The 57,671-nt window shown below is 68.0% G+C and carries 41 protein-coding genes and 1 pseudogene (1 of these 42 running past the window's edge); 15 read left to right on the top strand and 27 right to left on the bottom strand.

Annotated elements, in window-relative coordinates; translation table 11 throughout:
- From ACFZBP_RS36640 to ACFZBP_RS36625, 4 genes and pseudogenes are all read right to left on the bottom strand, one after another.
- Window positions 1–252 carry the 5' portion of a hypothetical protein gene (locus ACFZBP_RS36640; RefSeq protein ID WP_391419896.1) on the bottom strand. It extends 213 nt beyond the left edge of the window, so the window shows 252 of its 465 coding nt (coding positions 1–252); it begins with the start codon at window positions 250–252; the stop codon falls past the left edge of the window.
- Between the two features lie 621 nt (window positions 253–873).
- Window positions 874–996: a hypothetical protein gene (locus tag ACFZBP_RS36635; RefSeq protein ID WP_391419893.1), complete on the bottom strand. Its 123-nt coding sequence runs from the start codon at window positions 994–996 to the stop codon at window positions 874–876.
- Between the two features lie 160 nt (window positions 997–1,156).
- Complete coding sequence (locus ACFZBP_RS36630; protein ID WP_391420114.1) at window positions 1,157–1,378, bottom strand: hypothetical protein; 222 nt, start codon at window positions 1,376–1,378, stop codon at window positions 1,157–1,159.
- A 190-nt stretch (window positions 1,379–1,568) separates the two neighbouring features.
- Window positions 1,569–1,637 (bottom strand): annotated as a pseudogene (locus tag ACFZBP_RS36625) (winged helix-turn-helix domain-containing protein); the annotation flags it as partial.
- Window positions 1,638–2,171: 534 nt separating this feature from the next.
- Between ACFZBP_RS36625 and ACFZBP_RS36620 the strand changes: the two are divergent.
- Entirely contained in the window at window positions 2,172–4,277 is a 2,106-nt protein-coding gene (locus ACFZBP_RS36620) for an NACHT domain-containing protein (RefSeq protein WP_391419891.1), read from the top strand.
- A 35-nt stretch (window positions 4,278–4,312) separates the two neighbouring features.
- Here ACFZBP_RS36620 and ACFZBP_RS36615 read toward each other — a convergent pair whose 3' ends face one another.
- The 7 genes from ACFZBP_RS36615 to ACFZBP_RS36585 all read right to left on the bottom strand — a co-directional run bounded on the left by ACFZBP_RS36615 (window position 4,313) and on the right by ACFZBP_RS36585 (window position 10,007).
- Entirely contained in the window at window positions 4,313–4,717 is a 405-nt protein-coding gene (locus ACFZBP_RS36615) for a hypothetical protein (protein ID WP_391419889.1), read from the bottom strand.
- A 246-nt stretch (window positions 4,718–4,963) separates the two neighbouring features.
- The gene (locus ACFZBP_RS36610; RefSeq protein ID WP_391419886.1) at window positions 4,964–6,031 is read right to left on the bottom strand and encodes a DUF2637 domain-containing protein; all 1,068 of its coding nucleotides are present in this window, start codon (window positions 6,029–6,031) and stop codon (window positions 4,964–4,966) included.
- A 62-nt stretch (window positions 6,032–6,093) separates the two neighbouring features.
- Window positions 6,094–6,513 carry a DUF6195 family protein gene (locus ACFZBP_RS36605; RefSeq protein WP_391419884.1) on the bottom strand — a complete coding sequence of 140 codons (420 nt, stop codon included), beginning with the start codon at window positions 6,511–6,513 and terminating at the stop codon, window positions 6,094–6,096.
- Entirely contained in the window at window positions 6,510–6,869 is a 360-nt protein-coding gene (locus ACFZBP_RS36600; protein ID WP_391419882.1) for a DUF4326 domain-containing protein, read from the bottom strand. Before ACFZBP_RS36600 ends, ACFZBP_RS36605 begins: the two co-directional genes overlap by 4 nt.
- A complete protein-coding gene (locus ACFZBP_RS36595) occupies window positions 6,869–7,558 on the bottom strand; it encodes an ATP-binding protein (protein ID WP_391419880.1) in 690 nt (229 codons plus the stop codon). Before ACFZBP_RS36595 ends, ACFZBP_RS36600 begins: the two co-directional genes overlap by 1 nt.
- A 1,329-nt stretch (window positions 7,559–8,887) precedes the next feature.
- Complete coding sequence (locus ACFZBP_RS36590; RefSeq protein WP_391419877.1) at window positions 8,888–9,475, bottom strand: WhiB family transcriptional regulator; 588 nt, start codon at window positions 9,473–9,475, stop codon at window positions 8,888–8,890.
- A 115-nt stretch (window positions 9,476–9,590) separates the two neighbouring features.
- The gene (locus ACFZBP_RS36585) at window positions 9,591–10,007 is read right to left on the bottom strand and encodes a hypothetical protein (protein ID WP_391419875.1); all 417 of its coding nucleotides are present in this window, start codon (window positions 10,005–10,007) and stop codon (window positions 9,591–9,593) included.
- Between the two features lie 613 nt (window positions 10,008–10,620).
- Here ACFZBP_RS36585 and ACFZBP_RS36580 point away from each other — a divergent pair.
- Window positions 10,621–11,490: a helix-turn-helix domain-containing protein gene (locus tag ACFZBP_RS36580; protein WP_391419873.1), complete on the top strand. Its 870-nt coding sequence runs from the start codon at window positions 10,621–10,623 to the stop codon at window positions 11,488–11,490.
- A gap of 47 nt (window positions 11,491–11,537) precedes the next feature.
- On the opposite strand, the gene ACFZBP_RS36575 is transcribed toward ACFZBP_RS36580, so the two are convergent.
- From ACFZBP_RS36575 to ACFZBP_RS36565, 3 genes are read right to left on the bottom strand one after another with little or no spacing between them, the layout of a single operon-like run.
- A complete protein-coding gene (locus tag ACFZBP_RS36575; RefSeq protein WP_391419871.1) occupies window positions 11,538–12,731 on the bottom strand; it encodes an amidohydrolase family protein in 1,194 nt (397 codons plus the stop codon).
- A 30-nt stretch (window positions 12,732–12,761) separates the two neighbouring features.
- Window positions 12,762–13,892 carry an MAB_1171c family putative transporter gene (locus ACFZBP_RS36570; protein WP_391419868.1) on the bottom strand — a complete coding sequence of 377 codons (1,131 nt, stop codon included), beginning with the start codon at window positions 13,890–13,892 and terminating at the stop codon, window positions 12,762–12,764.
- Between the two features lie 3 nt (window positions 13,893–13,895).
- Window positions 13,896–14,267 (bottom strand): hypothetical protein, encoded by a 372-nt coding sequence (locus ACFZBP_RS36565; protein ID WP_391419865.1) that lies wholly within the window; start codon window positions 14,265–14,267, stop codon window positions 13,896–13,898.
- 855 nt (window positions 14,268–15,122) lie between these two features.
- Here ACFZBP_RS36565 and ACFZBP_RS36560 point away from each other — a divergent pair.
- The 4 genes from ACFZBP_RS36560 (at window position 15,123) to ACFZBP_RS36545 (ending at window position 17,414) form a co-directional block, all read left to right on the top strand.
- Entirely contained in the window at window positions 15,123–15,566 is a 444-nt protein-coding gene (locus ACFZBP_RS36560; protein ID WP_391419863.1) for a TIGR03618 family F420-dependent PPOX class oxidoreductase, read from the top strand.
- A 491-nt stretch (window positions 15,567–16,057) separates the two neighbouring features.
- A complete protein-coding gene (locus ACFZBP_RS36555; RefSeq protein ID WP_391420105.1) occupies window positions 16,058–16,354 on the top strand; it encodes a metalloregulator ArsR/SmtB family transcription factor in 297 nt (98 codons plus the stop codon).
- Window positions 16,354–17,016 (top strand): cation transporter, encoded by a 663-nt coding sequence (locus ACFZBP_RS36550; protein WP_391419861.1) that lies wholly within the window; start codon window positions 16,354–16,356, stop codon window positions 17,014–17,016. Before ACFZBP_RS36555 ends, ACFZBP_RS36550 begins: the two co-directional genes overlap by 1 nt.
- Window positions 16,959–17,414, top strand: coding sequence for a hypothetical protein (locus ACFZBP_RS36545; RefSeq protein WP_391419858.1), 456 nt, complete (start codon window positions 16,959–16,961; stop codon window positions 17,412–17,414). Before ACFZBP_RS36550 ends, ACFZBP_RS36545 begins: the two co-directional genes overlap by 58 nt.
- Before the next feature lie 373 nt (window positions 17,415–17,787).
- Here ACFZBP_RS36545 and ACFZBP_RS36540 read toward each other — a convergent pair whose 3' ends face one another.
- On the bottom strand, window positions 17,788–18,705 hold the full coding sequence (locus ACFZBP_RS36540) for a cation diffusion facilitator family transporter (RefSeq protein ID WP_391419856.1): 918 nt from the start codon (window positions 18,703–18,705) through the stop codon (window positions 17,788–17,790).
- Between the two features lie 260 nt (window positions 18,706–18,965).
- Complete coding sequence (locus tag ACFZBP_RS36535) at window positions 18,966–19,577, bottom strand: TetR family transcriptional regulator (RefSeq protein WP_391419854.1); 612 nt, start codon at window positions 19,575–19,577, stop codon at window positions 18,966–18,968.
- 153 nt (window positions 19,578–19,730) lie between these two features.
- Between ACFZBP_RS36535 and ACFZBP_RS36530 the strand changes: the two genes are divergently transcribed.
- Both ACFZBP_RS36530 and ACFZBP_RS36525 read left to right on the top strand, forming a co-directional pair.
- Window positions 19,731–22,139, top strand: coding sequence for an MMPL family transporter (locus ACFZBP_RS36530; protein ID WP_391419851.1), 2,409 nt, complete (start codon window positions 19,731–19,733; stop codon window positions 22,137–22,139).
- A gap of 9 nt (window positions 22,140–22,148) precedes the next feature.
- The gene (locus tag ACFZBP_RS36525; RefSeq protein ID WP_391419849.1) at window positions 22,149–23,693 is read left to right on the top strand and encodes an MFS transporter; all 1,545 of its coding nucleotides are present in this window, start codon (window positions 22,149–22,151) and stop codon (window positions 23,691–23,693) included.
- A 77-nt stretch (window positions 23,694–23,770) separates the two neighbouring features.
- On the opposite strand, the gene ACFZBP_RS36520 is transcribed toward ACFZBP_RS36525, so the two are convergent.
- The 11 genes from ACFZBP_RS36520 to ACFZBP_RS36470 are packed head-to-tail and all read right to left on the bottom strand — an operon-like array spanning window position 23,771 to window position 42,611.
- The gene (locus tag ACFZBP_RS36520; RefSeq protein ID WP_391419847.1) at window positions 23,771–25,153 is read right to left on the bottom strand and encodes a cytochrome P450; all 1,383 of its coding nucleotides are present in this window, start codon (window positions 25,151–25,153) and stop codon (window positions 23,771–23,773) included.
- Window positions 25,150–26,280: a fatty acid desaturase gene (locus ACFZBP_RS36515; protein WP_391419844.1), complete on the bottom strand. Its 1,131-nt coding sequence runs from the start codon at window positions 26,278–26,280 to the stop codon at window positions 25,150–25,152. The genes ACFZBP_RS36520 and ACFZBP_RS36515 overlap by 4 nt, the downstream gene beginning before the upstream one ends.
- The gene (locus ACFZBP_RS36510; protein WP_391419842.1) at window positions 26,280–28,145 is read right to left on the bottom strand and encodes an FAD-dependent oxidoreductase; all 1,866 of its coding nucleotides are present in this window, start codon (window positions 28,143–28,145) and stop codon (window positions 26,280–26,282) included. The genes ACFZBP_RS36515 and ACFZBP_RS36510 overlap by 1 nt, the downstream gene beginning before the upstream one ends.
- A gap of 9 nt (window positions 28,146–28,154) precedes the next feature.
- Window positions 28,155–28,772, bottom strand: a complete 618-nt coding sequence (locus ACFZBP_RS36505; RefSeq protein WP_391419841.1) for a hypothetical protein — start codon at window positions 28,770–28,772, stop codon at window positions 28,155–28,157.
- Window positions 28,765–31,437, bottom strand: coding sequence for an aminotransferase class III-fold pyridoxal phosphate-dependent enzyme (locus ACFZBP_RS36500; protein WP_391419838.1), 2,673 nt, complete (start codon window positions 31,435–31,437; stop codon window positions 28,765–28,767). Before ACFZBP_RS36500 ends, ACFZBP_RS36505 begins: the two co-directional genes overlap by 8 nt.
- A gap of 2 nt (window positions 31,438–31,439) precedes the next feature.
- A complete protein-coding gene (locus tag ACFZBP_RS36495) occupies window positions 31,440–34,628 on the bottom strand; it encodes a beta-ketoacyl synthase N-terminal-like domain-containing protein (RefSeq protein WP_391419836.1) in 3,189 nt (1,062 codons plus the stop codon).
- Window positions 34,629–34,643: 15 nt separating this feature from the next.
- On the bottom strand, window positions 34,644–38,495 hold the full coding sequence (locus ACFZBP_RS36490) for a beta-ketoacyl synthase N-terminal-like domain-containing protein (RefSeq protein WP_391419834.1): 3,852 nt from the start codon (window positions 38,493–38,495) through the stop codon (window positions 34,644–34,646).
- Window positions 38,488–38,769 (bottom strand): phosphopantetheine-binding protein, encoded by a 282-nt coding sequence (locus tag ACFZBP_RS36485; protein ID WP_391419832.1) that lies wholly within the window; start codon window positions 38,767–38,769, stop codon window positions 38,488–38,490. Before ACFZBP_RS36485 ends, ACFZBP_RS36490 begins: the two co-directional genes overlap by 8 nt.
- On the bottom strand, window positions 38,766–40,565 hold the full coding sequence (locus ACFZBP_RS36480) for an AMP-binding protein (RefSeq protein WP_391419829.1): 1,800 nt from the start codon (window positions 40,563–40,565) through the stop codon (window positions 38,766–38,768). Before ACFZBP_RS36480 ends, ACFZBP_RS36485 begins: the two co-directional genes overlap by 4 nt.
- The gene (locus tag ACFZBP_RS36475; RefSeq protein ID WP_391419827.1) at window positions 40,534–41,607 is read right to left on the bottom strand and encodes an SDR family NAD(P)-dependent oxidoreductase; all 1,074 of its coding nucleotides are present in this window, start codon (window positions 41,605–41,607) and stop codon (window positions 40,534–40,536) included. Before ACFZBP_RS36475 ends, ACFZBP_RS36480 begins: the two co-directional genes overlap by 32 nt.
- Window positions 41,604–42,611 (bottom strand): hypothetical protein, encoded by a 1,008-nt coding sequence (locus ACFZBP_RS36470; protein WP_391419824.1) that lies wholly within the window; start codon window positions 42,609–42,611, stop codon window positions 41,604–41,606. Before ACFZBP_RS36470 ends, ACFZBP_RS36475 begins: the two co-directional genes overlap by 4 nt.
- 472 nt (window positions 42,612–43,083) lie before the next feature.
- Between ACFZBP_RS36470 and ACFZBP_RS36465 the strand changes: the two genes are divergently transcribed.
- The 7 genes from ACFZBP_RS36465 to ACFZBP_RS36435 all read left to right on the top strand — a co-directional run.
- Window positions 43,084–44,091, top strand: a complete 1,008-nt coding sequence (locus ACFZBP_RS36465; RefSeq protein ID WP_391419822.1) for a beta-ketoacyl-ACP synthase 3 — start codon at window positions 43,084–43,086, stop codon at window positions 44,089–44,091.
- 59 nt (window positions 44,092–44,150) lie between these two features.
- Window positions 44,151–44,435: a phosphopantetheine-binding protein gene (locus ACFZBP_RS36460; RefSeq protein WP_391419819.1), complete on the top strand. Its 285-nt coding sequence runs from the start codon at window positions 44,151–44,153 to the stop codon at window positions 44,433–44,435.
- Between the two features lie 104 nt (window positions 44,436–44,539).
- A complete protein-coding gene (locus tag ACFZBP_RS36455) occupies window positions 44,540–45,742 on the top strand; it encodes a beta-ketoacyl-ACP synthase II (protein WP_391420103.1) in 1,203 nt (400 codons plus the stop codon).
- Between the two features lie 8 nt (window positions 45,743–45,750).
- Entirely contained in the window at window positions 45,751–47,100 is a 1,350-nt protein-coding gene (locus tag ACFZBP_RS36450; RefSeq protein WP_391419817.1) for a cation:proton antiporter, read from the top strand.
- Window positions 47,101–47,655: 555 nt separating this feature from the next.
- Window positions 47,656–48,219: a carbonic anhydrase gene (locus ACFZBP_RS36445; protein WP_391419814.1), complete on the top strand. Its 564-nt coding sequence runs from the start codon at window positions 47,656–47,658 to the stop codon at window positions 48,217–48,219.
- A 96-nt stretch (window positions 48,220–48,315) separates the two neighbouring features.
- Complete coding sequence (locus ACFZBP_RS36440; RefSeq protein WP_391419812.1) at window positions 48,316–49,470, top strand: aminotransferase class I/II-fold pyridoxal phosphate-dependent enzyme; 1,155 nt, start codon at window positions 48,316–48,318, stop codon at window positions 49,468–49,470.
- 49 nt (window positions 49,471–49,519) lie between these two features.
- On the top strand, window positions 49,520–57,671 hold an 8,152-nt coding region (locus ACFZBP_RS36435), incomplete at its 3' end, for an amino acid adenylation domain-containing protein (RefSeq protein ID WP_391419810.1).

Here is a 57,671-nt window from a genome sequence, read left to right as displayed (position 1 = left end):
ACGAAGGGCTGCCCATGCGGCGTCCTGGCTCGGCCTCTTCTGGGCGAGGACGCTCGCGAGCTCACCCGAAGCGAGCTTGGCCGCGCGAGCGCCGGCGTCCGCATACGACGTGTCCTTGCCGTCGCGGGCATCGTGCTCCGCATAGGCCGTGGTGAACGCCCGCGCTGTGCGCTCAACATCCTTGGGCAGGGCCGTGCCTGGTGCTGGCGCGAAGCTTTCTGCGCTCGGGGTGGACGTCTCGGCGATGCCCACGCTGACGGAGCGGTGCTGCGGGCTTGCCGCCTTCGAGGGGCCGTCCGACGAGCTGGAGCAGCCGACTGACAGAGCCGCAAGAGAGCAGACGGCTCCTATTCCGACCCGTGAATTTATGAAACGCCTGGATTTAGGCATGAGGGAACCACGACCTTGGTGCAGTGTTCTAGGGGGAGAGCGGGTGTTGCGGTCCCTGACCAGGGGACCGCAACACCCCTTCGCAGGAGTGGGGGAAGTTCTCCCGCGGGCTTCTACCGGCGATTGCCGGGGAATCCGATGCGTGGATCGAGGGGCGCATATGGCCCCTTCTCCGACCTGCCGGGCGAATATCCGTGCGCTCGATGCTTGTGGGCGCTTCCTGTATCCGTGGGCAGTGAGTATTAAGCAGGGTGATGTGGCGTTATCCGTTACTCATATCAAGGTCGATCAGCCCCTCCCGGAAGTGTGGAGATCCGCTTTAATAGCGAGTCTCCAGCGATAGCCAGTTATCTGTGGCGCTGACTGTTCCTGAATCATTGCAGGGGTCTGCGGACAACTCGAATCAGCAAAAAAGTCGGAACCTAATTCCAAGAATTAGGTTCCGACTTCCGGTGTGGAGGGGTTGGCCCGACTCGCGGTTACTCAGGTTGAATCCGAGATGTCCGGCTGATCGTTCAGGCCGAAAAGGTTCAGGCCGGTGGTTGGCAGGCAGCCGTCGATCAGGTGCGGCCGGTTCTGGATCTTCTTCAGCTTCCGCTTGATCACGCGGGTCAGGTGTGCCAGGTCCGCGGCGGCGAAGTCCGGCCAGGGCGCGCTTGAGCAGGCTCCAGATCCCCTCCTGTGGGTTGATCTCCTGTCCGTACGGCGGCAGATGGAAGATGACCAGCCAGTTCTTGTGCTCCTCAGCGAAGTCGAAGATCTCCTGCTACAGGTGGACGGAGAGGTTGTCCCAGACCCACACCACTGGGGTGCCCAGTTGCAGGTGCACCATCCGGATGAAGTCGCGGTAGTCCTGCCAGGTGAACGACTTCGGCTCGCCCTTGCGTCCGGGACAGACGTGCAGCTTGAAGAACATCCGGGCTCGCACCCCAGGCTTGAAGCACACCGCCCCGGCGATGTTGACCCGCCCACCGCGCCACCCGGCCACCCGCACCATCGGACGGGCGTCGCGTGGCGCCCAGGTCCGCCCCCGCGGCGGGATCAGCGACTGGCCGCTCTCGTCCGCGAAGCAGATGTGGGCGCCCAGGTCGTGCGCGGTACTTTACCCGCGGCCACACCTCGGCCTTCCATATCTCGATGGCCGCCTCGTCCCGCTCCAGCGCCCGGCGGATGGGCACCTGACAGCTCCAGCCGTGCCGCTTGAGCAGCCGCCACACCCATTGGACGGTGTAGCCGACGTGGAACATCCGGCCGATCAGCAGCTTGACCCTGGCCAGCGTCCAGCCCTGCTGCTCGTCATCGAAGCCGTGCACCAGCGGCCCCGCTTAAGCTCCGCCTCCAGCCGCTGCGCCAGCGCAAGCCGTTCGGTCATCATCGGCCCCGCCGACGCCAGCGCCGCCGTACCTCGGCGCTGCCAGGCCGCCCGCCACCGGCGCACCGACCGGTCCGTCACCCGTAGCGCCACCAATCTGCGCGGTGCCCGCGTCAGCCTCGAACCACTTGGCTGCCTCCAGCCGCACGGCCTCCCGCTTCTCCTGCTCAGCGGGCGTCAGCCCGTCACCTTGCGCATACCGCATGCTCCGGTCGTACCGCAGGGATCACCACCCGTCACCCCAGCCCGAACATCGCGGATTCCAGATGAGTAGCCCAGAACCACCATCATCCACGAGGAAGCGAACCGAGGGAGTCGCGCTTCTTTCGGGGAATGTGACGAGGGTATCTATTCATCAACTACCGTTGTCCTAGCAGGAGATAGGCGTTCCCGGGGGCGGGGGAAGCACATGGCGAAGGCCGTGAGGTGGCTGATCACCGTCCTGGTTATCGCGGGCGCGGCTGTCTGGGCGCTCGTGCAGCTGTTGAAGGGACACCAGGACGCGAGCAGCACCGCCTCCATCGTGTCCGTGGTGCTCACGGCCTTGAGTCTCGCCCTTGCGCTGGGCGGTTGGGAGGCGGCCCGCAAGGCCCTTCCACAGCGAGATGACGGGCTGATGCACGCACAGAGCGCTGCGGGAACACTGGCGAAGAGAGTCTTGGCCGCCGAGGAGAAGCAGTTCCGCGCTCTGATTGGCAGGGACGAAGAACAACTCACTCTTACCTTCACCCGACGTGCTGCTGACAGGATCCCCGGCAGAGGCCCGCCACGCGGGCAGGTCGCGGGCAGCAGTCCCTCGACAAACGTAAACGTCCCCGGCATCGCCGAGTACTACCGGGCCTGTTCGAGGCCTCGCCTCGTCGTCACGGGAGCCGCCGGCGCGGGAAAGACGGTGCTATCGGTGGAGTTGGTGCGCGGCCTTCTTAAGCAGCGCATGCCGAGCGATCCCGTGCCCGTACGAGTTCCGCTGGCCGAATGGGACCTGAAGGTTCCGTTCGAGAAGCTTCTGATCGGCCACGTGATCAAGGCCGGCATTTCCGAGCAGCGCGCGGAGTGGATCGTGGAGAATGGGCTCGTCCTGCCCGTCCTCGACGGCCTGGACGAGATGGACCCGGGCCTCACCGACGCGCACGGCGACATCATGTACGACCTGGACGGGCAACAGCTGCCGGACCCACGAGCCCCGCGTGCCCTCGAAGCGTTGAAGAAGCTCAACGACCACGGGAACATGGTGTCGACGTTTCCACTGGTGCTGTTGTGCCGCAAGGCCCACTATGACGCCCTACCGCGGTCAGATCGTCTGCAGCACGCGGTCGGCGTCGACATCGACCCGCTGAGCCTAGGGCACGTCGCGGAGCATCTGACCACGGTGTTCCGGGACGAGGAGCGCTGGCAGAGGTTCGCTCAGGACCTGTCCTCGTCCGCCGTGCTCTACGAGACCCTGGCGACGCCGTGGTGGCTCTTCCTCGTCAAAGCCGTCTATCACAGGCGCGGCGATCCCTCGGAACTATTCGACTACACCTCGGCGCCGCTGCTCAAGGACCGCCTGCTTTCCCTCTTTATCCCTGCCGTCGTGGACATCCGCCCGTCGCGGTACGACGCCGAACGGGTCCGAGCATGGCTCGCAGTGATCGCCCGCCATCTGCGCAGCGGACCCGATGCCGGGGAACGCGTCGACATCCACCGCCCCCGGCTATGGTCGATCGCAGGAATCGACCGCGTGCGCTACGCGGACGCGGTGGCGGCCACCCTCGTCTTCCTAAGCCTCGTGCTGCCACTGTTGCTCTTGAGGCAGAGTACGGGGGCCTGGCTGTACCCCACTGCCGGGCTGGGGGCCGTTCTGGTGGCGAGGGACGTCTTCCGACAGGCGGGCGACATGCCAATGTGCGTGCCTTGGGGGCGAGTGTTCTCGCAGGCAACGCTGCGCCTGGTCATCGACACGGTGCCAGTGGGGCTCGCACTCGGCGGACTGGGCGGGCTGGCAGCCCTCCCCGTCGCGTGGCTGGCCGACGCGATGGGTCTCGGATCGCTCGTCTCGTTCCTGCCCGCTCTAGCCGTGTTCTGGTCAGTCCTTCTGGGCATACGGATCGTGCACGGAACGGGACTCACTCATACCTTTGGCGGTACGTACCCACCCGACGTTAATACCGCCGTGAGGTGGCATTACGTACTGAGGGGCGATCTCCTCTTCGGAGGCGCCGTGTTCGTCGTCGCCGGGCTCTCCATGGTGGCAGCCCGGTGGGTGATGTCCTTCTCAGACGCGCTGGTGCTTTCCTCGGTGCCGATTCTCGACGTTCTGACCTTCGGCCTGATGGCCGCGGCTCTGCGCTGGGTGCAGGACTTTGGCGGTGGCCGGAGGTACCTGGTGTTCCTGCTGTGCCTGCGCAACCAACTCCCGTATCGACTCGGAGGGCTCTTGCGGTGGTCGCACGCGGGAGGTCTGCTGCGAACCTCCGGCGGCGCGTACCAGTTCCGGCACCGTGAGTTCCAGCGATGGCTGGCTCGAAGCCCGTAGCCAACCTGAGCCACCAGGTTGTGGACATCGCGAGTTCAATCTGAGTAGGCGGTGGCGTGCCAGATGTGCTCGGTGACGATGCCGATCCAGGACGCGGCTGGACCGGCGAGAAGGAGCGGGGCGCACACGTTGTACGAGAGCACGGTCTCGTGGGGCTCCACCACGACCTGTGTGAGAAGGCAGTGGTCGAACGGCAGCCAGGTTGCCGGCGCGTAAGCGGTCCTGATCCGAAGTCCCGTGGAGGTCAGGACGACTCGGGCCGGGGCGCAGTCGCGCCAGCGGGGACTGGCCGCAGCTTCTGCCTCTCGTCTGCGCCGGGCGTCGAGCCGCGGATTGGGCACCCAGCGCCGGCCGAATGCCGGGTGGTCCTCGTAGTACCCGGCGGGGCGGTTGGGCGGAAGGGCGGGCTCGGTGCCGTAGAACCGTGCTGTCGTAGCCACGAGATCGGCAAAGGCTGTCTCGCCTTCGGCCAGGGGGAGGTCCGGCACGTGGACAGGCGAAAGGCGTCCGCCGCTCAGGAGGTGGTTCCTCAGGGCCGTTGTCGGTGACACGGCTTCGAGACGGTCGGCCTCCTCTGGGTGGTTCGGGCGGCCTCGCCGCATGCTGCTTCCTTCCTGGTTCGTTGGCCGCCCCCCGGCCGCTGCTCAGTAAGCGGGCAGCGGCTGGGAGGCATGCTGTAGATGAGATCACTGGGAAGCGCTGGAGGCAGCGGCGGCTTCCTTCGCTGCGGCCTTCTCCTCTTCCTTGAGGAGAGCGAGGACAACGCCCATGCGATCGTTGCCGAGTTCCGTGTGCGCTCGGATGTGGTCCTTCAAGGCGTCCCGGCTGATGCGTCCGGCCTGACTGGCGGCGGCGCGTGCGATCGGCATGATGTCGTCCAGCCAGCTGTCTTTGGCCTTCCGGTCCTGCGGGGACTCAACGCCGTCCGGGACGGGCGGCGTTTTCCCGTCCGTCGAGTCGCGGACCGGCGGCGGAGCCGGGTGGTGCGTCACCGTCGAGGACGGCGTCGCCGACTCCTGGTCCGCGACGTGACGAAGCTGTCCGTCCGGCTCGTCCGTTGCCTCGCCGGGGCCGTCCGCAGACACCGGGGACTGTGCAGGGCCCGGCATCTCATCGGGCGCGAGATGAGCTGTGTCCGCAGGCGGTAGACCGTGTTTGTGCAGGTCAACCAGGGTTCCGGTAGGTCCGTCCGGCGCGGACGGACCGCTGCCATCGCCTTGCGCCTCTGGTGCCTGGAGTTCGGGCACAGGGCGGACAGCTGTGGTCCAGGGGGCGTCATCGTGTTCGGGACGAACGTTGCCGCGGACCGGTCCCGGACCGTGGTTTGCTTCGTCCCGGACCGTGTGTTCGGCGGTCCGTGCCATCAGGATGTAGAGGTGGACAGACCCCGCCAGCGCCAACGGCGCGAGGGTCGAAAGGACCCCGACCACGCTGTTCGAGAGGTGCAGTGCGGACCGTCCGGCTTGCGGTCCGTGGTTCAGAGTGATGGCGTGAAGAGCATTGGCTCCGAGACTCGCTCCGGTGGCCGCCAGGAAGAGGACCCAGGCGTACAGGCGCGCACCGAAGTGGCGGTTGCGGAGGAGCACGATCGCGCGCACGCCGTACGCAATGAACCCGTCGACGAACACCGGGAAGAGATAGGAAAGGCTCTCTCGCGCGTGGATCGCGACGGCGATTTGCCGGAGCGCGTCGTAGGAGAAGGCGAAGCCGGCCGAGCCAAGGAGGACGATCGCCGTTCTGTCCCAGGCTGTCATCGGGCGCAAGCTGCCTGCGGTCTGCGACTCGGTGTCCGTCGGGAGTATGTGGGCGTGAGACATCAGAGCGTGCCTCCCTTGCGCGGGTCGATGGACTGCCAGGCCGGTGTCTGTGAGAGCAACTGCCCGAGCTGTTCCAGGGACGTCACGTCGTGCACGTGCTGACTGGGGCAGCTCGCACACGACACCCGCAACAGGAGGCGTTCCGTGCTGCCTTCATCGGTGTAGTACAGCTCCAGGTGCTGACCTGCGACGGTGTCGAGGGGCGCGAACGCTTGAAGGTGTTCCTCGAAGGAGAGGAGTCCCAGCACCTCCCAGTCGAGCGTCACCGCCTCGTCGCCCAGGAGGCGGCGTGCATACTTCGACGCTGCCGCGATCGAGCGGGGCCCCCAGGTCCGGAAGGCGTTCTCCCGCGCGGCCGTGCGACGTTCCTCGGCGTGCGTGAGGCGATTGGCCGCAGCGATCATGATCGGGTGACTCATCGGTTGCGGCCTTTCCGGTTGAACGCGCTGCAGGCTTCGTCAGCGAAGCCGGTGCCGTCGGCGATACGCAGCAGAACGTCCGCGTGACAGGGCATGTCGAGGGGGCAGGTGCACATCAGGTCGAAGCCGCGCAGCTCGCCCGCGAACCGCTCGGCGTACCGGCGGCCGACTGGGCCTTGGAGGGTGGCGGCGAAGAGATCCACGACTTCCGCTGCGTCCATCGGCTGGCCGAGTAGCGATGGGCCACGATCTCCTTTGCGGAAGGGATTGGCGTATTGGCTGCCATAGCCCACGAAGACGCACGGGGTAGAGGCGAGGGAAGCGGTCCAGTCGGCTCCGCAAAGACGGACGGGCATCAGGCCGCCCTCCCACCACGACGCCGGTCGTCCCCGATCATGGGTACGAGCGTCGTCACCATCTCGGCTAGGCGGCTCGCCACCCGAGCGCCGACGAAGTCGGTCAGGTCCGGGCCTGCGTCGTCGCGGGCAGGCAGGTTGGACGTGATGATCGTCGGCAGGCAGTGGTTGTACCGGTAGTTGATGAGCCGGTAGGTGATCTCCTCGGTCCATTCCGAGGTCTTCGCCGTACCGAGATCGTCAAGCAGCAGGTACTGCACTTCGCAGAGGCGCCGAAGCTCCCGTTCGGCAGCACCCAGGAACTGTGAGGGCCGCAGGCTTCCGTACATGTCCGCGCTGTTCACGGCGATCAGCTCGAACCTGTCCGGACCGCCGGCCGCGATCCTGCGCAAGGCGCCGTACGCCTGGTGCGTCTTGCCCGTCCCAGTGTGGCCGCTGAGGAGCAGGGCGCCCGCAGACGCGTTGTCCGACAGGGTGTGATCTGCCCAGGCCGCGACCTCCGGGACCGTTGTCTCGGCATTACGGAAGCGAGGCGGGGTAGCGGTGCGCCATCGGTTCAGTGCGTACTCGGCACGAGCGCGGCGGTGCCATGCCTGGTCGCCGGGATTTTCTTCCGGCGACTCGAAGCCCAGGCTCTCGGGCCCGACTTGGATTCCTCTCGCGGTAAGTATTCGCTCGATGGCGCGCATTGATCCGGCGCTGCTCACACGTTCTGGCTCCGCCATGATCAAAATCCGTTCTGGTAGGCGCTGGGGTTCGCTGTGTTCTGGAAAGGCGCCCATCTGCCGGGCGCGCGTCGAATGGGTACGACGTTGACGGGCTTCGCAGCAGTCAGGGCATCGGCCGGGAGATCTGCCCAAATACGGAGCAGATATCGGGCCGACTGCGGCGGGCGGTCGGGATTCCAACGCCGCGCGACCATCTCGACTAGCCGTTCGTGTCCCCACCTGCTCACGAGAGCTGTTACCCGATCCCATTCGGATTCCGTGAGGCGCCATCCAACGAGCATCCCGGCGCTCGTAATCGCAGCCACAAGGTCTTTGGCTGTTTCTGGAACTGTTACCGGCCCCTGCCTGGAAGCGGGGGTTTTCCTGTACTGAGCAGGCAAGCTAGCTTGCTTTTGAGGAGTGGTAATACTCCCAGAGGGAGTATTACCACCGCGCGTACGTGAGGAAGAAACTTCCGAATCACGTGGCAGAGACTTCCCAATTCCCGGACCGTCACTGGGGTTCTGGGAAGGGAATTCCTGGAACATCGTTCCAGCTATCCCTTCATCAGGGGCCGAAGTTGGAAGTTCCGTACCAGACTGCTGGGGAGCGTCGTGATACCGGTTGAAGAGGAGAATTGAGTAGCTGCTGGGATTGGACGCGCCGCCGCCGCGCTGATGGCTGAGCTCGCCAAGAGCAGTCAACTCGCCGAGGCATTTGGTGATAGAGCGGGTCGTAAGGCGGGTCAGGTGCGAAATCTCTTCCAGAGTGATGGTCGCTCTGCCCATATCGTCCGCCATGCGTGCCAGCGCGAGCATTACAAGACGTGAACCACGGCAGGACTTCGACTCTGACCAGACCAGTTCTGTGGCTATATCGCTCACTAGTTGTTCCCGTCGCATATTGCTATGAGTCGCGCGGGCGCAAGCCCAAAGCTGAGATCGTCCTCCGGTACGAATCCGATCCGATTCGGTTCAGGGGTGAGGTACAGCGTGCCCGTGGGCAGGTAGAAATCGTGTGCACGACGCCAGTCGGTGGTGTGACCGAACTTCTGCCTGATCATGTGCGTCACTTCCCTCTCGATTTCCCTAGAAGCGCACACGCGGTAGAAGTCATCTTCGAAGATGTGGGTAACAGCCCGGTACTCCGGAAAAATGCGGACCAAGGCTGCTGTTGGGGCGACCGCGTGAATAGCGTCACGGAGGTTCGCACACGGCAAAGAGGCAGAGTGGTTCTGAGGCATGGGAAATCTCCCGGAAGCGCAGGGGAATGCCCCCGCGTGAAGAATGGTTCCTCTAAATGAGGTGTGTGTCAGGCGGCGTTGGCTTCCTGATCGGCCGATAGAGAGGCCCTCTGCTTGGACCGCTGCCGTTCGCGCCAGGCGAGCTTGAGCAGATACTCGTGCGTGATTCCGAGCCCGCGGGCAACGGCGGCTGGATCCAGAGCCGGATCTGCCACGAAACGCTCGATTACCGCTTTGCGCTCATTCTTGGTAAGCGGCGCGGTTGCACCCCTCAGAGCTCCCTGCACTGCCTTTTCATCCACGCGGTCCTTCCAAGTGGCCCGAAGCGCTGACCTCTCTGAAGCGAGGAGCCCTGCGCGGATACCCCACTCATCGTCGTGCCTGATCGAATCGACCAGGCATCGGGCCGCGATAGGCAGCGGGCAGGAATTGCAGAGATTGAGAGGCCGAACCAGCTCGGATCCCAGCTGCTCCTTTACCTCCTCAGGATCTTCCCGAGGCCCGTCTCCGAAAGGGAGGAAAGTATCTGTGTCCTCGGCCGCGCAGTTGGCATCTTCTGCCCAATGCTTGCTCGGGACCTTTTCGGCTTCCCTGAGGAGAGGCGACCAGTTGCCCTGACGTGCAGCCTCAGAAAGCTCGTATATGTCTGTGCTCATTTGAACTCACGGTGATCGCGGCACTCGCTTCGAGAATAGAGCGAGTGTATGGAGAGGAGTCAGGAACGCTTTCGCGATCGCCTGGATGGCTGAAGCGGCATTTGTGCGACTTCGCTCATTTCTCGGTGACCGGCTTCACGAGATGCATTTCGGAGATTGCGCGGAGGTCTTCCTCGGCGAACTGGACGAACTTCCCGAACTTCCGGTGCGGAAGTGTGGAGATTCGTTCGCGCAGCCACTTCTCAGGGATGTTCAAACGCTCGGCAGCTTCCGTGTATCCGATGTGCAGGCGGTTGTCGCGAGGGCTGGTCGGGAGCTTGTCGATCAGAGCCTCGAAGTCGCTGACGCGTCCCAGGAGGCTCAGGACTGCTGCAAGTCCTTGCAGCTCACTGGGTCCGAAGGGTGTGGTACCAGCGTCCGGGTGGGCGACAGATGCCATCACGCGTCCAAGCCGTGGAGCTTCGCCGTTCGCAGGTTGAATGCGTGGCCTGCGGTCGTCCAGCCAGCGTGCGGGAACGAACGGATGATCCACCTTGCGATCGTGAGGGACTTGGCGCGAGGAACGCGAAGAGCCGTTCCGCAGTCGCTGATGGCCGTGAGCCCCAGATGAGGCCACAGGGTCCGAGGGCCCTGAAGGCGAACCTGGACAACGGCGGCCCCGGGCAGCATCGACGCGAGCTGGGCCGCCAGCCGCTCAGCGCGAGCCGGGGCGGTGTCCGGCTTGGGGTTGCAGTCCTGAGTAGGGGACATGCGACACTCCTCTGTGTTGGTAGGCCGCTCCGCTAGTGCCGTGCGAGGGACACGGAGGGGCCGTTTCCGCGTGACCAGCACCCCAGCAGGGGCGCACGTCACGAGCTGTCTGGCGTCCGAGAGGTGCGAACTCTCGGGCGCCGATGGCGTTTTGAGGGGGGCGCGGGCCATGCGCGAAGCGCGTACCGGGCTCCTTCTGCACCCGACCGCACGCCAGACGGCGAACGGTGGGTGAGCGAAGACAGAGGGGGTGCGAGACCCCTCTTTTTTCGCTAACCTGAAACTATCGCGGTTCCCCGAAAAAGTCAACGGATCGATGTTTCTTCGGTTTGCCGAAAAATGAGGTTCTGGTTCTGATGTCTGCTCGACGCTTCGACAGAGGTCGTGTGCGCTCCGTGCGGCGAGCCGCCGAGATCCCGCAGGCCGTCGTTGCCGAAGCCGTCGGCGTCGCAGACAACACGGTGGCTGGGTGGGAGCTCGGATCGTCCGAGCCGGATCAGGAGAAGCTTCCCGCCCTCGCGAAGGTCCTTAAGCATTCCCTGGACCACCTCTTCCCTCGTGATGGCCTGCCCGATCTCACGGACCTGCGCTGCGATGCCGGCCTCTACCAGTACGAGACGGCTCCTGTGATCCAAATGAAGAGCGCCGGCCCAGTAGCCGCAGCGGAGCGTGGTGAACGTCGGCTCAAGGACAGGTATGTCCCGCTCCTCGCGGAGAGGTATGGCGTGAGCACGGCAGAGCTGCTGCGGGCCCAGGAGCGATCCTTCGCCGCGGCGGAAGAGAAGAAGCGAGGGGGAGGGGAGCCCGGACTGGACCAAGGCTCTGCCGCTGCGGACTTGGACAGGCCGCCGGCCTCGCTGGCCGAGAAGATCACCTTCATCCTTCAGCGGTCGTACCCGGGTCCCGAGGGCCCTCCGTCGGATGCCGAGATGGCTGCCGACGTGAACGCCCAGCTCGGGGCGGAGGTCCTGACGGAAGAGGACTTCGAAGGTCTGCGCACCGGTGCCAAGGAGACGGCGCCTCCCGGCGTCCTAGACGCGCTGGCCACGGTTGTCGGTGTATCGGAGATGTACTTCAAATCCGACGAGGCCGTCGCCGCCCAGGTCTACGAGGGGCTCAAGCTAATCGCCGCCCATAGACAAGGGCTGGTCGGAAGGATCAAGGCCCGTGGTCTGGGATCGGCGGGTCTGCCGCCCAACGTGATGGCGCTGGTCACCGAACTCGCGCAGGAGATGGCGGAGAAGGAAGCCGAGACCGGGAAGTAACCCGGCCCAACTCTGAGTGCCGCGCGTCCGCCGCCGCAGCTACCGTTCTACTGTGCTGACGAGCCCGGCTCCTTTACACGTCCTGCCGTGATCACGGCACGGATCTCCCTGAGCGCCCCAAGGTCGGCCAGCGGATCACCGCCGACGACCAGCAGATCCGCACGGAGCCCGGACTTGATACGGCCTACTGACCCACCGAGCCCAAGAGCGTCGGCCGCTTGGGCGGTGGCCATGTCGAGAATCTTGTCGGTCGGCATACCCACGTGCGCGTAGAAGGGGAGCGCCCCGGCGAGCGATCCGTCGAAGCCGGTCCGCTGCACCCCGGCGTCGGTCCCCGCGATGAGCCTGACGCCGGCCTCGGCCATCTGCCGGACCTGCCCGAACAACACCTGCGTCCGCTCCTCGCCGAAATGGCGCGCCACCATCTGCCAGTGCGGACTGACGGCCGGGCAGACCGCGATGCCCCGCTCGATGATCTTCTTCAGGACGTCCTGACGCAGGCCGAAGCTGTCCTTGGTCATCCAAGTGCAGTGCTCAATGGTGTCCACGCCCGCATCCACGACCGCCTCGATGCCGTCCGCCCCGTGTGCGTGCGCGGCCACCGGCGCTCCGGCTCTATGCGCCTCGTCCACCAAGGCCCGCAGCTCGTCCGCGGAGAACTGGCTCTGCCAACTGGGCGGCCCGTCCTTCGTCAGGCCGCCCCCGCTCGCCATCACCTTGATCAATCCGGCACCCGCCGCCAGGTTGCGCCGTACCAGGTCACGAATCGCGGCCTCGCCGCTGACCTCACCGCCGAGGAAATGGCAGTGGCCACCGGGAGTTGTCGCCGGTGTGCCCGCGGACACGATCCGGGGACCGGTGGTCACGCCCCGGCTGATCTCCTCTTGAAGGCGGAGGGCCAGGCCGTTGCGGTCGCCCAGGTCACGGACCGTGGTCACACCGCTCGACAACAGCTGCTCCGCGCGTCGCCGCATGTCGCGCAGCAGCTGCTCGTCACTCGATGCGTTGAAGGCGGCCAGCGGCTCGGCGCCGCCGTCGAACACCAGATGCACATGGGCGTCGATGAGCCCGGGCACGACCGTGGCACCGGGAAACGAGAGCTGTGCCCCCGGTGCGTCGGAGTGGCCGGCGAACTGTGCGCGCGGCCCGACGGCGGCGATGCGGTCACCGTCGACGAGGACGGCACCGTCTTCCAGGTAGGCCCCGGAGCCGGTCAGGACCCGGTCGGCGGTGATCAGCATGTCGTCTCGCCTGCCCCGTCTCTTTCACGGTCACGCGGTCAATCGCAGCGCGTCCGACACCGCGATTAGCTGGGCGACGTCCGCGTCCCGGTTGACAGCCGAGTCCTGGTCGTTTCCCTGCTTCAACGCCCGGGGAGGCGTTGTCGGCGCGGGAGCGCCCTGCTTGATCGCGTCGTAGGCACGCCGGAGCCGTCTGGCCAGTTCAGCAGCCTCCAGGCGGCGCAGGTCGGCTCCCTCCCCCTCACGGAACAGGTAGGGGCTGATATCGACCAGTCCATCCCGGCATTCCACTATCCGCCGGGTGTAGCGGCGGTGCACGCCACGCGCCCGCCACCGATCCCACAGAGTGCGGGACGCGGGCTTCAGTTCGTTCTGCGGGTAGACCTCGATCAGCAGCTCCCACAGCGAAGTGAGCTGACGGTGATGCCGGCGCCGGCGCAGCCACAGCCGGGTGGCGGTGATCCTCGCGCGCAGGCCCGAATAGGTGACACCGACAACAAAGAGCAGGCTCGACACCGTCAACAAGGCTGCCGCCGAGGTCGTGAGCCCGTGCGGCACGGAGCCCCCGCTCCAGCGGACGGCAGTGAAGGCAGCGCGGACCCCACAGGCCACCGCCAGCGAGCACAGGCCGACCGCGGTGATCCACAGACCGGTGGCGTGAGGACGACTGGACATACGGGCATAGCGGGCGGACCACCATCCGGCCACCCCTATCGCGTACGTCATGTACAGGCCAGCACAGAGGTAGAAGACAGCGACCCCAGGGATCGTCATGTCCATCAAGCGGGACGGCCCGGCCAACGCCCCCCGCGGCACGGTCCAGGTGGCCACAGCGATCGCTACCCCGACCAAGGCCACGACGCAGCCTTCCACCCGGACTCGACGCCGGGCCGCCCGCCCGTCGGCCGAGTACAGGTAGAAGCACATCAGGAAGTAGCAGGCGAGGATGAGCAGCAGGTTCTGGACCAGCCGCGCGACGTCGTGCCCCGCCATGATGTCGAGGCCCGTGGCGCCCCCCGGCCTCGCCACCGCGTGCGACAGCCCCAGGCACAACAAGGTGAAAGCAACCGAACGGGTGGGAGCGTCACGTGGGGCACGCGACCACAGAAACAGCCTCCACGCGACGGCAGCGGCGATGATCAGCGGAAGGTACGTCGCCATGGCCTACAGCCACCCCCGCCGGTCGCCCAGGGCTGCCTGCACCCGGCGGAGCTCAGGGTCCTCCGCCAGCCGCGGCAGCGCGTCGACGACCGAGGACCACTCCAGGATGATCGTCGCCGCGAGCTCGACCGAGCACTCCGTCTTGTCCTCGTACGAGCAACGCAGGGCGACACGCCGGATCAGCTTCGGATCCACTACAGGAATGAGGCCCGCCAAGTTCTCCACGAAGCCCTCGATGAAGTCATCCGAGAGCGCCTCCGGGGTGTTCCCCTCCCACTCCGCGACGATGATGTGCAGCAGTTCGTGGAGGATGATCTGGATCTGGTGCCACCGGGCCGTTTGCTGCTGGTAGAGGATGAGATCCATCTGCTGCATTTCGAGCCACATCCCCGAAGGGCCTGGCACCGGCAGTGGGACGGGGTGAAGGACGATCGGGCGCCCGCGCCTCTCGCCGAGCGCCCTGGCCAACTCCTCCACATCCAACGGTGGGCGAATGCCCAGACTGCGCAACTCCTTCCGCAGTCGGTTGTGGAGCCTGCGCTCCACCGTCCGCCGTTCCGCCATACGCCACCGTCCCAAGCGGCGGCGGCTCGCTCTCCCAGGCGTAGGCGGCCCGGTTTCTTGAGCGCCCCGGAGGCTTTCTCCCAGAGACATGTGAGCAAAATCCCTTCGTACCGGCTGGTCGAGGCCCTTGCGCCTAGCCGGGCGACAGCCACCACGGGTCAACGATCTTCGGTTCCCGGACTGACTCCACGAAGGTGATCACGGACCTGGAGAGGGGTTGGCTAAATGGCCCAGGCCGTCCTCGGTGACGGAATCGCCAGGCCGCGCTTGCCCTTGCCGGCACGTGTCATCGCTAGCGCGAACGTGCAACTGGCTCGGGGAAGGTCCCTCGGTGGGGGTCGCGGGAACTGCCTCGGACCCTACGTGAGGCCACGCGAGATCAAGGCCGGAAAACGACATCTCTTGAATGGGGCGAAGGTGGCGAAAAAACCTGGCAAATCCACCATTCCCGGATTCGATCAAGGCTCTGAAGTGCGGATTCACTTGTGTTCATATTGGTCGGTGTGACGTAGCAAGAGCATGCTTCCGTTATAAATTTGAGATCTTTAGTGTCCAATAAGTGAGAACAAAGTTCTATAAATGGTGCATAGTGACGGCCCTGGGTGATGTGTGGAAGGGGTCACTTCTGTGTGAATCCGGGCACTCCCTCGCGGTACGCTCCCGACCATGCGGAGCAAGAAAATCAGCCAGATACTTGAGCACTCTGAGTTCTGGAGCGAATACCATCTGTGCACGCTGACCACTATGCGTCCGGACGGGAGTCCGCATGTGGTGCCTGTCGGAGTCACAGTCGACGCCGACGCGGGAGTGGCCCGAGTTATCACGCGCAAATCCAGCAAGAAGGTTGCCAACATCGCGGCGGGGGGCAGCGAAGCCCGTGTGGCTGTCTGCCAGGTCGACGGGGGCCGCTGGGCCACCCTGGAGGGCACGGCCGAGGTGCTCACCGATGCTGCCGCAGTCGCGCTCGCCGTGGCGCGCTATGCCGATCGGTATGGACGGACGCCGGCCCCGGACCCTGAACGTGTAGTCATCGAGATCACGATCGACCGGGCTATGGGGCTGACCGTGCTACCCCGTCCAACGGCGACTTCACCCGCCGCGCGAGCTTAAGATCGCGGCGGCTGTTCTTCGTGCCGTGGTGTACGACGCTGGTGATGGATCAGTGGTGCCTCTCCGATCGGCTCATCGATCACCCGCGCAGGGCAATGCCTCTCCTGGGTCCGTGACCGAGGCCGCGCTCGATGACATGGGCTGCGCCATCTGATCGAGTTAGTACGCGACTGATCCTGTGCTCGACGGGCCCACACTTCTGGCGATCTCCCGCATCGAGGGGGCCTTGCCGTGTTCGGCTACGATCGACAACGCTCGCGTACTCGCCCCGCGTCCCCAACTCGTCCTCGTAGACGAGTCATTCAGCGCTTGGACGCTGCGCACGGGAGTGCGGTCCGATGTGGGACGCGCTATGGATGGCCGGCGCCACGGCGATCCTCGTCGCCCACGACCAGCAGGACGCCCTGTCCACCGCCGACCTTGTCGCCGTCGTACGAGACGGCCGGGTCGCACAGTGAGACACCCCGCAGGTCCTCTATAGCCCCCCGCCGCTGGCCCGCTTCGGCCGTGCGCTCGCCGCCCCGATCCGCTGCCGCATCCTGCTCACCCTGCGCGAATCCCCGGCCCACCTGGCCGACAAGCTGGAGATCTCCCGTACCCGCCTTTCGAACCACCTCGCCTGCCTGCGCGACTGCGGCATCGTCGTCGCAGTCCCCGAAGGCCGCCGCGTGCGCTACGAGCTCGCCGCCGCCCGCTTCGGCCACGCCCTGGACGACCTGCGCGGTGCGGTCCTCGCTGTCGAGGCGGACCGCACCTGCGTCGACGCGGAGGAGAAGGGTTGCTGCTGATGGCCATGGAGATTTCCCTCGGCCCTACACCGGACCGCCGCGCCCAACTCGCCCGGCGCATACGGCTGCTGGTCGCCGCGACCATCACCTACAACGTCATCGAGGCGATCGTCGCGATCACCGCCGGCACGATCGCCTCCTCCACCGCGCTGATCGGCTTCGGCCTGGATTCCGTCATCGAGGTCTCCTCGGCCGCCGTGGCCTGGCAGTTCTCCGCAAGCGAGCACGCCATACGCGAGGCCCGCGAGAAGACCGCACTGCGGATCATCGCGATCTCCTTCTTTGCGCTGGCCGCCTATGCAGCCATCGACTCCGTCCGTGCCCTGACCGGCACCGGAGAGGCCGAGCACTCCACTCCCGGCATTGTGCTGGCCGCGCTCTCCCTGGCGGTCATGCCGTTCCTCTCGGCCGAACAGCGCCGCGCCGGACGCGAACTGGGCTCCGCCTCGGCCGCCGCGGACTCCAAGCAGACCCTGCTGTGCACCTACCTGTCGGCGGTGCTCCTCGTCGGGCTCCTCGCCAACTCCCTCTTCGGCTGGACGTGGGCGGACCCGATCGCGGCCCTGGTGATCGCCGCCGTCGCGGTTAAGGAGGGCCGGGAGGCGTGGCGCGGCGACAGCTGCTGCGCAGTGCCGGTCACGGCCATCTCCGGGGCGGAGTAGGACAGTTGCGGCTGCGCCCCCGGATGCGCATGCTGCGGGCCGCAGAAGGAGGAGGGCGCCTGCTGACCGGCTGGGCCTGGACCGCGCTCGCGCTCTACGCCGTGTGGCTCGTCACGGCCTTCGGCGAGCGCACCGTGATGCAGCTCCGCCGCGCCGGCGACACCGGCTTCCCCGGCCTGTCCAGCGCCCCCGGTTCGGCTTCCTGGTGGGCGAGCGTGCTGTTCGTCGTGGCGTTGCTCGGCGCGCCCGCCGCGGCTCTGGCCGGTCTGTTTGCCCTCGCCGAGGACGCCCCGGTCCTGTACGCCACCGGTACGACGGTCGCCGTCCTCAACATTCTCGGCACGCTGGGGGCGATGGGAGCGTCCTGGCGGGTTGGGCGGAAGCCCGCTGGAGCGTAGTCGACGGATCCTGTCTAGGGGTAAACCGACTCTGTAGACAAGGCGAGGAGGGGTCCGGGGTCGCGCCGCCGGTGGTGAAGGACCGGCTCATGACAGCGGCGAGAGTGGGTCCGGTACACGGCTTCAAGCTCAGGCGGAACGTGTCCAAGCACCGACCCGCCCGGCTCTGAAACCGGCGAACACTTGGCGGGTAGTACGGATGAGGGGGCTCTTATCGCAAATGAGTTCGCCGACTTGGCTACGGCGTCCGAAGGCCGATCATCCGGCGACAAGTGGCTTCTTGAGGACTTGGCGCTCAACTGGGGTGCCGCCTATTGGGCGCCCTCTGACTGTTGTCACTCTCCGCACGCGGGCCTCAAGTGCTCTTCCCAGTTCACCAGCCGACTTTGTTGCAACCGGTGAGGTCAGCGGGTTCGACTTGCAGAGTCGCGTGAGCGACGCCATGCCGTTCTCGGAGCACATCGCGGGCCTGATCCAAGACGCTGTGACCGTCTGTGAAGTTGTCGGTGACCAGGTGTGCGGTAGCCACGTTCATACCGGAGGTCAGTGTCCAGAGGTGCAAGTCATGCACCTCCTTGACGCCAGCGACGGCTGCCAGGTCGTCGGCCACAACACCGGGGTCCATCCCAGCGGGGGCGTGCTGTCCCAGGACCGCGAAGACCTCCCGTCCCAGTCCGACTGCACGAACTGCCACAAAGATGCCGATGGCAAGAGCTACCACGGTGTCCCAGACGGGTTGGCCGGTCGCCGCCACCAACCAGCCGGCCAAGATCACTCCGACAGAGCCCGCGGTGTCAGCCGCGACCTCCAGGTAGGCGCCCTTCACGTTCAGGCTCTCGGCTGCCCCGGACCGCAAAAGGAGCAGTGCCACCAGGTTGACGACCAGGCCGATCGCGCCGACCACAAGCATCGGACTGGAGGACACCTCGGCTGTGTTGCCGATCCGGCCGACTGCCTCGAACACCACGTACACGGCCACGCCGAACATCAGAAGCACCGACAGCAGTGAGGCGAACACCTCTGCGCGGTACGAGCCGTAAGTGCGGCGGCCCGTAGGGTCAGTGCGCGTGGCCACTCGGGTCGCTACGAGAGCGGCCCCTAGCGCCACCACATCCGCTGCCATGTGCCCGGCGTCCGACAGTAGCGCCAGTGAACCCGACAGTAGGCCGTAGATTAACTCGACTACGAAGTACGAGCCGACCAGCCCGAACGACACTGCGAGGCGCCATCGGTGCCGCCCTCCGGCGTGACTGCCAACTGCGTGGTTATGGCCATGGCTATGGGTGCCCATGACTGCGTTCCTTTCCCCTCGTTCTCCTGCTCGTCCCTGGAAGAGAAGCACGAACCGTTGTAATTGGGCAAAGGTTGCATCGGTGACCGTTGTCATCACCGTAAAGGGAAACCTCGCAAAGGAATTCACGGAGGAAGGTCCCTGGCCCGGCAGCCGAGCGGCCCTCGGGAGGGAGAGGGAAGGGGCGTGTCGTTCGGTGCGCTGGTGGCTGCGTGACCGTCAGATGCAGCTGGTGTTACGGGTTCCTGGTTAGCCGCGGCTTACTCAGTGCGCGACTGAGATGCCGTCATCCCCCGAAGCAGGACCTGTGTGGCCTCCCACAAGGCGCTCTCCAAGTCGAACGGAGACCTGGCCAGGGTCCAGCGCAGCACCATGCCGTCGATCACGGATGCGAAGGCCAGGGCGGCAGCGTGCGTGTCGGTATCGCAAGCGCCGGAATTGGTTGTTTGGGCCAGCAGAGTCGCGATGTGATCGACGAACTGTTCGTGATGGGAGTCGAAGCACGTCCGGATGTCGGGGATGGTGCGGGCCAGGGCCAGGAGTTCCAGGGCCAGGGGCCCCCGGTCGGGGTTCTTCGTCAAGTCGCCGGCGAATGCCCGCACGAGGTGCTGCAGGCGATCGGCAGCTGGTGTCTCGCTGTCCATGACGGCCTGGATGGCGTCGGCTTCGTGAGCGAGCATCTGGTGGACGAGGCCGGTCGCCAACTCCTCTTTGCTCTTGAAGTACCAGTACAGCCCTCCTTTGCTCAGCCCTGCGGCCTTCACGACATCGTCCATGCGGGCGTTGTGATAACCCTGCCGCGCAAAGACGGCGGCGGCGGCCTCGAAAATCTGAGCCTTCCGGGCTGCGACACGGTCCTCGTCGTCTGTCATGACCATCCGTCCTTTGCGACCTGCCGAGTCTCCTACGACAAGACATGGAAGCGGGGATCGTTTCCATTACCGTCAAAGGTATCACTAGACCGGCTGGTCGGTCTAGTGCCATACTCATCTCGACCGACCAGTCAGTCGAGTAGGGAGTGGTGTATGTCCGCCCAAACCGAGCACCCAGCGAATGGCGGTTACGGCCCGCCCCTTCTGCACCGGCTCGGAACCTGGTGTGCCACGCACGTCTGGAAGGTCCTGGCCGCCTGGCTGGTGGTGCTGGTGGCGGGCGGATTACTGGTTCCGAAGTTCACAGACAGCCTCACCGGCTCCTCGCTGAAGGTGACAGGCTCGGAGTCTGCCCGGGCCGAGAGTGTGATGAAGGAGGACTTCGACAGTGCCGTCACCGAAGACGTCGTCGTGGTCTTCGACTCGGCCACCCGCTCGGTGAAGGACGCCGCGTTCCGTGACGTCGTCGAGCGCGGCATTGCGGAACTGCGAAAGCAGCCCGGCGTGGCCGCCATCGAGGACCCGTACGCATCCGGCGGCGAGGCACAGATCGCCCCCGACGGCCGCACCGCCCTCGTCCTCGCGGGACTGACCGGGGACGAGCGTGACCGGCAGGGCGCCGCCCCGGACATCCAGAAGGCGTTGGACGGCATCGACGGCGACGGCGTCGACATCATGCTGACAGGGTCCAGTGCGCTCAACGCCGCCGTGGTCGAGCAGGAGGACAAGGACCTCGCTCGAGCCGAGTCCATCGGCGTGCCCATCGCGTTGCTCGTCCTGCTCGTCGCGTTCGGCACCCTGGTGGCGGCCGGCCTGCCGATCCTGCTGGGTGTGGCGGCGCTCATGACGTCGTTCGGCGTGCTGGGCGCACTCAGCTATCTGACCAGCTTCGACACCTTCGTCCAAGCCGTCGTCACCATGCTCGGTCTGGCGTTGGGTATCGACTATTGCCTGTTCATCGTCACCCGCCAGCGCGAGGAACTCCAGGCACAGCCCGACCGTCCGATCGCGCAGACGGTCGGTGCCACCATGGCCAGCGCCGGCAAGGCGGTGCTCTTCTCGGGGTTCACCGTGCTGATCTCGGTCGCGGGTCTGCTTCTCGTGCGCGCACCGGTGTTCCGGTCCATGGCCTTCGGCGTCATGGTGGCCGTCGCCGTCATGCTGACGGTGGCGATGACCCTGCTGCCGGCCGTGCTCGCCCTGTGCGGCAGGAAGATCAACCGGCTGGCTGTGCCCGGACTGCGACGCGCTGTGAGCCACCCCGACCCGGAGCACTCGGTCTGGGCCCGCTGGACCAAACTGGTGCTGCGGCGCCCGTTGCTGATCGGTGGTGCCGCCGTCCTGGCGCTGGCCGCGGCCGCCATCCCGGTCACCGGCCTGAAGCTGGGCTTCGACGTCGGCGCCAGTGCCGTCGCCGACGCGCCGGCCGGCGCGGGATACGACATCGTCTCCGAGAAGTTCGCCCCCGGCGCCGCCACACCCATCCAGGTGGTCGTCACCAGTGACAAGGGCTCCTTCGATGACGAAGACCTCACCGCCATGGACCGGCTGGCCACCCAGATCGAGGGTCATGAACAGGTCGACAGCGTCCTGTCCGTCACCGGACTCCTCAAGGAACAGACCGGACGCAGCGACAGTGAAAGCCTGAAGGCGGCCCTGGCCAAGGACAGTGCCTCGTTGGACCGGATCGTCAACACCAGCGCGGACGCTGCCATCCTCACCGTCTTCTCGAAGGCTGCACCGGACGCGGACGAGGCCATCGACCTGGTGCACTGGATCCGCGACACCGCCGCGCCACGCGCGGAGCGTTCCACCGACGGAGTGACCGTCACGACCGGCGGGCTGACCGCGCAGACCGTCGATGTCGCCAACGAGATCGACCGCTCGACCCCCTGGGTGTTGAGCGCCATCCTCGGTCTGTCCTTCGTGCTGCTCCTGCTCGCCTTCCGCAGTCTGCTGCTGGCGCTGAGCGCGATCGTGATGAACCTGCTGTCTGTCGGCGCCGCATTCGGTCTGCTCACCTGGGTCTTCCAGGAAGGTGCGGGGGAGTCACTGCTCGACTTCACCAGCCGCGGCTTCATCCAGGCCTATCTGCCGCTGCTGACCTTCGTGGTGCTCTTCGGGCTGTCCATGGACTACGAGGTGTTCATCATCTCCCGCATGAAGGAGGAGTGGGACCGCACCCGGGACAACACGCGCGCCGTCACCGTCGGCACGGTCCACACGGCCAAGGTCATCACCGCAGCCGCCGCCATCATGGTGGTCGTCTTCGCCGCGTTCATGATCACCAAGGTGGTCGAGGTGAAACAGATGGGCTTCGCCCTGGCCGTCGCGGTCCTGGTCGACGCCACACTGATCCGTGTGGTCGTCGTCCCCGCCGCCATGCGCCTGGCGGGCAACGCCAACTGGTGGCTGCCCGGCTGGCTGGACCGCGTCCTCCCGCGTGTCGACCTCACCGAGGGACCTAGCCCGGTCCCGGCCGGCAAAAGCACCGGTCCGGCAGTACCCGCTCCCGCGCAAGCAACGAGGACTTCGAGCACGTCTCGGACATCCTCCGACTGACCGTGTTGCTTGCGCACACCGGGAGTAGATATCACTGACTTACTGCCGACGCCGACGCGGCGGTGGCTGGGCCTGGTCTGCCTGACCACGGCACTGCTGATCATCGGACTGGATGTCACCGTTCTGACGATCGCGTTGCCGACCCTGGCCACCACCGTCGGCGCCTCCACCGCCGAATTGCAGTGGATCACCAACGCGTTCACCCTGCCGTTTGCCGCGCTGCTGCTGCCCTCAACAGCACTGGGCACTCGCGGCCGTAAGCAGCTCTTGATGGCTGGCGTGGCGCTCTTCGCGGCAGGTTCCGCCATCGCCCTGCAGGCGGACAGTTCGGCCGACCTCATAGCCTCCCGAGCCCTCATGGGGGTCGGCGCGGCGGCGACTGTACCGCACGCCCTGTCGCTCGCACCGAGCCTGGCGTCACCGGCGGACCGGGAGGGGGCGGCCACCCTGGCGTCGGCAGGCTTCGCCCTCGGCCTTCCGCTCGGTCCCGTGGTCGGTGGCTGTCTGCTGGCGGCCTTCGGATGGCACGCGATCTTCGTGGTCAACGTCGTGGTGATGCTCGCCGCGTTGGCCGGAATCGCCCTGGCCGTCCACGAGCCAGGCCAGGGGCGCGTCGAACCCGTCGACGCCGTTAGTACCGTACTCGTCCTGACCGGAACAGCGGCTCTCGCGTACGCGGTGACCGAGGCGACCACTCGGGGCTGGGCCCATCCGGTGACTCTGCCCGTGTTCCTCGCCGGTGCGGCGCTGCTGTCCGCGATGGTGATCCGGCTGATCCGCACACACTCCCCGCTGGCTGACGCCGCCTTATGGCGTGACCCGCGCTTCACCTGGGCGATCTGCACACTGTCGTTGATCACGCTGATCCTGCTCGCGCTGCTTTTCATGCTTCCCCAGTACCTGCAACAGGTGCAGGGATACGACGCTTGGGCCACCGGCCTCCGTCTGATGCCCATGATGGCCGGACTCGCGCTGGGAACAGTCGCCGGCAAACGTCTCGCGACCGTCGTCGACGTCAAATGGACGCTCGTCCTCGGCATGTTGCTGTGGTCCGTCGGCCTGTTGTGGATCGGGCAACTGAGCCACGGCAGTTCCTATCCGGTCGCCGCCGGCGCTCTGGTCACCACGGGCCTGGCGCTCGGTTTCACCCTGCCCACCGCTCTCCATGCGCTCACCGGCTCACTGCCGCCCGAGAAGGCCGTGACCGCGCACGCACTCGCCAACACATGCCGGCAAATCGCGGCAGCCCTCGGCTTCGCCGTGATGGGTGGCGTTCTCAACGCCACCTACCGAAGGGAGTTGCGCGAGGACGCGCCCGTCGGCCTGGCCGACGGGGTGGTGGATGAGGCCCGTCAGAGTATCGCTGTCGCCGCCGAGGCTGCCGCCGCACTGCCCGCGCGAGAGGGCGAGGCCCTCGTGACCCTTGCCCAGCACGCCTTCGTCACCGGCATGACGACCACGGCACGGATCGGCGCGTTCGTGACCGCCCTCCTGGCCGTGCTCCTGATGGTGTGCATGCCCACCATCCGGCGTGAGAAGCCCGGTGCCTCCTGAGGAGCAGACACACAACAAGGCGGCGGCCCCGTACTACCGCTCACGCGGTGGGGCCGCCGCCGACAATTCCGATGGGCTCACCTCGCGCTGACGCGCGCCCGCACCCCCGGACTGGGGCGAAGATTCACCAAGAGCTCCGGCGTCACCTCCGCGCCCTGAGGGAGCAGTTCGAACGCCAGCCGCTGATTGAGCACCACGGTGAGCAGATGTCCCTCCATCATGGCCAGATGACTGCCCGGGCAGACGTTCCCGCCGGTCCCGAAGGGGAGGTAGGCCCCCTTGGGCAGCGCCTTCTCCCGCTCCCGGGTGAAGCGATCGGGATCGAAGCGCTCCGGCTCGGTGAACACGTCGGGATTCCGGTGGAGGCTGAAGGCATTGAGGAAGATCATGGTCCCGGCCGGAACGGCGTACCCACCGACCACTGTGTCCCTGATCGCCTGCCGAGGGATCACCGCAGCTGGCGGGTACAGCCGCATCGCCTCCTTGAACACCTTCAGGCAGTAAGGCAGTTGAGGCAGGTCCCCGAAGCGCACCGACCTTTCGCCCAGGACCGTGTCGATCTCGTGGTGCACCCGTTTGAGGACGTCGGGATGCCGGGCCAGAAGGTACAGCGTCCACGCCTGCGCATCGGCCGACGTCTCCTGGGCCGCGCCCCATGCGGTGAGCACCTCGTCGAGCAGCAGCTCCTCGCTCATCGGAGTGCCGTCCTCGTAACGGGACGCCATCAGGTCGCCCAGGATGTCCTCGGAGAGTTCGGCGCCACCCTGCGCGGACTCCTGCCGTTCGCGAATGAACTGGGCGATCCACGCACGGATACCGGTCATGGCGCGCCGCGCCCGACGGTTGCGGGGCACGGGCACCCACAGGGGGAGCGCCGCCGGACTGGTGATGGCGTACATCTCCCACTCGAAGGCCTCGGTGATGGCGTCCGCCAGGGCCCGATTGTCGCGGCTGGAGGCAGTGAAGAGGAGTTGGCTGACGATGTCCATCGTCAACGTGTTCATCTCCGCCACCAGGTCGACGTCGACGCCCTCGCGCCAGCGCTCCGCCACACTCTCTGCCGTCGAGACGACGGCCTCCGCATGGCGGGGTATGCGGCGAGGTGAGAAGTGGGGCAGCACCAACCGCCGCTGCTTCTTGTGCAGTTCGCCCTCACTGGTGAGGAGCCCGTTGCCCATCAGCGGGGTGAGCGCGCGCGTCTGCCGCCTGCCGCGGCCGAAGTCCTCGGCGTTCTCGATCAGCACGTCCCGGGCTGCGGCCGGCGTCGAGACGGTGGCGGCCACGCTGCCCCCGATCCGGAAGCCCATCACGCCGTCCGAGGCCGAGGCGAGCCGGTGCAGGGTCGCGATGGTGTCGGCCTGGAGCGCCGTGGCGTGTCCGAGCAGCCCACCACCGGGCGCCATGGGCAGCCGACGAGGACGGGACGATTGCCGGTCCTGCGACGAGGCTACGGTGGTCATACCGAGGCCTCCTTCAACGGCGAGCGCTCCAGCAGAGTCCCCGCCCGCTTGTGGGCGCGGGCCACCCGCCACAGGCGGCGCAGGGAGTACGTCAGGCCCGGGCTCTCGGTCAGCCGGTAGGCGGAGTCCTCCGGCAGGCCGGCCACCAGCCGCGCGTGGGCCTGGGGGAAGCTGTGGTACGGCAGTCCCGGCATCAAGTGGTGCAGGGCGTGCAGCCTAAGCCCCACCGGCGCCCACAGCTCACCCAGCAGCCGGGCCCGCGGGTGGTTCACGGTGTCCATCATCTGCTCCACGATGCTCATCTCGTCCTCGTCACCGAGGTAGCGATGCGCGGCCAACAGACGCAGCGAGTTGATGAACGCGATGGTGACGAACAGCGCGTACCACTGAGCCAGTCGCTCCGGCGGCACCACACCCAGAGTCAGCAGGGTCACGGCCGCTGCGATCCATGCCAGGCAGAGCATTTCCTGGCCGCGCCACAGCCACTTCTCCTCGGCAGTGGGCTGCCGCCCCCGGTACTCGAAGTCGATCTTCAGGGCCGAGACATTGCTGTACAGGTACTCCCGGATCCTGGGCACGAACCACGACAGCGGCGTGAGCACAGCGAAGCGGTAGGGGCCGAAGAACGGCAGGAACAGCGGCGTGATCAGCAGCCCCACGATGTTCGACGGCGCCATCCGCGCCAGCGGCAGGTACTCGGCGTCCTGCGCGGTGCCGTACAGCTTGCGGTTGTGGTGCTCGCCGTGGCACTCGTACATGAAGACCGGCACCATCATGGGGATGCCGAACACGGCGTTCCACCAGATGCGGAACGGGCCGAAACTCTTCTTGGCCCGGAAGTGCGCGATCTCGTGGATGAAGGCGAAACAGCGGTACGTCGCCAGGACCGAGACCAGGAACGCCGCCACGCCCAGGACCGTGAAGCCGCCCAGCGGCTCCACCGCCCAGAACGCCACCCCCGCCAGCAGGACGCTGAGTGTGAAGTCGGTCCAGTAGAGCGCCATCCGCGGGCGGAACAGGCCGTGCAGCAGGTCGTGCGCCTCCTTCACGGAAAAGCGCTCCATCGCGGTGACCTGTTGAGGCTCCCAGGGGATCGCCGCCTTCTGCGTCTGTTCCCCGGTCGTCATCAGGCACCTCCCTCGCGGCGTCGCCGCAAGGCCCGACGGACCTTGCGCACCCTCGTGTCCGCGATGTCCAGCAGCGTTCCGAGCGACGTCATGGCGACGAGCATCGGGCCGGAACCCGCCGGGATGACCGGCCTGTACTCGGTGCCGGTCACCTGCATGAACTCGGGCTCCTTGATGGCCGGCAGGGTCAGGTCGGCCCGCTTCATCCGGTGTACGTAGGGAAGCCGCCAGATCCCGGGAAGGGCGGCGTGTGCCCGCATGCCCGCCTTGGTCGGAGGCAGCTTCTCGCCGTTCTCCAGCCGCCACAGCGCCCGGCGCTCCAGGCCCTCGTGCCACTTCTCCACCAGCCCGGCGACCCGGTGCGGGTCCAGCCGGTGCCAGGGAGCGGACTGGGACAGGAACAGCCGTCGCTCCAGTCCCGCCCGAAGGCGGGCGTGCTCTACGTTCTCCTCGTCGGTGCGGCCACCCGTCTCGGTCAGCCAGCGCGAGACGCGGTACCGGCCCAGCAGTGCCGCTCCGAAGACCATGTAGTCCAGGAGGTGGTCCAGGATGAAGAAGCGGCTGTCGGCGATGGCGGGCCCGTACTTCGAGCGGACCATCGACCGGATGATGCGCCAGTCCGCGGTGGCGGCGCGGTTGATGTGGTCGAGGTAGTCCATGTCGAGCCGGCCCTGCTGTACGTCGCGCTGGGCGATGTTGGCCAGATGCCAGGCGGTGACCATGGACAGGCTGATGCCCTGACTGTAGAAGGCGTCGATCATGCTGGAGGCGTCGCCGACCATGGCGTAACGCTTGGGGGAGATGAAGGTGTTGGTCATGCGCTGGACGTCGCGGTAGGCGCTGAACTCCAGAACGTTCTCCTCCCGGAGCCAGTCCAGCAGCGGATAGCGGCGCAGGACCTTCCAGAAGACCTCGCGGGCGTTGCCCTCCTCAGGCGGCCGCTGCTGGCTGTAGGTGATGCCGACGCTGATGCGGTCGTCCTTCAGCCGGATCAGCCAGATCCAGTACCCGTCGCCCCACAGGTGCACGGTGGTACGTTCCCGGTCGGTCACCTCGCCGTCGGGGAAAGCGAACTTCCAGCGCTCGTCGAACAGGTCTTGGGTGCAGTTGGAGAACTGAGCCCAGGCCGCCGTCGTGGAGAACCCGTCGTCGAGGGGGATGTCGTGGCCGAACTGACGGGACAGCAGACGGGTGCGGCCGGTGCAGTCGGCGATCCAGCGGGCGGAGATCTTCCCGCTGCGGTCTTTGTCGCGGGAACTCCAGTGCAGTGTGTGGTCGTTGCCGTCGTCGCCCAGGACGACGTCCCGGACCAGACCGCAGTCCAGGAAGGTCAGCCCCGGGGTGGCGCGGGCGCGGTCGCGCAGCACTGCCTCGACCTCGGGACGGACAATCTGGGCGTCATTGAACATGGTGCGGTGGAACAGGGGGTTCTCGATCTTCTCGATCCAGTGCGGCGGCAGCGTGCTCTGGAAGCCCCATTCCGAGACCGACTCGTCGAAGCTGGTGCGGCCCTCGAGCCCGTGCACCATCCAGAAGCCCTTCTTGCCGAAGGACTCCTCTAGCGTCTCGTCGATCTCGCCGAGGCCGCGCAGGAAGGCGTTGGAGAACACCAGGAGGGACTCACCGACCTTGTAGCTGGCCTGCTGCTTCTCCGTCGGCTGGTCGATGCAGACCACCGACATGCCACGCTTGGCCAGTGCGATGGCCGTGATCAGGCCGACGATTCCATGGCCGATCACACAGACATCTGCACGCACTTCGTCGTTCACGACTGCGTCGTCCTGCTCGTCGGCCGGCGCGACTGCGCGGACGCGGGACCGGGCGCCGGGGGTGGTCTTGGCGGTCGTCTTGTCAGAGTTGGGCACCGAATCTCCTCAGTCCGCGGTTCGGGGGGCCAGACGGGCGAACCGTCGCGCCACACGACGATGGCGATGGGCGAAGAGCTGCTGGACGGTCCGGCGGTAGACCGGGGTCAGGGGCCGAAGGTGTGGCTTGAGCACATAGGTCAGTCGGTCGCTGAGGACCGTCCCGCCGTGCTCGCCCTCGATGATCCGCTCATGGATCCAGGCCTGGGCGGACGACATCCGCGACACCTCCAGGAAGCGTCGTCCCTCCTCCCGCTCGGCGATGATGACGTCGTCGTAGTCGTACGGCAGCAGTCGGCCCAGCAGGATCCAGGAGCGGCCCAGAGGCTGCCCGAGCGGAACTCGTGCGAGTGACGGTGTGCCGATCCCCTGCATCTGCTTGGGCAGGGTCATGCGCATCACGGGGGCGAGCTCCGCGTTGATGCCCACGACCTCGGTGGCTCCGTGCCACACCTGGGCCGGATCGGCGCCGGGCAGGAACGTGGAGCGGTACACCTGCTGCCACCGGGAGTCGGGAACGTGCTCGAGGTCGGGGTAGTAGGCGAGCACCGACGGGTCGGGACGGTAGGACGATCGTGGCGCGGTCGTCGCGGGCGCCTGACCGGCGTCGTCGATCGTGTCATTCATGAGGACCTCCCTGCCGCTTCTGGTCGGTCTCCGCCGGCAGGTACAGCCGGTAGCCCAACTTCCGGGCCTCGTCGCGGAGCATGCGCACCAGATCGACGGAGAGCTTGTCGCCATGACTGACGACGGGATCGTGAAGGCGGTGGGCGAGGATCATCGTCTCGGCGGTGCAGGCGTAGGTCACTCCGCTGGGTACGCCGAAGTCGACCCCGAGATCCCGGCGGCCCGGCATTTCCACGAGACCGCCCGCGACCACCCGTAGATCGGGCCGGGCCGCCTTCAGCTGTGGGCCCACGTTCGGCGGCTGCGACACGTCACAGACCGCGGCACCCCGCCGCACCAGCTCCGGCTGGATCAGCTGGTCCGGCGTCGACGTGGCGGCCAGGACCAGGTCGCCCGCGGGCAGGACCGCCTCGGCCTCCACCGACGCGGTCAGCAGCCCCTGCGCGACGAGTTCGGCCGTGATGGCCTGGGCGCTCGCACCGGAGGAGGCCCGCGTCCGTACAGCCTGGGCCAGTGCACCGGCCTGCGGGACGTCGTCGGCCTGCATCAGATGCCCGACCACGGATTCCAGGGCGGCAGCCAGACGGCGCTCACTGCGTGCCCGGTTGGCGGGATTGCCCACCAGCACCAGCCGACCGACCTTCTCCGCCAGCAGCAGGCTGGACGCCAGGCCGATCGCGCCGGCACCGCCCAGCACGACGCAGCACGCCTCGCTCAGCTCGATGCCCTGCTGCCGTGCCGCCTGCTCCAGACCGTCCACCGCGGCTGCCACCGTGTAGGCGTTGCCCGTGGTCACCGGAACTGGCACGTCCCGCAGGGCCGTTGCGTTCGCGGTGATGACCGACGTGTAGGCACCGAGCCCCACCAGCTGCGCGCCCCGCGCCACGGCATCGTCGACGGCTTCCTGCACCAGCGCCGCGGACTTCGCGCTCGGCATGTCCAGCAGCCGCTGCGCCCCGTAGGGCAGCGCGAAGATCTCACCGTAGGAGCTCTCGCCGGTATCGGTCTCCACCCGGCACCGCCCGACCAGCATGGCGGCCGCGGTGTCGACGTTGCGGCACTGGTTCATCCGGTCGAACAGCACCCGCACCTGGTCGCCGGGCAGCCCGAGACGGCTGTCGTAACTCTCGTAGCTCGCCAGGTCCGTGGGGTGGGCGATGAACGCCCAGCGCGGCTCGCCGTCACGCGGCCGCAGCCGTTCGGCCCGCGTCACACCGGACACCTGCCTGTCCTCCTCGCGGGAGGCACCGGCGGGCCGCTCGGAGGCCGGCAGGAGATGGGCGAAGAAACGTGCGCTGTCGCCCCGCTCGATCACCTCCAGACCACGGTCCAGCGCGCCCAGCAGGGTGTCGCAGTCCGCCTCGGAGACGTTCAGCGGCGGCTCGACACGCAGCACGCTGTTCGCGAAGTACGCGGGCGCGAGACGGATGCCCTCGTTGCGCAGCAGATAGCCGCACAGGAACCCCGCCAGTCCCTCCTGGTCGGCCAGTGAGCGGAACAGACCTTGCTGCGCGTGGAGGTCCGGGTCGTCGGAGAGCTGCACGCCGAGCAGCAGCCCCTGGCCGCGTACGTCCGCGACCAGCTCCGGATGACGGGAGGCCACCTCGCGCAGCCCGGCCAGCAGATAGTCCCCGCGCTGGGCCACCTGCTGCACCAGGGCCTGGTTGTCGGCGGTGAGCAGATCGACCGCTCCCACGCCCACTCGGGAGCAGAAGGCGTTGCCACCGAAGGTCGAGGTGTGCCGCAGGCCGAAGTCCTCGGTGAGGCTGTCTTGTCCGAACAGCACGGCCCCGATCGGCACCATGCCTCCACCCAGCGCCTTCGCCAGCGGCATGATGTCGGGGACCACGCCGTGGTGCTCGCACGCGAACATGCGCCCGGTGCGCCCGAGTCCGGTCTGCACCTCGTCGACGATCAGCTTGGCGCCGTACCGGGTGCACAGCTCACGCGCGGTGGCGAGGTAGCCCGGCGGGGCCGGCACGATGCCGCCTTCGCCCTGGACGGGCTCGACGATGAACGCGGCGATGTCCTCGGGGTGTTCGTCGAAGATCTGCTCAAGGGCCTTCGGGTCCCCGAAAGGAATGTGGTGGAAGCCGGCCGAGGGCGCGCCGAAGGGGGTCTGATAGCGGGGCCGTCCCGTCGCGGACAGGGCGCCGAGAGTCTTGCCGTGGAAGGAATTGCGGGTCGAGACCACCAGTCGGCGGCCGGTGGCGGCCCGGGCCAGTTTGAGGGCGGCCTCGACCGCTTCGGCACCGCTGTTGCACTGCCCCACCTGGTCGAGGTGGCCCGGCGCGACGGTGGCCAGACGCTCCGCGAGAAGGGCGGACGCGCCGAGGACGGAGGGGAGGGTGATACTGGGTTCCCCCGAGTCCTGTACGGCGGATATCGCCTTCCATATCTCCGGCGGGTTGTGCCCGAAGGGCAGGGCTCCGTAGGCGCCGGCGAAGTCGAGGTACTCGTTGCCGGCAGGGTCGTAGAGCCTGGTTCCCTCACCCCGTACGTAGTGCACGTCGATGCCCAGGCCGTCGAGCATGCGGGCGATGTAGGGGTTGGCGTGACGGCGGTAGCGCTCGGCGGTCTCGTCCCGGGCGGCGACACTGCTCAGCCGGGCCCGCAGCGCGGCACGTTTTTCTTCGGCGGTGCTGGTCAGTGGGGTGGAAGCCACAGTTATCGTCCCTCTTCGGAGTCGAGTGCCGCCATCAGACGGTCAAGTTCTTCCTCGGACAGTTCGTCGAGGTGGTCCAAGGCGTGCCGGGCCTCGGCCGAGGTGGGGCCGCGCGTTCCGTGGGCTGTTGCGAGGGTGTGGGCCACCTCCCGCAGCGTTGCGCCCTCGGTGAGCACCGTGATCGGAATCGCCGCCCCCAGATCGCTCTCCAGGCGGTTCTTCAGCTCCACGAAGGACACCGAATCGACGTCGAGGTCCCGTGCGGACCGGTCGGGGACCAGCACGGCGGGGTCGGCGCGCATGATGTCGGCCAGGTGCGTGATGAGCCGTTCCAGGACCGAGTCCACGTCCAGAGCTGGTGCCGCCCTCTCCTTCGTGTTGTCCGGCTCTGTGCCTGACGTGTTGTCAGGCACAGAGCCGGAGACCCAGTACGAGCGGTGCTGCCAGGGGTACGTGGGCAGCGGCACCATCGGGCACGGGCCCGGGAACACGGCGGACCAGTCCACCTCGTTCCCGGCGCACCACAGCTGTCCCACCGCCGCGTGCAGGGCGGGCAGTTCGTCCTGGCGCCGTCGAAGGGTGGCCACCGTATGGACGCGGACCTCCCCGGGCCTGGCCTCGGCCAGGTGCTGCACATGGGGGAGGAGCGCGGGGTGGGGGCCGATCTCCACGAAGCAAGTGATGCCGTCGTCGATCATCGCCTCCACGGCGTCGCTGAAGCGGACCGGGAGGGTGGCGTTGGCGGCCCAGTGCGATGCGGTCAGGTCGCTGCCCGCATGCAGGGCGCCGGTCACCGTTGAGTACAACGGGACCTCGCCGGTGGTGGGTCGTATGGTCCGCAATTCCTTGTGCAGTTGCTCCGCGATCGGGCCGAGCGCCGGGCTGTGGAAGGCGTAGTCCGTGTCCAGGCGGGTGACGCGCCAGTCGGACAGGCACGGCAGCAGGTACTCAAGCTGCGATACGGGCCCGGCGATCACGGTGCCCTCCGGTCCGTTCACCGCCGCTATGCCTACCTCGTCATCCGGCCCGTCGGGGTGCTGCCGGGCTCGGGCCAGCGCATCAGCCACCTGCTCGACCGGCGCCCGCACCGCGTACATCGCTCCGCCGGAGGCGTGCATATGCAGTGCCTCGCTGCGGGCCATGATCACGTCCACGGCCTGGTCACGGGTCAACGCGCCGCACGCGAGTGCAGCCGACACCTCTCCCACGCTGTGTCCGCAGACCGCCTCCGCCTTCAGCCCCCAGGCGTTGAGCCGTGCCGTCAGGGCGGCTTGGAGGGCCGCGATCGCGAGCTGCGCGAAGCGGGTGTCGCGCAGCGACTCCTCGCACGTGAGGCTCGTGAGCGTCTTCATCAGCGGGGGCCCGCCCGCCGTGGTGATCGCCCGGTCCCACGCGAGGAGTTCGTCACGGACGAGCGCGTCCTGCTCCGCCAGAGCCACACCCATCCCGGCCCACTGGCCGGCCTGGCCGGAGTAGACGAAGCCGAGCCGCTGTGGTGTCGACGGCACCCCCGACGCGAGGCCGCTGTGACTGTCCGCCGCGCGTCGCAGGGCCTCGGCCAGCAACTCGGGGCTCGCCGCGGTCACGGCGGCACGCCAGGGATGAGGCTCGCGCCTGCGCGCGGCAACGGCCATCACGTCACGAAGTTCCGAGCCGTCCAAGTCCCTTACGTGGAGCGCGAACTTGCGCAGGGCGTCGGCGAGTGCCGGGCCCGATCGCGCCGAGACCGGCAGCAGTACGGGCCCGGTCTCAGTGTGCGGGCGGGCCGAACTCGCCGTGTCGCGCTGGTGGTTACGGACGGCCGGGACGGCGTCGGGGTGGGCGACGATGAGATGTGCGTTGGTGCCGCCGAAGCCGAAGGAACTGACAGCGGCGTACCGCTTCTCGGAGGGCTGCCACGCCTCCAGGCGGCGGGGGATTTCGAAGCGCTCGCCCTCCAGTTCGATGAAGGGGTTGACCTCCTTGAGGTTGATCTGCTCCGGCAGCCGGCCGTGGCGCAGCACGCCGAGGGCCTTGATCAGCGAGGCGACACCGGCCGCGGACTCCAGGTGACCCAGGTTCGCCTTGACCGAGCCGAGCCAGCAGGTGGGATCCTGCATGCCCCGGCCGCCGTAGACCGCGCGCACGGCCTCGTACTCGATGGGATCACCGAGCGGTGTCCCGGTCCCGTGCATCTCGACCATCGTGATGTCGCCCGCGTCGAGTCCGGAGGCGTCGAGCACTTGGCGCATCAGCTGTTCTTGGGCGACTGGCGAGGGCGCTGTGAGGCCATTGGTGCGGCCGTCCTGGTTGGTCGCGTCGGCGAGGATCACGCCCTCGACCGGGTCACCGTCCGCCAGCGCGTCCGACAGTCGCCGGAGGACGACCAGGCCGGCGCCCTCGCCGCGCACCATGCCGTCGGCGTCCGCGGCCAGGGCCTTGGTACGCCCGTCGGGGGCCAGCGGCAGCGCGCGCCCGGTCATCGTGGTGGACAGCGGGGACAGGATGAGGTTGACGCCGCCGGCCAGCGCCCGGTCGCACGCACCGGACCGCAGGGCCTGACAGGCGAGATGGACGGCAACGAGTGACGAGGAACAGGCCGTGTCCACGGCCATGCTGGGGCCGCGGAACCCGAACTCGTAGCTGAGCCGGTTGGCGATCAGACTGCGCGCCCCGCTGCCGGTGGAGAGCCTGCTGCCGATGTCGTCACGCGCTGCCAGGGAGGCCAGCAGGTAGTCCTGGTGTCCGACACCGACGAACACTCCGGTGGCGGACCCGCTCAGCTGCGGGGCCGGCCAGCCGGCACGCTCAACGGCCTCCCATGCGATCTCCAGGAGAACGCGCTGCTGCGGGTCCAGCAACTCCGCCTCGGCGTCGCCGATCCCGAAGAAGGCGGCGTCGAATCCGTCTACGTCGTCGATCTGTCCGGCGTGCTGGGTGAGCCGTGTGAATCCCGGGTCGTCCAGCCCGCTGAAGTCGATGCCGGTCCAGCGCTCACCGCGCAGCGGCCGTACCGCGTCGCGGCCGTCGGCCAGTAACTGCCAGTACTCCTCGGGGGTTTCGACCCCGCCGGGCAGGCGGCAGCCCGAGGAGACGACGGCGATCGGCTCGATTCGGGACTGTGCTTCCAGCTCTGAGACGCGTGAGCGCAGCGAGCGGATGGTCTCCGCCGCGCGCAGCAGTGCCTGGTCGGTCGTGGTGTCGGTGTTCATGCTTTCCCCCCGTGGCTAGCCGTCGAGTTCTGCCAGCAACTGGCTCAGGGCGTCGGGGCCGGTCGCCCGCGGGCGCACCGTCGCGTCCCCGCCGGTGTGGGGCGCCATCTCCTGGGCCTGCTCCTCGTCCTGACCGATGCGCCCGAGCAGGGCGTCTGCGAGCTGGCGGATGGTGGGGTGCGCCCAAACCAAGGTGGCCGAGAGCCGGATGTCCAGCTCCTTCTCCAGCCGGTTGCGCAGCTCCACGCCCATCAGCGACTCCAGCCCCATATCGGCGAAGGGCAGGTCGTCCGCGGGCCCTATGCGCAGTCCGTTCGGCAGGATGCTGTCGAGCGCGGCGTGCAGCCAACTGCCCAGTGCCTGCCGCCGCTCGGCGTCGGAGGGGAGTGACAGCAGCGTCTGCCGCAGCTCACCGCCGGACCGGGCATGGTCGCGCGAGTCGACGGGGGCAATCTCCTCCGGTTGGTCGGTGCCGCCGCGCTCCGACAGCTGTGCCAACGCCAGATGCTGCACCTGCGCCAGCAAGTTGCCCGCCGTGGAGACGAACGCCAGATCCATGACCACCTCCCCGTCGCACTCCCGCAGCTGTCCCTCCGCCACGGCGCTGTCCGTTGTCCACAAGGCAGCCGAGGCGTGCACGGCACCGACGCGTGAGACCGCCACCTGCTCCGGGTCCATGTCGGTACGGTCGGCCAGCAGCGCTCGCGCCACGGCGGGCAACGCCCGGTCCAGCACGCTGGCCAGGGACGCGGGCGAAGCGGTCGGCGGCGGAGTGGGCACAGTCACCTCGCACCTGACCGTTGCCGTGACGTCCGGCAGAGGCGCCGGAGGCTGGGTGCAGACCGTGCACGACGCCGCTGTCGCCCACTGGCCGGCGCGCCGGTAGAGGAACCGCACCGCGGCGGAGCGGGCGGGCCGTGACCCGTTCCCGCCCAGGTGCACCACCAACTGCCTTGCCACACCTGGCTCGGCGGGCAGCGGCCGGTACATCTCCAGGTCCTGTACGAACTGTGCGCCCTCGATGCCGGCCTCCCGCGCGGACCAGAGTGCCGCCGCCACGAGCTCCGCCACCGACACCGCGGGCTCACCCGCCATCAGATGGTTCTCGCGCGCATCGGGCAGGGTGAGGCTCGCCAGGTATGTTCCCGGTTGGAAGGACGCCTCCGTGAGGACGCCCGGACCCGTGCCCCTCGCGCGGTCGGACGGCTCGGCCGTCGGAGCCCGGTAGACGTGGGTGCGCTGGAAGGGGTGGGTCGGCAGGCGCGCGGCCCATTCGTGGGTCACCGCGTCGGCGCTCGCCCTCAGGTCCAGGCCCCGCTCGAACAGGGCTGCCTCCACCTCACGCAGCCGGAGATCCCCCCGCTGGTCGCGGTGCCCCGTGGCGATGGCCACCGCCCCTTCGCCCAGGGCTTCGAGGGTCTCCCGCAGTGCGACTAGCAGTACCGGGTGCGGGCTGATCTCCAAGACGTGGGTGACGCCGTCGTCCGCCATGGCCGTGACCGCTTCCCGGGCACGGACCGGGTGAGTGAGGTTGTCCTGCCAGTACCGCGCGTTCAGGGGTGTCTCGTGCAACCGGCCGAGCACCGAGGAGTAGAACGCCGGCCCCGAGCTCTGCCGGGGTGTGTCCACATTGCCCAGTACCCGACCGAGCTGTTCGGCGGGCGCCTCCATGAGGGGGCCGTGGGAGGGGTAGTCGACTTTGACGCGGCGGGTGTCGTGCCCCTGGCGTTCGAACTCCGTGAGAGCTGCGGTCAGCGCCTCGTCGTGCCCGGAGAGCACACAGGAGCGGGGACTGTTGTCCGCGGCCACAGTGACGGGACTGCCCAACTGGGCCAGGATCTTCGCCGCTTCGTGCGCCCCGGCTTCCACCACGGCCATGCCGCCCGTGCCGCGAGCCGCCTCGACGGCGTCGTTGCGCGCGCGCAACACCCGGCAGGCAGTGGCCAGTTCGAGCCTGCCTGCCACGACGGCCGCGCTCAGCTCACCCATGCTGTGGCCGGTCACGGCATCGGGCCGGATCCCCAGGTCGGCCAGCCGCGCGGTGAGAGCGAGCTGGACCGTGAAGATCAGCGGCTGTGCCACGCAGATGTCGTCGAGGTCCGCGGGCTCGGTCTGCTCCAGCGCCGCGAGCGGGCTCCAGCCCAGCATCGGCGCCAGTACGGCGTCGACCTCACGCACCCGGTCGGCGAAGGGCGGGCAAGCGCGAAGCAGTTCCCGGCCCATCCCCTCCCACTGCGAACCGTGCCCCGAGTACACGAAGCCCACGGACGAAGGCGTGCCGGTCCGGGTGTGCAGGGCGCTCCGGGTGCCGTCCGCGATCGCCGCCAGTTGATCCAGCAGCTCCTGCCGGTCGGCCGCGACCACTCCGGCGCGCCACTCGAAGGCCGTCCGGTGTGCGGAGGCGGCGCGCGTTGCCTGCTGTACGTCCCACCAGTTCCCAAGAGTGTCCAGCCGATCTGCCCAGTCGCTGGCTGTCGCTGCCAGCGACTGGGCACTCCGGGCCGACAGTGGGAGAACCACAGGCCCGGAGTTCGCCCGCGCGCCGTCCTGCACGGGGGATTGCCGGCGCGGCGCGCGGGCGAGTACGAGGGAGGCGTTGGTGCCTCCGAAACCGAAGGAGCTGACGGCGGCTGCGGATGCGTCTGCCGGCAGCGTGGTGTGGTCGGCCGACATCGAGAGGCCGAAGCCGTCCAGGTCGATACGCGGGTTGACTTCACGCAGGTGGGGGTTGCCGGGCACGACGCCGTGTTGGAGCACCAGCGCGGCCTTGATCAGGCCCAGAACGCCTGCAGCCGCCTCCAGGTGGCCGATGTTCGCCTTGATCGATCCCACGGGCAGCGGGGACCTGTCCTTCCCCACCGCCTGGTTCAGCGCCGCGCCCAGTGCCCGGCCCTCGATGGGGTCGCCGAGCGGGGTGCCGGTGCCATGCAGTTCTACATAACCGAGGGTCTTGGCGGACGTAACCCCGCCCTGCCGCAGCGAGCGCAGGATCAGCTCGGTCTGGGCCCGGCCGCTGGGCGCGGTGAGCCCGTTGGTGCGTCCGTCCTGGTTGACGCCGGATCCCTTGATCACGGCGTGGATGTGCTCGCCCGCGGCGAGTGCGTCCTCCAGACGGCGCAGGACGACCGCGCCGCCGCCCTCGGAACGGACGTAACCCTGGCCGGAGGCGTCAAAGGTGCGGCAGCGGCCATCGGCGGCCAGCGCCGTCAGGCCGGCCGCGCCCAGCTGCGGAACGGGGGACAGCAGCGCGTTCACGCCACCCGCGATCGCGAGGTCGCATTCACCCGACCGAAGGCTCTGGACGGCCAGGTGCACGGCGACGAGGGAGGACGAGCAGGCGGTGTCGACGGTCAGCGAGGGGCCTCGCAGGTCCCACAGGTAGGAGAGCCGGTTGGCGGTGATGGCGTGGGAGAGGCCGGGGTTGGTGTAGGGGCCCTGCACCTCGTGCAGGGACTGGCCGCCCAGGAGCATCGCGTGATCGTGCGTGGCCTGTCCGAAGAAGACCCCGGTACGGCTGCCGAGCAGGTCGGCCTGGATGATTCCCGCGGACTCCAGGGCGCGCCAGGCGACCTCCAGCGCGAGCGCCTGCTGGGGGTCGATGCGAGCCGCCTCGCTGGGCGAGATGCCGAAGAAGCCGGGGTCCCAGCTCTCCAACTCGTCCAGGAAACCGCCCCATTGGGTGCCCATGGCCTGTGAGCCGGCCGCGGTCACCTCGGTGTACAGGGGCTCCCGGCGGCTGGGCACCGGGGTGATCTGGTCCCGCCGCTCGTCCAGCAGCTGCCACAACGCCTCGACAGTGTCGGCGCCGGGGACCCGGCAACCGAGTCCCACGACGGCGACCGCGCCGTCCTTGCCGTCCTCAGCCACGGGCGGGCTCCGGCGTCGCGAGGGTGTCGGCCAGGAACGCCGCCAGGCTGTTGACGGTCGGATGGTCGAAGAGCCACTCCGTGGGCACCTCGATGCCCAGCTCCTCGGTGACCGCGCCCGCGAGTCCGATCAGGGCGGCGGAGTCCAGGCCGAGATCCACGAACGTGGCCTGGCGGTCCACCCGTTCCTCCGCGGCGAGACCCAGTTCGCTGGCGATCGACGCCTGCACCACGGCCGAGATGTTGCGCTGAGTGATGTTGGCCTCGGCGGTCAACGCTGCCCTCCCTTGCTTGTCTCTCCCCGGTGCCAGAGGGCCACGGGTTTGATCGCGCCGGCGCTCCAGCGCTGTTCGGCCTCGGCCCGCCGGAGCTTCCCGCTGGTCGTGCGCGGCACCGCCCCGGACTGGACCACTGCGACCGCCGCGGGAGCGATCCCGTGCTCTTCCAGGACGGCTCCGCGAAGCGCCGCCAGTACGGCGGCGTAGTCCGCCTCGGGGCTGTAGGCGAGCAGTTCGCAGGCGAGCACGACCTGCTCGTCCTGGTCCTCTTCGTCGCGTGTCGCGAAGGCCACGGCCCGCGCCACCAGCTCATGGCAGCCTTCGGCGGTGGCTTCGAGGTCCTGCGGATGGTGGTTGGTGCCGCGATGGATGATCACGTCTTTGATGCGGCCGGCGATGCAGAGCTGGCCCCCGTGCCAGACCCCGAGGTCCCCGGTGCGCAGGAAGCGGCGTCCCTGGAACGCCGGCTCGTCCACCGTCGCTTGGAAGGTCTCCCGGGTGGCCTCCTCGTGTCCCCAGTAGCCCCCGGCGACACTGGGTCCGCTGATCCAGATCTCGCCCACCTCGCCCGTCGGGCGCCGGCGGGAGGTCTCCGGATCGACCACGACCACTTCGATGTCCGGGGAGATGCTGGACCCGCATCCCACCAGTTCCGTGCGCGTGGCCCCGGGCTGTGAGTCCTCCGCCTCCCGGTATGCCCCGCCCAGGGTCCGTCTGTCCACTTCGCTGAGCGCCGGCGGTGCCTGCCGGTCCAGACAGGTGACGACCAGAGTCGCCTCGGCCAGGCCGTAGACCGGCATCAGGGCATGCGGGTTGAAGCCGTACGGCTCGTAGGCCTCGGCGAACGCCGTGACGGTCCTGCGGCGTACCGGCTCGGCGCCGTTGAGCGCGTGCCTGAGCCCTGACAGATCGAGGCCCTCGCGGCGCTCCTCCGGGACCTTCTGCACGGCCGTCGCGTAGCCGAAGTCGGGGGCGATGGTGAAGCTGGACCGGGTCTCGCTCAGAGTCTTCAGCCACCCGAGCGGGTTGCGCAGGAAGCCGGTGGGCGTCGACATGTGCAGGCTCATGCCGGCCGTCAGCGGGTGGCAGACCATGCCGATCAGACCCATGTCGTGGAACAGCGGCAGCCAGCCCGCCGCCGACTGACCGGGCCCGGTGCCGAGGTTGCGCCGGATGTGCGCGATGTTGTGCGCGAGGTTGGCGTTGGACACCATCGCGCCCTTGGGGCTCGACGTGGAGCCCGAGGTGTACTGAAGGAGCGCCAGATGCCGCGGCTGGGTCCGCACCCGGCCCACTTCAGCGTCGGCGTCCCAGACGATCTCGTCCGGTGCGATCACCAATGGGGCCAGGGCGGCGGCGTCGGCGACGGCACGGACGCGGGAGTGCAGTTCCGGTGTGGTGATGATGGCCGAGGGCTCGCAGTCGCGCAGGATCTGCTCCAGCCGGTGGTCCCACGCCTTGCCGGCCCGCATGGTCGACATCAGCGGCGGATGGAAGGTGACCGCCACCGCGTCGGCCAGCAGACATCCGAAGAACGAGGCCACGTAGTCCACGCCGTTGGGCAGCGTGATCAGGACGAAGGGCCGGTCGTGCGTGCGGGGCGGCAACTCGTGCAGGACCGCGCCGACCGCCGCCGCCTGCGCGTACAACTCGGCGTAGGAGCGCTGGTCCTGTGCCCCGTCGGGGCGGCCGTACACGAGTGCCGTGGTGGTGGATAGGTGCTCCGCATGCGAGGCGAGGGCGTGGCCGAGGGTGAGGTGATCAGTGGTGGTCTGCAACGCTGCGGAGGGCACTGCCCCGCCTCCCTTCGGGCCCGAGGGCGCCTATCAGCCCGTCGACCTCCAACTCGGTCAGCCAGTTGTCGACCGCCGCGATGGAGTCGTGCAGCGAGGTGGGGCGGAACCCCAGCTCCCGTTGGGCCCGGCAGGTGTTGTAGAAGAGCCTGTTGACCGATAGCGCCGCGTTCTCGGGAACGAGGAAGGGTGACCGCAGCGGGTCCTTGCGCATCGCGGCCACGACCGCGCCGACCCGGCCGGCGGCCCGTACCACGGTGTTGGGCACCGCCCGCTTGGGCGGCGCGCAACCCACGACCTCCGCCACCTGGTGGAACAGCTCACGGTAGGTGAGGTTCACCGACGAGACGATGTATCGGGATCCCGGCTCACCGCGTTCCATCGCGGCCACCATGCCGAAGTTCATGTCGTCGATCGAGGTGAAGGCGGCGCCGCCCAGGGGATAGGCGACGAGCTTGTTCTGCCGGGCGCTCTCGATGAGCATCGCCCAGCCGTAACGGCGGTCGCTGTACGGGGCGATGCAGGCGCTCAGGTTGACGATCACCACTTCCGGGCCGCCCATCCGCCAACCGCGCAGTAGTTCCCGTTCCCCGGACCGCTTGGTGATCATGTAGCTGTTCACGCAGCTGGAGCGGGAGATGTCGAAGTTCTCGTCGGCGATCTCACCCGGTGGGGGATAGCCGATGGCGGAGATGGAGGAGGCGTGCACGATGCGGCGTACCCCCGCCGTCGTCGCGGCCTTGACCAGGTTCGCGCAGCCCTCGACGTTGACCTGCTCCATGAGGGAGTGCAGCTTGTTCAGCGTGATGGCGATGCCGGCGAAGTGGTAGACCTCGTCGATGCCTTGGAGGGCCGTCTCCAGCGAGGCGAGGTCGGTGACGTCGCCCCGGCGGATCTCGCACCGGTGCAGGTGGTGCTCCAGCCCGCCCGGCCCTTCGCCCGGGCGGAGCATGCAGACCACGTCCGCGCCGGATTCGATGAGGTGACGGGCGAAGGCGGATCCGAGACTGCCGGACGCTCCGGTGATCAGCACGCGGGTCACAGCGTGAGGTCCTTCCCGTAGACGGCGTAGGTACGCGCCGGGCCGGTCTTGGTGTGCGCCAGGTAGGCCCTGCTCTGCCAGTTGTGCTCGTGGATCCACGTGGTGTGCATATCTCGGAAGGAACCGATGCGGCCGAGGACGACCTTCGCGATCTCGCCAACGATGACCCGGCCGACGCCTTTGCCCTCGAACTCGGGCCGGGCACCCATCATCAGCACTACGGTGCCTCGGACGTTGGCCTTGAGCTCCTCGTAGCGGGCGGCGAACTCGTCGGTGATCGTGCCGCCTGCCACCTTCAGCAGCTCGTTGCCGTCGGCCGCAAGCATGCTGAAGGCGACGGCCCGGCCCTCGTGCTCCACGATGCGGGTCAGGCGCGGATCGATGAGCTCGCGCAGCTCCTCCAGCTGGAACCGCAGGACGGGCTTGCTGATCGGGACCATGTCGTGGTTCTCGGCGAAGGACGCCGCCAGCAGCTCCTGGATCAGGTCGACCTCGCTGTCCCAGCGCTCCGGGTCCAGGTCACGCACGGTCAGGCCGAGCTTGTCGCGCAGCTCCTCGCCTCGGCGGATGAGCGGCTCCATCATGCCCGCGTCGCGGTCGCCGAACCAGCTGAAGGTGTTGGTGCGGAAGTCCGGCCCGTAACCGGCGTCCTCCAAAAGCTGCCGGTAGTACGGCGGGTTGTGCGGCTGGAAGACCGCCGGCCGGTTGTCGTAGCCCTCCACCAGCAGCCCGAACTCCTGCGTCGCACAGTACGAGTAGGGGCCGGCGAGCCGATCCATGCCGCGCTCGGCGACCCAGGTCTCGGCCGTGCGCAGCAGTGCCGAGGCGACCTCGGGGTCGTTCACGCACTCGAACCAGCCGAAGAAGCCGGTCTTGCCGAAGCGCTCCACGTAGGCCGGGTCGATCGTGGTGGAGATCCGGCCGACGGTCCTGCCGGCGGAGTCGAGCGCGAGGAAGTGCTCGATCTCCGCCTCCGCGAAGTACGGGTTGACCGATGCGTCCATGAAACGGCGGACATCCGAGGACAGCGGAGGAACCCATTGGTCATCGCCGAGCTCACGGTAAAGGCGTGGCGCGAAGCTGATGAATTCATCGGTCATCTCGTCGCCGCGAACAGGAACCACTGACGGCACGGCTATTCCTCCCTGTCGGAAGTGCTGAGGGTAGATCCGTCCGATCACCACGTATTGAAAAGCAGGCCGACTGTGCATGAGGCGACCGACTTGAGTGGGTTCTTGGAATGAGGCGCAGTGAAGCATGACGGCGAGGGGTCGGGCAATGAAATTACGGCCGTCAGCGCCCCAGGTTGCCTGCCTTGTTGCTCTGACCTGCATGAATGCTTGATAAAACGACAGTCGTTGCCACTTGTTGGCCGTTAATGGTAGTCGTTTTCAGGGCTGGTGAATGAATTCTGGCAGCCTGTAGAAATAGTCTTGCTGCCGTGTTACTTTCGTCCGCCGAAGGGGGTGATGAGTCATGCAGAAGAGTGCTGTGCTCTGCGGTCTCGGCGCCTATCTGCCGGAAAAGGTGGTGACCAACGACGACCTCGCGAAAATCATGGAAACCACGGACGAGTGGATAAGCAGCCGAACCGGAATCCGGGAACGCCGAGTCGTCGAACCCGGCATCTCCACTGGAGATCTCGCCGTTCAGGCGGGGGCTCGGGCGCTGAAATCTGCCGGCGGTGAACCTGCCGATCTGGTGATCCTTGCGACGAGCACGCCGGACCATCCGTGTCCCGCCACCGCGCCCTCCGTGGCGCACCGGCTGGGCCTCGTGGACACCCCGGCGTGGGACCTGTCCGCCGTGTGTAGCGGTTTCCTGTACGGGCTGACCGCCGCGAGCAGCTTCATCGCGGCCGGTAGTGCACGACGTGTCCTGCTCATCGGGGCGGACGCGTTCTCCACGATCCTGGCGCCGGCCGACCGCGGCACCCGGCCCATCTTCGGGGACGGTGCAGGCGCCGTCGTCCTGCGCCCCGGCGATCCGGACGAGCCCGGCGCCCTGGGACCCTCGGTCTTGGGCAGTGACGGCTCCCTCCGGGAGTTGATCACCGTCCAGGCGGGCGGTTCCAGGGAACCCTTCGACCCGGCCGATCCGGAACAGGAAGGCCGGTACTTCACCATGCAGGGGAGGTCCGTCTTCCGGCACGCGGTCGGCCGTATGGCCGCCGTCACCGAGGAGGTGCGCGAGCGCGCGGGCTGGCGCCCCGAGGACGTTGACTGCCTCGTCGCGCACCAGGCGAACCGGCGCATCCTTCAGGCCGTTGCCGAGCGTTTGGCTCTGCCCATGGAGCGCTGCGCGCTCCACCTCGACCGCGTCGGGAACACGGCCGCGGCATCCATCCCGCTGGCCATGGCTGATGCGGTCGCCGGCGGACAACTGAGGCCGGGGCACCGGGTGCTCCTGACCGCCTACGGCGGGGGAGCCACCTGGGGCGCGGCCGCGCTGACCTGGCCGAGCATCACACCGCAGCCCGACTGACGCGAACGCGTCACGAACGGCTGACCACCACCACTAGTCACAACTACGAAGGGAACACTGTGACTGCCTCCGTGCACCCCTCCGCCGAGCAGCTTCAGGACCAGCTGCGATCCGAGCTCGTCACGCGCTTCGGTGTCGAGGGCACCGAAGTCACTCCGGACATGACCTTTGGAGAGCTCGGACTCGACTCTCTGGCGCTGGTGGAACTCTCCGACGTGCTCCAGAGCGTGCTGGAGATCCCCATAGCCGACGACGACTTCAACGGTGAGCAGAAGATCGCCGAGGTCGTCACGCTCCTCCAGGACAAGCTGGTCGAACACGCCGGCGCGCAGGGCCAGGTATGAGTCACGCGCCGCACATCCGAGCTGCCGAGGGGGCAGCTGTGACTGCCGGGCCGTCACGAGGCGGCCCGAGCGGGCGGCGCCGAACAGAGCCCTTCCACGCCGCCATCACCGGTATCGGCATGATCACCGCGGCGGGCCCGGACACCGCCCGGACGTGGGAGGCCGTCGTCCAGGGCCGTCCCACGACCGCGGTGATCCCGGAACTGGCCGGGATGCCGGTTCAACTGGCCTGCCAGGCCTCGGCGTTCGACGGAGACGCGGTCCTCGGCCGACGTGCCGCCTGGCGGCTGGACCGCTGCACCCAGATGGCGCTGGTCGCGGGACGCGAGGCGGTCGCCGACGCTGGCCTTGACACGGCGGAGTGGGAAGGTGCCCGCGTTGGCACCGTGCTGGGCTCCGCGCTGGGCGGCATCGGCACCTGGCAACGGGAGTACGACCGGCTGCGCGAGCTCGGACCCGAGCGGATTTCGCCGCTGACCATCCCCATGTCGCTGCCCAACCTGATCGCCGGTCAGATGGCCACCGACCTTCAGGCCTGCGGACCGAGCCTGGTCACCAGCACCGCCTGTGCCTCCGGGACCACCGCGCTCGGAGTCGCCCGCGACCTGCTGCGCCACGACAGCTGCGACATCGTCATCACCGGGGGCGCCGAGTCCAGCCTCGTGCACTCCGTCGTCGCCGCCTTCGCCCGGGCGGGGGCGCTGTCCCGCAACACCGAGGATCCTGGAAGGGCCTCCCGGCCCTTCGACGTGGACCGGGACGGGTTCGTCATCGCCGAGGCCGCCGCCATCCTGGTGCTCGAACACCCTGACCACGCGCGGGCCAGGGGCGCCCAGGTGTACGCGTACGTCAGCGGATACGGCGCCTCGGCCGACGCCGGCCACGAGACGCGGCCGGACCCGGAGGGAGCAGGCGCCCAGCGCGCGGTGGAAGCCGCCCTGCGGGACGCCGAGCTGTTCCCGAGCGAGATCGACCACGTCAACGCCCACGGGACCTCGACGCCGTTGAACGACCTCGCCGAGGGACGGATGGTGCGGCGCGTCATTGGTAGGCACCCACTGGTCACCGCGGCGAAGGGGGTTACCGGTCACTCCCTCGGAGCGGCCGGTGCCGTGGAGGCAGCGCTCACCGCCCTCACTCTCAAACACCAGGTCGTGCCACCCACAGCCGGCCTGCGGGAGACGGACCCGGCCGTCGATCTCGACGTCGTACGGGGCACCGCACGCGAGGAGACGGTGGAGGCGGCCCTGAGTAACTCCTTCGGATTCGGCGGCCAGAACGCTGCTCTCATACTCACCAGGGCTTAGGGGCTGACATGCAGAACGTACAGCTGGCCGCCGCGGATGCGAACGTGCAGCTGGTCATCGATGTGCTGCCCGCGGTCCTCGTCATTCTGGTCCTCTCCGCCTTGTGCGGAAGACTCTTCGTCATGCTGGGGCAGCCCCGCGTCCTGGGCGAGATGGTTGCCGGCATCCTGCTGGGCCCCACACTGCTGGGTCGAGTCGCCCCCGATGCCCAGGACTCACTGTTCAGCGCAGAGGTGAAACCGGTCCTGTACGTGCTATGCACGATAGGCCTTACGCTGTTCATGTTCCTCGTGGGCCTCGGCCTGGACCATCACACCGCGCCCAAGGGATATCAAGGCACGGCCGTGTATGTGGCCGTAGCGAGCATCCTGCCCGCCATGGCCGTCGGATGCGGCGTGGGGCTTCTCTTCTACGACAGCCTGTCGCTGGACGACGTGAGCCCTCCGATGTTCGCGGTGTTCATCGGTGGGGCGCTGGCGGTGACGGCCTTCCCGATCCTGGCTCGCATGCTCTACGACAACGGTCTGGAGCGAACTCCCCTGGGCATGCTGGCACTTCTGGCCGCGGCCGTCGACGACGCCGTCGCCTGGTGCCTGCTGGCGTTTCTCGTCGCGTTCCACAAGGGCGGCGGCTTCGACGAGAGCATGCGCACCGTGTTGCTGTCCGTGGTCTTCACGGTCGCCGTTATGACCTTGGGCCGGCGCCTGCTGGGCAAGCTGGGCGATAAGGTCGAGCGGAGCGGCATGCTGACCAGCGGTCAGTTCTGTGTCGTGCTGGTGTCGGTGCTCGGCGCGGGGTTGATCACCGAGCAGATCGGTATCTACGCGGTCTTCGGCGGGTTCCTGGTCGGCGTGGCCATGCCCCGGGGCGCGGTGTTCCGGCGTGCCCTGCGAGAGCGACTCCTGGACACCGTCCAGATCCTGTTGGTGCCCATCTTCTTCGCGTTCTCCGGCCTCAACACCAAGATCGACGGCTTCACCGATCCCGCCACGCTCCTCCAGCTCGTCTCCCTGGTCGTGGCCGCCTTCGTCGGCAAGTACGTCGGCTGCATCGCGGTGATGAAGGCACGCGGATTCAGCTGGCGTGAAGGGTCCGCCATGGGCTCCCTGATGAACGCGCGAGGGCTCATGATTCTTGTTTTCATCAACGTGGGCTTTGCGCAGGGGATCATTGGTCAGAAGGCGTTCTCCCTATTGGTGCTGGTCGCCCTGGTTACTACTGCCAGTGCGCTCCCGCTGTGCAAACTCTCGCTGGGCGGAAGGTTGCCCTCCGTGGACAGTGATGACCAGAACCGATCGGTATCGGTTAGCGTAGACAGCCGGACGAGCATTGGAGCACTCAAGGATCCAAGTGGCTGATTAGCGATTCAACTACGTGAAGCCGACGGGGGAAGGCTGTAGATGGCGCACGCTGGTTTATTACGAACTTTGGTTAGGTGGCTGCTGCCTGTGCTCATGTGCGGGCATGCCCTGCTGGGCCACACCGCACCACTGGTAGAGACTCAGCCGGCAACTTCCGTGGCCGCCGCGCCCGCCCAGGACAGCGAGGCTACGGAGAGGCGCGACGACGGCCCGTCGGCTCCCGACACGGTCTGCGAACGCGCGGATCAGGAAACCCTCCAAGCGCGGCCTGTGCCACACCAATGTGTTGCCGAGCCACCGCCCTTGGTCTCGGTGAGCCCGTTGACGGGAAAGGCGCCTCGTGGCCCGCCCTGGAAGCATCTCGCGACTCATCGGTCAAATCCACTGCGCGACGGCCCTATCAGGTCAAAGCTTCAGATGTGGTTGCTCTGAAGCGGTCACGTTCAGACGCGTTCTGCTCGTACACCGCCGCGACAGAGAGACGACATCATGCGTACCCCGCGTTCATCCCGGTCGGCTTTGCCACGCCCACGTTCGCGAGCTCGCGACCAAATGAGCAAGGATCTGCCGAAGGTCCTCTTCATCTCCTGCACGGAATCCCGCCTGGCTCCGCAGCGGTTCGTCGCCGATCCGGACCAGATCTACGAAGTGCGCAACATCGGAAACATAGTCCTTCCTTACAACCCGCGTATCGTCTCAGGAGACATAGCTACGATCGAATATGCGCTGACCCTCCCGGATCTCAAAGACGTAGTCATATCGGGGCACTCCGGCTGTACCGCAGTCGCCGCGCTCCTCGCTCAGAAAAGCGTTTCGGCCTCCATGCGGCGGTGGCTGTTCGTGGGGAACTCCCGGGCGGCCAGCCGAGAAGCCGTCGGTGCGTCGGCGGGTGCGGAAATCGACGCGGAGGCCCATGACCGTGCGGCACGCGCCCACCTTCTGACGCAACTGGCCAACCTGGCCGGCTATCCCGCTCTGGAGTCCGGCCGGCGAGGCGGGGACCTCCGCCTGCGCGCGCTGTTTCATTCTTCCGAGACCGGGGCCACTGACATCTACTCCCCGCGGGACAACTCTTTTGTCCCCCTGGCGCGTCAGGTGCCCAGCGCGGTGCGGTGAAACTTGCTCAGCAGTAAACCGGGCGTGACGAATCATCCGGCGCGCTCTGATTGACCCTGCCCGAAAACAGGGAGTCCTCCGACGAAAGGAATTGACTTGAGTGGCGCCGGCAGTCTCGCGCTGACCAACCTCACCAAGTACGAAATGCTCGCGCTTGATGGAGGGTTGAACGTCAGCGACGGTCACCCGCGACAGAGCCTCTCGCCCACCCAACACCGCATTCTCCAGCGCATGCCGGAGATCTTCGCGCGGGCCGCGGAGGAACAGTTCGCCGAAATCGAACGACGAGCCCAACGAACCTTCCTGGACTCCCTCGGCCAGTTCACCGCCCCGGTCGAGGCCGGCCGGGTCCACTCCAGCTACGCCTCGTCCGTGGCGATGGACGTGGTCGCCCGCTCCCTGCGCCCCAGAGTGCGGTCCATCGGGCTGATCCACCCCACGTTCGACAACATCCCCGACCTGCTGCTGGGGTGGGGCCATCAGCTGGTCCCCCTGGAGGAGAGGGCTCTCACCGAGGGTGAGATACCCGAGTTGCATCGGCTCGATGCCGTCTTCCTCACCGTGCCCAACAACCCCACCGGCACCGTCATCGGAACCGAGGCCCTGCGCCGGATCGCCGTCACCTGTGCCGACCGGGGCATACCTCTGATCCTTGACACCTGCTTCCGCGGATTCGCGCCGCAGGACCGTCCCGACATGTACGCGCTGCTCGACGAGACCGGCGTCGAGTGGATCATGATTGAGGACACCGGCAAGCTCTGGCCGCTGCTAGAGCTCAAGCTCGGCTTCATCTCCTACTCCCGCCAGTGCTCCTTCGACATCGTCGAGAACCTGTCCGACGTCCTGCTGAGCGTCAGCCCCTTCGTGCTGTCCCTCGTCACCGAGTTCGCCGAGGACGCACGCAAGGGCGGCTACGAGCAGATCCACTCGCTCATCCGCCGCAACCGCACAGTGCTGGCCGAAGCGCTGGAGGACACCGGCGCGTCACTCGCTTCCCATCCGTCCGGCGTCAGCGTCACCTTGGTGAAGCTGCCCGACCACCTGTCCTCCCGTCCCGTGTGGCGCGAACTGCGCCGCGCCGGACTGCACACCCTGCCCTGCGACCCCTTCTTCTGGGCTGACAAGGGCCAGGGCGAGCGCTACCTCCGCGTTGCCTTGAGCCGGGACACGCCACTGATCGAGAAGGCCGGCGCGCTGCTGCGGGATTACTTCCTATCCCAGCGCCTCGGCACCACGTCCCGGACGGCCTGAGCGCCGCACGCATCCACCCCGCACCTGTTCCACCGAGCAAGGGAGAAGCATGTCCCTCGTCGAGCCCGCCGAGACCCACCCGCTGTCGGCCGCGCAATCCGAAATCTGGATCGCGCACCAGATCGCGGCCGACGCCTCGGCCTACAATCTCGCGGACTTCACGGAGATTCACGGCGAGCTCGACGACAGCGTTCTCCGCACTGCCCTGTCGCAGGCCGCAGAGGAAGCCCGGGCCTTCCACACCCGTTTCACTCTGATCGACGGCAAGCCTGTACAAACTCTGCCGGCCAACCCCCACTGGTCCGTCCCCCTCACCGACCTCACCACCGAAGAGGACCCCAGGGGTGCGGCATTGGAGTGGATGCGGCAGGACGCCCACACCGAGGTCGACCTGCTGCGCGACCCCGTGTACACCGACCGGCTGTTCAAGCTGGCAGCCGATCATCACGTCTACTACCGGCGGGCCCACCACATCGTGGTGGACGGTTACAGCGCTGCGCTCATCATGAAGCGCGCCGCCGACCTCTATACCCGCCTCTCCCAGAACCGCCCCGCGGGTGACCCTCTGCCGGACGCGAGCACACTCCTCAGCGACGACCTCGCCTACCGCGCGTCGAGCCGCTACGCGGACGACCGGACGTTCTGGACCCAGCGCCTCGCCAACTGCCCCGAGCCGCTGTCGCTGTCCAGCGGCCGCTCGACCGACCAGCAAGAACGTCTGCGGTACACAGGCGCCCTCGGCAGCGAGGACTTCGACGCGCTGCGTGCCGCAGCCCGCCGGCACCGCACCAGCTGGCCCGTGCTGATGATGACCGCCCTCGGCCTCCTCATGCACCGGCTCACGGGCAGTACCGACCTCGTACTCGGCCTCCCCTCAACCGCGCGAACAGGGGCACAGCGCGACACCCCCGGCATGGTCTCCAACATGCTCCCCCTCCGCCTCACATTCGACGCGGGCACCACACTGGGCCACCTCGTGGAGCGGACCGCCGGTGAGGCACGGGCCGCGATGAAGCACCGCCTCTACCGCTACGAGCAGACGCGGCGCGACCTCGCGGTCCCCGCCGGCGGGCGTCTGTGCGGGCCGCACCTCAACATCATGCCGTTCGTCAACGAGTTCACCTTCGCGGGGCACCCGGCGACCCTGCACAACCTCACCATCGGCGCCGTGGAAGACCTGGTGCTCGGCGTCTACCCCGACGGCGACGGCCTCCGCGTCGACCTCGACGCCAACCCCCGGCTCTACGGGCCCGACGAGCCGGCCGTCCTCCACGACGCCTACCTCGCCTTGCTGCGCAACCTCGCCGCAGCCGAAGTCGAGACCCCCGTCGCAGCGATCGGCATGGTGCATCCGGCGCCTGCCCCGACGCCTCCCACGAACCCCGGGGATCGGCTCCCAGTCGAGCACACCACACTCCCCGACCTCTTCGAACGCTCCGCCGCCCGCACCCCGCACCATCCGGCCATCACCTACGACGGCCGGACACTCAGCTACGCGGAGGTGGACACCCGCGCCAATCAACTCGCCCGACTGCTCGCCTCCTCTGGCGTAGGACCGGGCGAACACGTGGGCCTGGTACTGCCCCGGGGCCCCGAACTCGTCATCGCTGTCATCGCCGTCCTCAAGACCGGCGCCGCTTACGTGCCCGTCGACCCCGACTACCCGGCCGCCCGCATCGCCTTCACCCTCACCGACGCGGCCCCACTCGTCGTCCTCGGCACGGCGGCAACCGAGTCAGCCCTGAGGCGCGCGGAGGACGTCACGGCGCCCGTACTGCTGCTGGACGCCCTCGCCGTACAGCAGGCCCTCACCGAACAGCCCGGAACTCCGCTTGGGCAGAGTGACCGCAGCTCATCGTTGCGCCCGTCCCACCCGGCCTACGTCATCTACACCTCAGGTTCGACCGGCACGCCCAAAGGCGTCACCGTCACCCACCACAACGTCGTGTCCCTCCTGACCGCCGCCGAGTCCCACTTCTCCTTCGGCGCGGACGACCGGTGGACGCTGTTCCACTCCTACGCCTTTGACTTCTCGGTATGGGAGATGTGGGGAGCCTTCCGTCACGGTGGCGCCGTGGTCATCGTCCCCAAGGACACCGCCCAGGACGCCGGACGCTTCCTCGCCCTGCTTGTCGACGAACAGGTGACGGTCCTCAACCAGACGCCGTCGGCGTTCTACGAACTCATCCGCGCCGACCAGGACAACCCGTTGCTCGGCGACGCCCTGAGCCTGCGCACGGTCGTGTTCGGAGGGGAGGCCCTCGACCCGGCACGCTTGGCCGACTGGTTCGACCGGCACCCCGAAGACGCCACTGCCCTGGTGAACATGTACGGCATCACCGAGACGACCGTGCATGTGACCCACCGTCGGCTGCGGGCAAGTGACGCCCGCGACGGACGCTCCAGCGTGATCGGCTCCGGCCTGCCCGGCTTCCGTATGCATCTCCTGGACGCCGGCCTCCAGCCCGTCCCCGATGGTGTTGTGGGAGAGCTCTATGTCGCCGGACCTCAGACCGCGGCCGGCTACCGGACGCGCAAGGCCCTCACCGCGAGCCGGTTCGTCGCCGATCCCTTCGCGGGCGACGGCAGCCGCATGTACCGTACGGGTGACCTCGCGCGGCGTACGACGGACGGCGACTTCGAGTACGTCGGACGCTCCGATGGCCAGGTCAAGATCCGCGGCTTCCGTATCGAGCCCGGTGAGATCCAGGCGGCCCTGAGCCGCCACCCCGCGGTCGCCGAGGCAGCCGTCGTCGCCCGCGAGGACGAGGGCCGCGACCCGCAACTGGTCGCCTACCTCGTGCCCATCGCGGACGACACCTCACCGACCCAGCATGACGAGATCGTCAGCGGCTGGGCCTCCGTCTACGACCGCCTCTACGACGGAGGACAGGATGCGGCTCCGTTCGGCGAGGACTTCTCCGGCTGGGACAGCAGCTATGACGAGGGAACCCCGATCCCGCTGCCGCAGATGCGGGAATGGCGCGCGGCGACGGTGGAGCGCATCGCGGAACTAGGCGCCCGGCGCGTGCTGGAGATCGGCGTGGGCTCCGGCCTGCTGCTCTCCCAGCTGGCCCCCGACTGCGCCGAGTACTGGGCGACCGACCTCTCCCCGGTGGTCGTGAAACGCCTCGCACGCCAGGTGGCCGGCGAGTCAGCGCTGCGCGGCAAGGTCCGACTGCGCGCCCAGCGCGCCGACGACCTGAGTGGACTGCCCCAGGGTCACTTCGATGCCATCGTGCTCAACTCCGTTGTTCAATACTTCCCTTCGGGGGAGTACCTTCTGCGCGTCCTGCGCGGAGCCTCCGAGCTCCTGGCTCCCGGCGGCGCCGTGTTCGTCGGAGACGTACGCCATCGCTCGTTGCTCCCCACGCTGCACACAGCTGTCCAGGTGGCCCGCGGAGGCCCTGACGCCGAACCCGCCCAGGTGCGCCATGCCATCGCACAGGACCTGCTCAAGGAGACCGAACTCTGCCTCGACCCCGGCTTCTTCGCAGCGGCCGCGCAGCACATCCCCGGTCTCACCGAAGCCGAGACGTACCTCAAGCACGGCACACACCACAACGAGCTGACCCGGCATCGCTACGACGTGGTGCTGCGCTCCGCGCCCGCCGCCGTACGCCCCCACACCACACGGCTGACCTGGGGGACGGACGTCTCGGACAGCACGGAGATGCACCGGCACATACGGCAGTGCCACGGTGACCTGCGGATCGACGGCATCCCCAACGCACGGCTCGCCGCCGAGCATGCGGCAGTCGCGGCACTCGAACACAACCCGCACGACCTCCGCGAGGCCCACGCGGCACTGCACGGCACCACCGACGCCGTCGACCCCGCGGAACTGGAGGCGCTGGCACGCGAGCTGGGTCTCCACGTCCGCTTCACCTCATCCCATGACAGCGGCCCGCACCACTTCGACGCAGCCTTCAGCACCGCCGACGCTCCCCGGCTCCCCCTCCTCGAACCGCGACCCGATGAGGCCGACCCGCGCCGGTACGCCAATGACCCGGACGGGGCCCACCGCCACACCACGGTGATCCCCGCCCTCCGGAGCTGGTGCGAGGAGCAACTGCCCGTACACATGCGCCCCGCCGCCTTCGTCCTCCTCGACCGGCTGCCGCTGACCGTCAACGGAAAAATCGACCGGGCTGCCCTGCCCGCACCGGACTTCCTGCGCACCGTCGGCATCACGCGCGCCCCTGGCAACGAGCGTGAACGCGTGCTGTGCGACCTCTTCGCCGAGGTGCTGGGCCTCGAACGCGTCGGAGTCGACGACAGCTTCTTCGACCTGGGCGGTCACTCCCTGCTGGCCACCAGGCTCATCAGCCGTATCCGCACGGTTCTGGGAGCAGGGGCAGAGATCCGCACGCTGTTCGAGAACCCCACCGTCGCTTCCCTCGCCCAAGCACTGGACACCATCGCCACCCGTCCGGCACTCGCCCCGCAGGACAGGCCCGAGCGCATTCCCGTGTCCTCCGCCCAGCGCCGCATGTGGTTCCTGCAACGGATGGACGAGGACACCCTCGCCTACAACATGCCGGGCGCGCTGCGCCTGCGGGGTCCCCTCGACCACGCTGCCCTGGAGCAGGCATTCGCCGACCTGGTGACCCGGCACGAGACCCTGCGCACCATCTACCCGGAGCACGCGGGAGAGCCCTTCCAGCACCTGCTGTCCCCGGAACAGGCCGCTCCCCGGGTGGAGACTGTCGACGTCGAGGCGTTCCCGGACGCCGACGCGCTCCTGCGGGAAGCACTCGCCGGTTTCGACCTCGCCACCCGGACACCCTTGCGGATCAGGCTCTACCGCAAGTCACCCGACGACCACCTGCTCCTGCTGGTAGTCCACCACATCGCAGCGGACGGCTGGTCGCTCACCCCGCTCCTCAAGGACCTGGCGACCGCCTACGACGCCCGCCGCGAGGGCACCGCCCCTGCCTGGGAGCCGCTGCCCGTGCAGTACGCGGACTACACCCTTTGGCAGCGCAACCTACTGGCGGGCGAGGACGACTCCACGAGCCTGGCCGGCCGGCAACTCGCCTACTGGCGGACGCATCTGGCCGGGCTGCCCGACCAACTCGCCTTCCCCTTCGACCACCCACGCCCGGCGGTCGCCGACCCGCGGGGGAAGACGACCGGCATCAGCCTGGATGCGTCGGTGCATCGCGGGGTCGTGGCCTTGGCCCGTGAGTGCGGGGTCAGTGTGTTCATGGTGCTTCAGGGCGCCGTGGCCGCGCTGCTGACCCGGCTCGGCGCGGGGGAGGACATTCCCCTGGGGTCGCCGGTCGCCGGGCGGACGGACGAGGCACTGGACGACCTAGTCGGGTTCTTCGTGAACACCCTGGTGCTGCGCACCGACACCTCGGGCAACCCCACCTTCCGCGAACTGCTGGAACGCGTCCGCGAGACCAATCTCGCAGCCCACCAGCACCAGGACCTCCCCTTCGACCGGCTGGTGGAGGTGCTCAACCCACACCGGTCACCCTCCCGGCACCCGCTGTTCCAGGTGATGCTCGCCCTCCAGAACAACCCCGAACCCACGCTGGAACTACGCGACCTACAGCTCGACCTGGAGCCCCTCGACCCTGGCGTCGCACGCTTCGACCTCACCTTCGACCTCACCGAGCGCCACACCCCGAAGGGCGAGCCTGCCGGCATCGACGGCCGGCTCACCCATGCCGCGAGCCTCTTCGAGACCGCCACGGCCCACGCCCTCACGGACCGGCTGGGACGGCTGCTGAACGCCGTCCTGACGGACCCGGACCGTCCCCTCGCCGACCTCGACATCCTCACCACCGAGGAACACCGGCGCCTCGTCGAGCAGATGGGGCGGCCCCTCCAACTCCACTCAGCCGACCAGGACCTACCCGCGCTCTTCACCCGGCAGGTCGCCCTCCGGCCCGACGCGATCGCGCTCGCCACAGAGGCTGAGAGCCTGACGTATGCCGAACTCGACACGCGTGTCGAGCGACGCGCCGTACAACTGGCTCACCACGGAGCCGCACCCGAGCGGGTGATCGGCGTCGCCCTGCCTCGCGGCATCGAGCAGATCGTCACGATCCTCGCGGTGCTCAAGACAGGCGCCGCCTTCCTGGCCCTCGACCCTGAACTCGCCGGTGACCGCACCACCTTCATGCTCCGGGACACCGCCCCGGTGTGCGTGGTCGCCACCACCGCCACCGCACACATGACCCGGGACGCGGACCCCAGCACGACACTCCTCGTGCTGGACGAGGCGCCGGGCTCCCAACCGCTGGAGGTTCTGCCGCATCACCGGGCGGGCACCGCACGGGCGGCGGCAGTGCTGTACACCTCGGGATCGACGGGGGTGCCCAAGGGGATCGTGCTCACACACGACAACGTGTCCAGCCTCGTGGCGGCACTCCAGCACGAGCATCCGCTGAAGCCCGATGACACCGTGCTGCACAAGTCGCCACTGCACTTCGACGCGGCCGTGGAGGAGATCTTCTGGACGCTGCTGACCGGTGCCCAGCTTGTCATAGCCTCGCCGGGCGCCGACCGTGACCCCGCCAAGCTCGCGGACCTGGTCCGACGGCACGAGGTGACCACCCTCGACATCGTGCCGGCCGTTCTCGACCTGCTAGCCGAGGAGCTGGCCCACGCCCCTGCGCCCACGCTCCGGCGCGTTATCAGCGGCGGCGACAACCTGTCAGCGGCGACCGTGCGCAAGCTGCGTGCGGCGTCCGAGGCCGAGCTGATCAACGCCTACGGCCCCGCCGAATGCACTGTCAACGCCACCACATGGAAAGCGCCCGCCGAGCTGGGCACCCAGACCCCGCCCATCGGCACGCCGGCCCCGAACACCCGCGTATACGTCCTGGACACCCGTCTCCGACCTGTGCCCGACGGCGTCTTCGGCGAGCTGTACATCGCGGGCCAGGGAATGGCCAGGGGCTACGGGAACCGCCCCGGCCTCACTTCCGAGCGGTTCGTCGCCAACCCCTTCACGCCCGGCGGCCGCATGTACCGGACCGGGGACATGGCCCGCCGCAACGGCGACGGACACCTGGAGTTCGCCGGCCGCGCCGACCGCCAGGTCAAACGCCGCGGCGTGCGCATAGAACCCGCCGAGATCGAGACGGCACTCACCACGCATGAGGCGGTCGAGGCCGCCGTCGTACTGACACGGCAAGGAACCGACGGCCAGCACCTGCTCGTGGCCTACGCCGTCACCCCTGCCTCCCCGGCGCCGACGTCGTCCCAGCTTCGTACGCATCTGGGCTCGAAGCTCCCGGAGTTCATGGTCCCCGACGTCATCACGACCATGGCCGAGATGCCCCTCACCGACCACGGCAAGGTGGACGTCGAGGCCCTGCCCGAGCCCGACCTGAAGCCCCGAAGGACCACCCGGGCACCGGCCACCGCACAGGAGCACGTACTGCTCGCCCTGTTCTCCGAGGTCCTGCGCACTCCGCACATCGGGGTCCACGACAACTTCTTCGACATGGGAGGCCACTCACTGCTGGCCACCCGCCTCATCAGCCGGATCAGGACCGAACTCGGTGTCGATATCCCCATCGCCACCCTCTTCGAGGCACCGGACGTGTCTGGCCTCGCGCGCCGCGTCGACGAGGCCGGCACCAGCTCACGCCCACCGCTGACCGCCCTGCCCGACCGCCCGGATCCGCTGCCGCTGTCCTTCGCTCAACAACGCATGTGGTTCCTCCAGGACCTCAGCGCCGGCGACCTCCGCTACCACCTGCCTGGTGTGTTGCGGTTGGTTGGTGGGCTTGATGTGTCGGCGCTGGAGGGTGCGTTGGTGGATGTGGTGGGTCGGCATGAGGTGTTGCGGACGGTGTTTCCGTCTCGTGGGGGTGTGCCGGTTCAGGAGGTGCTGGGCGTGGAGTCGGTGGGGGAGGTGTTGAGGGTTGTCGATGTGGATGGTGCGGGTCTGGATGCGGCGGTCGAGTCGGTGACGGGTGGTTCGTTCGATCTGTCGTGTGAGTTGCCGTTGCGGGCGGTGTTGTTCCGGTTGGGGGAGCTGGAGCATGTGTTGTGTCTGGTGTTGCATCACATTGCGGGTGATGGGTGGTCGTTGACGCCTTTGCTGCGGGATGTGGCGGTGGCGTATGAGGCGCGGTTGGCGGGTGTGGTTCCTGGGTGGGAGCCGTTGCCGGTGCAGTATGCGGATTACACGGTGTGGCAGCGGGTGTTGCTGGGGCGTGAAGAGGATCCGGGGA

Source organism: Streptomyces sp. NPDC008086 (genome assembly GCF_042957325.1).
Lineage (GTDB): Bacteria > Actinomycetota > Actinomycetes > Streptomycetales > Streptomycetaceae > Streptomyces.
Note: the sequence above shows the minus strand (reverse complement) of the source record. Positions and strands in the feature narration are given on the sequence as shown.

Coding starts and splice junctions, on each gene's coding strand:
- ACFZBP_RS36535 (WP_391419854.1), bottom strand. CDS start 19,577: ATGACAGACGACGAGGACCGTGTCGCAGCCCGGAAGGCTCAGATTTTC.
- ACFZBP_RS36450 (WP_391419817.1), top strand. CDS start 45,751: ATGCAGAACGTACAGCTGGCCGCCGCGGATGCGAACGTGCAGCTGGTC.
- ACFZBP_RS36620 (WP_391419891.1), top strand. CDS start 2,172: ATGGCGAAGGCCGTGAGGTGGCTGATCACCGTCCTGGTTATCGCGGGC.
- ACFZBP_RS36610 (WP_391419886.1), bottom strand. CDS start 6,031: ATGACAGCCTGGGACAGAACGGCGATCGTCCTCCTTGGCTCGGCCGGC.
- ACFZBP_RS36540 (WP_391419856.1), bottom strand. CDS start 18,705: ATGGGCACCCATAGCCATGGCCATAACCACGCAGTTGGCAGTCACGCC.
- ACFZBP_RS36520 (WP_391419847.1), bottom strand. CDS start 25,153: ATGACCACCGTAGCCTCGTCGCAGGACCGGCAATCGTCCCGTCCTCGT.
- ACFZBP_RS36515 (WP_391419844.1), bottom strand. CDS start 26,280: ATGACGACCGGGGAACAGACGCAGAAGGCGGCGATCCCCTGGGAGCCT.
- ACFZBP_RS36600 (WP_391419882.1), bottom strand. CDS start 6,869: ATGCCCGTCCGTCTTTGCGGAGCCGACTGGACCGCTTCCCTCGCCTCT.
- ACFZBP_RS36605 (WP_391419884.1), bottom strand. CDS start 6,513: ATGAGTCACCCGATCATGATCGCTGCGGCCAATCGCCTCACGCACGCC.
- ACFZBP_RS36595 (WP_391419880.1), bottom strand. CDS start 7,558: ATGCGCGCCATCGAGCGAATACTTACCGCGAGAGGAATCCAAGTCGGG.
- ACFZBP_RS36530 (WP_391419851.1), top strand. CDS start 19,731: ATGTCCGCCCAAACCGAGCACCCAGCGAATGGCGGTTACGGCCCGCCC.
- ACFZBP_RS36505 (WP_391419841.1), bottom strand. CDS start 28,772: ATGAATGACACGATCGACGACGCCGGTCAGGCGCCCGCGACGACCGCG.
- ACFZBP_RS36445 (WP_391419814.1), top strand. CDS start 47,656: ATGAGCAAGGATCTGCCGAAGGTCCTCTTCATCTCCTGCACGGAATCC.
- ACFZBP_RS36590 (WP_391419877.1), bottom strand. CDS start 9,475: ATGAGCACAGACATATACGAGCTTTCTGAGGCTGCACGTCAGGGCAAC.
- ACFZBP_RS36550 (WP_391419861.1), top strand. CDS start 16,354: ATGGCCATGGAGATTTCCCTCGGCCCTACACCGGACCGCCGCGCCCAA.
- ACFZBP_RS36575 (WP_391419871.1), bottom strand. CDS start 12,731: ATGCTGATCACCGCCGACCGGGTCCTGACCGGCTCCGGGGCCTACCTG.
- ACFZBP_RS36565 (WP_391419865.1), bottom strand. CDS start 14,267: ATGCAGCAGATGGATCTCATCCTCTACCAGCAGCAAACGGCCCGGTGG.
- ACFZBP_RS36470 (WP_391419824.1), bottom strand. CDS start 42,611: ATGGACGCATCGGTCAACCCGTACTTCGCGGAGGCGGAGATCGAGCAC.
- ACFZBP_RS36560 (WP_391419863.1), top strand. CDS start 15,123: ATGCGGAGCAAGAAAATCAGCCAGATACTTGAGCACTCTGAGTTCTGG.
- ACFZBP_RS36570 (WP_391419868.1), bottom strand. CDS start 13,892: ATGGCGACGTACCTTCCGCTGATCATCGCCGCTGCCGTCGCGTGGAGG.
- ACFZBP_RS36495 (WP_391419836.1), bottom strand. CDS start 34,628: ATGAACACCGACACCACGACCGACCAGGCACTGCTGCGCGCGGCGGAG.
- ACFZBP_RS36465 (WP_391419822.1), top strand. CDS start 43,084: ATGCAGAAGAGTGCTGTGCTCTGCGGTCTCGGCGCCTATCTGCCGGAA.